Annotated in this window: 53 protein-coding genes and 1 riboswitch (2 of these 54 running past the window's edge); of the genes, 18 read left to right on the forward strand and 35 right to left on the reverse strand. The window is 67.1% G+C overall.

Annotation, left to right across the window (positions count from 1 at the left end; all coding sequences use genetic code 11):
• The 3 genes in view from J2X65_RS00250 to J2X65_RS00260 are tightly spaced (at most 14 nt apart) and all read right to left on the reverse strand, a layout consistent with a single transcriptional unit that may run on beyond the window.
• Positions 1 to 539, reverse strand: the 5' portion of a protein-coding gene (locus J2X65_RS00250) for an ABC transporter ATP-binding protein (protein ID WP_310196346.1). Its footprint begins 403 nt before the window's first position; only the first 539 of its 942 coding nucleotides appear in the window; it begins with the start codon at positions 537 to 539; the stop codon falls past the left edge of the window.
• The gene (locus J2X65_RS00255) at positions 536 to 1747 is read right to left on the reverse strand and encodes an ABC transporter permease (protein WP_310196349.1); all 1212 of its coding nucleotides are present in this window, start codon (positions 1745 to 1747) and stop codon (positions 536 to 538) included. The genes J2X65_RS00250 and J2X65_RS00255 overlap by 4 nt, the downstream gene beginning before the upstream one ends.
• Before the next feature lie 14 nt (positions 1748 to 1761).
• Complete coding sequence (locus J2X65_RS00260; RefSeq protein ID WP_404977645.1) at positions 1762 to 2670, reverse strand: ABC transporter substrate-binding protein; 909 nt, start codon at positions 2668 to 2670, stop codon at positions 1762 to 1764.
• Positions 2671 to 3084: 414 nt separating this feature from the next.
• Between J2X65_RS00260 and J2X65_RS00265 the strand changes: the two genes are divergently transcribed.
• Genes J2X65_RS00265 through J2X65_RS00275 form a run of 3 tightly spaced genes read left to right on the forward strand, consistent with a single transcriptional unit; the run spans position 3085 to position 6321 of the window.
• The gene (locus J2X65_RS00265; protein ID WP_310196354.1) at positions 3085 to 5211 is read left to right on the forward strand and encodes an FUSC family protein; all 2127 of its coding nucleotides are present in this window, start codon (positions 3085 to 3087) and stop codon (positions 5209 to 5211) included.
• Between the two features lies 1 nt (position 5212).
• The gene (locus tag J2X65_RS00270; RefSeq protein WP_310196356.1) at positions 5213 to 5455 is read left to right on the forward strand and encodes a DUF1656 domain-containing protein; all 243 of its coding nucleotides are present in this window, start codon (positions 5213 to 5215) and stop codon (positions 5453 to 5455) included.
• Positions 5455 to 6321 carry an efflux RND transporter periplasmic adaptor subunit gene (locus J2X65_RS00275; protein WP_310196359.1) on the forward strand — a complete coding sequence of 289 codons (867 nt, stop codon included), beginning with the start codon at positions 5455 to 5457 and terminating at the stop codon, positions 6319 to 6321. The genes J2X65_RS00270 and J2X65_RS00275 overlap by 1 nt, the downstream gene beginning before the upstream one ends.
• Before the next feature lie 11 nt (positions 6322 to 6332).
• Here the strand turns inward: J2X65_RS00275 and J2X65_RS00280 are convergent, their stop codons facing one another.
• Together J2X65_RS00280 and J2X65_RS00285 are read right to left on the reverse strand one after the other, a co-directional pair.
• Positions 6333 to 6980, reverse strand: coding sequence for a MarC family protein (locus J2X65_RS00280; protein ID WP_310196362.1), 648 nt, complete (start codon positions 6978 to 6980; stop codon positions 6333 to 6335).
• Positions 6981 to 7377: 397 nt separating this feature from the next.
• A complete protein-coding gene (locus J2X65_RS00285; RefSeq protein WP_310196365.1) occupies positions 7378 to 8676 on the reverse strand; it encodes an NAD(P)/FAD-dependent oxidoreductase in 1299 nt (432 codons plus the stop codon).
• 286 nt (positions 8677 to 8962) lie between these two features.
• Here J2X65_RS00285 and J2X65_RS00290 point away from each other — a divergent pair, with 286 nt between their 5' ends.
• A complete protein-coding gene (locus tag J2X65_RS00290; RefSeq protein ID WP_310196368.1) occupies positions 8963 to 11893 on the forward strand; it encodes an autotransporter domain-containing protein in 2931 nt (976 codons plus the stop codon).
• Positions 11894 to 12071: 178 nt separating this feature from the next.
• Here J2X65_RS00290 and J2X65_RS00295 read toward each other — a convergent pair whose 3' ends face one another.
• Positions 12072 to 12296, reverse strand: a complete 225-nt coding sequence (locus J2X65_RS00295; protein WP_404977646.1) for a general stress protein — start codon at positions 12294 to 12296, stop codon at positions 12072 to 12074.
• 309 nt (positions 12297 to 12605) lie between these two features.
• Here J2X65_RS00295 and J2X65_RS00300 point away from each other — a divergent pair, with 309 nt between their 5' ends.
• On the forward strand, positions 12606 to 13133 hold the full coding sequence (locus J2X65_RS00300; protein WP_310196370.1) for an MgtC/SapB family protein: 528 nt from the start codon (positions 12606 to 12608) through the stop codon (positions 13131 to 13133).
• A gap of 156 nt (positions 13134 to 13289) precedes the next feature.
• On the opposite strand, the gene J2X65_RS00305 is transcribed toward J2X65_RS00300, so the two are convergent.
• From J2X65_RS00305 to J2X65_RS00330, 6 genes are all read right to left on the reverse strand, one after another.
• Positions 13290 to 13904, reverse strand: a complete 615-nt coding sequence (locus J2X65_RS00305) for a general stress protein (RefSeq protein ID WP_310196374.1) — start codon at positions 13902 to 13904, stop codon at positions 13290 to 13292.
• Positions 13905 to 13936: 32 nt separating this feature from the next.
• Entirely contained in the window at positions 13937 to 14242 is a 306-nt protein-coding gene (locus tag J2X65_RS00310; RefSeq protein ID WP_310196377.1) for a PepSY domain-containing protein, read from the reverse strand.
• A gap of 540 nt (positions 14243 to 14782) precedes the next feature.
• A complete protein-coding gene (locus tag J2X65_RS00315; protein WP_310196379.1) occupies positions 14783 to 15340 on the reverse strand; it encodes a phosphoribosyltransferase family protein in 558 nt (185 codons plus the stop codon).
• A 141-nt stretch (positions 15341 to 15481) separates the two neighbouring features.
• The gene (locus tag J2X65_RS00320) at positions 15482 to 16531 is read right to left on the reverse strand and encodes a response regulator (protein ID WP_310196383.1); all 1050 of its coding nucleotides are present in this window, start codon (positions 16529 to 16531) and stop codon (positions 15482 to 15484) included.
• 3 nt (positions 16532 to 16534) lie between these two features.
• The gene (locus J2X65_RS00325) at positions 16535 to 16948 is read right to left on the reverse strand and encodes a response regulator (RefSeq protein ID WP_310197364.1); all 414 of its coding nucleotides are present in this window, start codon (positions 16946 to 16948) and stop codon (positions 16535 to 16537) included.
• Positions 16949 to 16977: 29 nt separating this feature from the next.
• Positions 16978 to 18690 (reverse strand): CHASE3 domain-containing protein, encoded by a 1713-nt coding sequence (locus J2X65_RS00330; RefSeq protein ID WP_310196385.1) that lies wholly within the window; start codon positions 18688 to 18690, stop codon positions 16978 to 16980.
• A gap of 105 nt (positions 18691 to 18795) precedes the next feature.
• Here J2X65_RS00330 and J2X65_RS00335 point away from each other — a divergent pair, with 105 nt between their 5' ends.
• The 3 genes from J2X65_RS00335 (at position 18796) to J2X65_RS00345 (ending at position 23688) form a co-directional block, all read left to right on the forward strand.
• Positions 18796 to 20439, forward strand: coding sequence for a thiamine pyrophosphate-binding protein (locus J2X65_RS00335; RefSeq protein ID WP_310196388.1), 1644 nt, complete (start codon positions 18796 to 18798; stop codon positions 20437 to 20439).
• Positions 20440 to 21097: 658 nt separating this feature from the next.
• Positions 21098 to 23398 (forward strand): FdhF/YdeP family oxidoreductase, encoded by a 2301-nt coding sequence (locus tag J2X65_RS00340; protein WP_310196392.1) that lies wholly within the window; start codon positions 21098 to 21100, stop codon positions 23396 to 23398.
• On the forward strand, positions 23395 to 23688 hold the full coding sequence (locus J2X65_RS00345; RefSeq protein WP_310196394.1) for a hypothetical protein: 294 nt from the start codon (positions 23395 to 23397) through the stop codon (positions 23686 to 23688). Before J2X65_RS00340 ends, J2X65_RS00345 begins: the two co-directional genes overlap by 4 nt.
• A gap of 62 nt (positions 23689 to 23750) precedes the next feature.
• Here J2X65_RS00345 and J2X65_RS00350 read toward each other — a convergent pair whose 3' ends face one another.
• The 10 genes from J2X65_RS00350 to J2X65_RS00395 form a co-directional block, all read right to left on the reverse strand.
• Complete coding sequence (locus tag J2X65_RS00350; RefSeq protein WP_310196397.1) at positions 23751 to 24533, reverse strand: ABC transporter ATP-binding protein; 783 nt, start codon at positions 24531 to 24533, stop codon at positions 23751 to 23753.
• Positions 24530 to 25567: an iron ABC transporter permease gene (locus tag J2X65_RS00355; RefSeq protein WP_310196398.1), complete on the reverse strand. Its 1038-nt coding sequence runs from the start codon at positions 25565 to 25567 to the stop codon at positions 24530 to 24532. Before J2X65_RS00355 ends, J2X65_RS00350 begins: the two co-directional genes overlap by 4 nt.
• The gene (locus J2X65_RS00360) at positions 25564 to 26619 is read right to left on the reverse strand and encodes an ABC transporter substrate-binding protein (RefSeq protein WP_310196401.1); all 1056 of its coding nucleotides are present in this window, start codon (positions 26617 to 26619) and stop codon (positions 25564 to 25566) included. Before J2X65_RS00360 ends, J2X65_RS00355 begins: the two co-directional genes overlap by 4 nt.
• 101 nt (positions 26620 to 26720) lie before the next feature.
• Positions 26721 to 26941: riboswitch (cobalamin riboswitch) on the reverse strand.
• A gap of 151 nt (positions 26942 to 27092) precedes the next feature.
• Positions 27093 to 28088, reverse strand: a complete 996-nt coding sequence (locus tag J2X65_RS00365) for a Gfo/Idh/MocA family oxidoreductase (protein WP_310196404.1) — start codon at positions 28086 to 28088, stop codon at positions 27093 to 27095.
• Complete coding sequence (locus J2X65_RS00370) at positions 28085 to 28966, reverse strand: sugar phosphate isomerase/epimerase family protein (protein WP_310196407.1); 882 nt, start codon at positions 28964 to 28966, stop codon at positions 28085 to 28087. The genes J2X65_RS00365 and J2X65_RS00370 overlap by 4 nt, the downstream gene beginning before the upstream one ends.
• A gap of 56 nt (positions 28967 to 29022) precedes the next feature.
• Entirely contained in the window at positions 29023 to 29856 is an 834-nt protein-coding gene (locus J2X65_RS00375) for a carbohydrate ABC transporter permease (protein ID WP_310196410.1), read from the reverse strand.
• Positions 29853 to 30776 carry a sugar ABC transporter permease gene (locus tag J2X65_RS00380; RefSeq protein ID WP_310196413.1) on the reverse strand — a complete coding sequence of 308 codons (924 nt, stop codon included), beginning with the start codon at positions 30774 to 30776 and terminating at the stop codon, positions 29853 to 29855. Before J2X65_RS00380 ends, J2X65_RS00375 begins: the two co-directional genes overlap by 4 nt.
• A gap of 98 nt (positions 30777 to 30874) precedes the next feature.
• The gene (locus tag J2X65_RS00385) at positions 30875 to 32086 is read right to left on the reverse strand and encodes a sugar ABC transporter substrate-binding protein (protein WP_310196415.1); all 1212 of its coding nucleotides are present in this window, start codon (positions 32084 to 32086) and stop codon (positions 30875 to 30877) included.
• A 20-nt stretch (positions 32087 to 32106) separates the two neighbouring features.
• Entirely contained in the window at positions 32107 to 33081 is a 975-nt protein-coding gene (locus J2X65_RS00390) for an alpha/beta hydrolase (RefSeq protein ID WP_310196418.1), read from the reverse strand.
• Positions 33078 to 33764 (reverse strand): GntR family transcriptional regulator, encoded by a 687-nt coding sequence (locus J2X65_RS00395; RefSeq protein ID WP_310196421.1) that lies wholly within the window; start codon positions 33762 to 33764, stop codon positions 33078 to 33080. The genes J2X65_RS00390 and J2X65_RS00395 overlap by 4 nt, the downstream gene beginning before the upstream one ends.
• 100 nt (positions 33765 to 33864) lie before the next feature.
• Between J2X65_RS00395 and J2X65_RS00400 the strand changes: the two genes are divergently transcribed.
• Positions 33865 to 34941 carry a sn-glycerol-3-phosphate ABC transporter ATP-binding protein UgpC gene (locus J2X65_RS00400; RefSeq protein WP_310196425.1) on the forward strand — a complete coding sequence of 359 codons (1077 nt, stop codon included), beginning with the start codon at positions 33865 to 33867 and terminating at the stop codon, positions 34939 to 34941.
• Positions 34942 to 35074: 133 nt separating this feature from the next.
• On the opposite strand, the gene rpmG is transcribed toward J2X65_RS00400, so the two are convergent.
• The 5 genes from rpmG to rnr form a co-directional block, all read right to left on the reverse strand.
• A complete protein-coding gene (gene rpmG / locus J2X65_RS00405; RefSeq protein WP_013166321.1) occupies positions 35075 to 35242 on the reverse strand; it encodes a 50S ribosomal protein L33 in 168 nt (55 codons plus the stop codon).
• A gap of 138 nt (positions 35243 to 35380) precedes the next feature.
• Positions 35381 to 36538 (reverse strand): MFS transporter, encoded by a 1158-nt coding sequence (locus J2X65_RS00410; protein WP_310196428.1) that lies wholly within the window; start codon positions 36536 to 36538, stop codon positions 35381 to 35383.
• A 105-nt stretch (positions 36539 to 36643) separates the two neighbouring features.
• A complete protein-coding gene (locus J2X65_RS00415) occupies positions 36644 to 37384 on the reverse strand; it encodes an NUDIX domain-containing protein (RefSeq protein WP_310196431.1) in 741 nt (246 codons plus the stop codon).
• Positions 37381 to 37878 carry a DUF983 domain-containing protein gene (locus tag J2X65_RS00420; RefSeq protein ID WP_310196434.1) on the reverse strand — a complete coding sequence of 166 codons (498 nt, stop codon included), beginning with the start codon at positions 37876 to 37878 and terminating at the stop codon, positions 37381 to 37383. Before J2X65_RS00420 ends, J2X65_RS00415 begins: the two co-directional genes overlap by 4 nt.
• Positions 37847 to 40183, reverse strand: coding sequence for a ribonuclease R (gene rnr, locus J2X65_RS00425; protein ID WP_310196436.1), 2337 nt, complete (start codon positions 40181 to 40183; stop codon positions 37847 to 37849). The genes J2X65_RS00420 and rnr overlap by 32 nt, the downstream gene beginning before the upstream one ends.
• A gap of 202 nt (positions 40184 to 40385) precedes the next feature.
• Between rnr and J2X65_RS00430 the strand changes: the two genes are divergently transcribed.
• Positions 40386 to 41861, forward strand: a complete 1476-nt coding sequence (locus J2X65_RS00430; protein ID WP_310196438.1) for an MDR family MFS transporter — start codon at positions 40386 to 40388, stop codon at positions 41859 to 41861.
• A gap of 19 nt (positions 41862 to 41880) precedes the next feature.
• Here the strand turns inward: J2X65_RS00430 and topA are convergent, their stop codons facing one another.
• Entirely contained in the window at positions 41881 to 44598 is a 2718-nt protein-coding gene (gene topA / locus J2X65_RS00435; protein WP_310196441.1) for a type I DNA topoisomerase, read from the reverse strand.
• 235 nt (positions 44599 to 44833) lie between these two features.
• Here topA and J2X65_RS00440 point away from each other — a divergent pair, with 235 nt between their 5' ends.
• On the forward strand, positions 44834 to 45034 hold the full coding sequence (locus J2X65_RS00440) for a hypothetical protein (protein ID WP_310196442.1): 201 nt from the start codon (positions 44834 to 44836) through the stop codon (positions 45032 to 45034).
• Here the strand turns inward: J2X65_RS00440 and dprA are convergent.
• The 6 genes from dprA to ruvX all read right to left on the reverse strand — a co-directional run bounded on the left by dprA (position 45027) and on the right by ruvX (position 50680).
• Complete coding sequence (gene dprA, locus J2X65_RS00445; protein ID WP_310196444.1) at positions 45027 to 46139, reverse strand: DNA-processing protein DprA; 1113 nt, start codon at positions 46137 to 46139, stop codon at positions 45027 to 45029. The two genes, J2X65_RS00440 and dprA, sit on opposite strands and share 8 nt — an antisense overlap.
• A 3-nt stretch (positions 46140 to 46142) precedes the next feature.
• The gene (gene plsY / locus J2X65_RS00450) at positions 46143 to 46748 is read right to left on the reverse strand and encodes a glycerol-3-phosphate 1-O-acyltransferase PlsY (RefSeq protein WP_310196447.1); all 606 of its coding nucleotides are present in this window, start codon (positions 46746 to 46748) and stop codon (positions 46143 to 46145) included.
• Positions 46749 to 46812: 64 nt separating this feature from the next.
• On the reverse strand, positions 46813 to 48111 hold the full coding sequence (locus tag J2X65_RS00455) for a dihydroorotase (protein ID WP_310196449.1): 1299 nt from the start codon (positions 48109 to 48111) through the stop codon (positions 46813 to 46815).
• Complete coding sequence (locus tag J2X65_RS00460; RefSeq protein ID WP_310196451.1) at positions 48104 to 49057, reverse strand: aspartate carbamoyltransferase catalytic subunit; 954 nt, start codon at positions 49055 to 49057, stop codon at positions 48104 to 48106. The genes J2X65_RS00455 and J2X65_RS00460 overlap by 8 nt, the downstream gene beginning before the upstream one ends.
• A gap of 199 nt (positions 49058 to 49256) precedes the next feature.
• On the reverse strand, positions 49257 to 50198 hold the full coding sequence (locus J2X65_RS00465; RefSeq protein ID WP_310196452.1) for an AEC family transporter: 942 nt from the start codon (positions 50196 to 50198) through the stop codon (positions 49257 to 49259).
• 2 nt (positions 50199 to 50200) lie between these two features.
• Positions 50201 to 50680: a Holliday junction resolvase RuvX gene (ruvX, locus tag J2X65_RS00470; protein ID WP_310196454.1), complete on the reverse strand. Its 480-nt coding sequence runs from the start codon at positions 50678 to 50680 to the stop codon at positions 50201 to 50203.
• A 175-nt stretch (positions 50681 to 50855) separates the two neighbouring features.
• Here ruvX and J2X65_RS00475 point away from each other — a divergent pair, with 175 nt between their 5' ends.
• A complete protein-coding gene (locus J2X65_RS00475; RefSeq protein ID WP_310196455.1) occupies positions 50856 to 51560 on the forward strand; it encodes a metal-dependent hydrolase in 705 nt (234 codons plus the stop codon).
• Positions 51561 to 51634: 74 nt separating this feature from the next.
• Here the strand turns inward: J2X65_RS00475 and J2X65_RS00480 are convergent, their stop codons facing one another.
• On the reverse strand, positions 51635 to 52519 hold the full coding sequence (locus J2X65_RS00480; RefSeq protein WP_310196458.1) for a hypothetical protein: 885 nt from the start codon (positions 52517 to 52519) through the stop codon (positions 51635 to 51637).
• Positions 52520 to 52722: 203 nt separating this feature from the next.
• Between J2X65_RS00480 and J2X65_RS00485 the strand changes: the two genes are divergently transcribed.
• The 6 genes from J2X65_RS00485 to J2X65_RS00510 form a co-directional block, all read left to right on the forward strand.
• Positions 52723 to 53040, forward strand: coding sequence for a hypothetical protein (locus J2X65_RS00485; RefSeq protein WP_310196460.1), 318 nt, complete (start codon positions 52723 to 52725; stop codon positions 53038 to 53040).
• Between the two features lie 24 nt (positions 53041 to 53064).
• The gene (locus J2X65_RS00490; protein ID WP_310196461.1) at positions 53065 to 53370 is read left to right on the forward strand and encodes a hypothetical protein; all 306 of its coding nucleotides are present in this window, start codon (positions 53065 to 53067) and stop codon (positions 53368 to 53370) included.
• A gap of 135 nt (positions 53371 to 53505) precedes the next feature.
• Positions 53506 to 53793 carry an Asp-tRNA(Asn)/Glu-tRNA(Gln) amidotransferase subunit GatC gene (gatC, locus tag J2X65_RS00495; protein ID WP_310196465.1) on the forward strand — a complete coding sequence of 96 codons (288 nt, stop codon included), beginning with the start codon at positions 53506 to 53508 and terminating at the stop codon, positions 53791 to 53793.
• 5 nt (positions 53794 to 53798) lie between these two features.
• Positions 53799 to 55280, forward strand: coding sequence for an Asp-tRNA(Asn)/Glu-tRNA(Gln) amidotransferase subunit GatA (gatA, locus tag J2X65_RS00500; protein ID WP_310196467.1), 1482 nt, complete (start codon positions 53799 to 53801; stop codon positions 55278 to 55280).
• Entirely contained in the window at positions 55280 to 55576 is a 297-nt protein-coding gene (locus J2X65_RS00505; protein ID WP_310196470.1) for a chorismate mutase, read from the forward strand. Before gatA ends, J2X65_RS00505 begins: the two co-directional genes overlap by 1 nt.
• 372 nt (positions 55577 to 55948) lie before the next feature.
• Positions 55949 to 56188, forward strand: partial view of a DMT family transporter gene (locus J2X65_RS00510; protein ID WP_310196474.1) — the 5' end (the start) only. It continues 690 nt past the right edge of the window; only the first 240 of its 930 coding nucleotides appear in the window; the start codon lies at positions 55949 to 55951; the stop codon falls past the right edge of the window.

The raw sequence follows: 56188 nt of genomic DNA on the forward strand, positions 1-56188 counted from the left end.
TCGAGGAGAGCCAGCTGCAGACCATCGCGCGTGACGGGATCGAGGGCGCCGAATGGCTCGTCCATCAGCAAGAGATCGGGATCGGCGGCGAGCGCTCGAGCGACGCCGACGCGCTGCTGCTGGCCACCGGAGAGTTCGTGTGGTCGGCGGTCGCGATAGGAGGCGGGATCGAGCCCGACGAGATCGAGCAGTTCGTCGATGCGACGCTCGATCCGGTCGCGCTTCCATCCCAGGAGATTCGGAACCGTGGCTATGTTGCGGGCGACGTTCCAGTGAGGGAACAGGCCAACCGATTGAATCACATAACCAATATGTCGGCGTAGCGCGACCGGAGCAAGACTTGCCGCGTCGGTGCCGTCGATCAGTACACGCCCCTCGTCCGGTTCGATGAGGCGATTGATGAGACGCAGTGTGGTGGTTTTTCCCCCACCGGACGCGCCGACCAACGCGCAGATCGAGCCGGTGGGCACGGTGAGTGAAAGTTGATCGACCGAGACCGCATTGCCATATCGTTTGGTGAGGCGATCAAGCACGATCATGCAGATGCTCCTGTCGTCACGGCCGCAGCAAGGCTTCGCAAGAGGAGATCGGCGGCGAGCGCCAGAGCGATGGCCGACAGCGCGCCGAGCAGGATGAGGTCGGTGGCCGTTTGCCCGAGGCCCTGGAAAATGAACGCACCGAGCCCGCCGGCGCCGATGAGTGCGGCAACCACGGCGAGGCCCGTGAGTTGCACCACGACGAGACGCAGCGATGTGACAAGTATTGGCAAGGCGAGGGGTATGGAGACACGCCAGAGTATCTGGCGCTCGTCAAAGCCCATGCCGCGCGCGGCATCCAGGACGCCGGGCGGCGTGGACGCCAGCCCGGTGAATACCCCGCGCGCCACCGGCAACAGGCCGTAAAGCGTGAGCGCGATGATGGCGGGGGCTGCGCCGATCCCGCCAATGCCCAGCGTGCGCAGCGTGGGAAACCAACCCGACAGGGCACTGAGAGGACCGATAAGCAGGCCGAAGATCGCGATGGACGGAACGGTCTGAATAAGATTCAGGATCGCGAACAGTGCCTTGCGCCACTTCGGGCGGCGAAACGTGATGTAGCCGAGCAGGCTGCCGATCGGCAGCGCCCCTGCCAGCGCGCCGCCGACGAGCACGAGATGCCGTACCACTTCCGAGCTGTAAGCTTCCCGGCGGTTGGCGAGCTCGCGGGCAAGCGACAGGTCCGAGAGGGCGCCGGAAGCGGCGAGCAAGGCGATGGCTCCCCCCACTATCGCCACGACGATCATCTGAACGAACATGTTTCGTGTGAGGCGGGTCGCCGCATCGGCAAGTGCAAAGCCGGAACCGGCGGCCACAATCCAGAAAGCCGCTCCTAACGAGGTGCGGGCAACGGGTCCGCTTGCCTGAGCGACGAGGCTGGCCGCGTGACCGGCCGCCGCGACCGTTGCGACCAGCGTGACCGCGGCGATCACGGCGGTGAGCCGGTCACGCCATGCACCGACGCGGAGCACCGCCGAAACGCCGAGCCCAATGATCAGCGCAACGAGGATGGCGGTGACCTCGGGCTCCACTGCCGACCACAGGACGACCGGCCTGCCGCTGAGAATGCGATTGGGCGCGACCGACACAAAGCCCAGACCCATCACCGCCGCCGCCATGCCGCCGACGATCAGCACCAGCAGCGGGTTGGAGCGGCCGGCGCCGCTTCTGAGCTGCGGTGCAGCGGCCTGCGGTGCCGATATGACCGACAAGCCGCTTTCCGATGTCACTTCAGCAGGCCCTTTTCGGTGAGCCAGGTCTTGGCGACCGACCGGGCATCCTGCCCTTCGATCTGCACTTTTGCATTCAGAGACTGCAAGGTCTCGAGCGACAACGCCCCAAAGGCCGGCGCCAGGATCGTTGCGATCTCGGGATGCGCCTCCAGCACGGCAGCGCGCACGACAGGCGCGGGCTCATACACCGCCTGAACACCCTTGGTATCCGTGAGCACCTTCAGGTCGAGCGCGGCTATGCCGCCATCCGTGCCATAGACCATGGCGGCGTTGACGCCGGATGTGCCTTCGGCCGCGGCCTTGATGGTGGCGGCAGTGTCGCCGCCGGAGAGCACCAGAAGCTGATCCTGGCCGAGCTTGAATCCGTAGGCGCTCTGAAAGGCGGGCAACGCTGCCGCGCTCTCGACGAATTCAGCCGAACCTGCAAGCTTCACCTTGCCCCCACCGGCTACCCATTTGCCGAAATCGTCCAGCGTCGCGAGATTGTTGGCTTTGGCGACGTCCCCCCGAACCGCAATGGCCCAGGTGTTGTTGGCCGGAGCGGGCTGCAGCCAGACGAGCTTGTTCGCAGCGTCGAGCGCCTTTGCCTTCGCATAGGCGGTATCGGCCTTCTTCCAAGCCGGATCGGAATCGACGTTGAAGAAAAAGCCAGCGTTTCCAGTATACTCCGGATAGATGTCGATCTCGCCTTCGAGAAGCGCGGTGCGCACGATCTTGGTCGGTCCGAGCGAGATGCGTTCCTTTACATCGATGCCCTTTTGCTCCAGCAGCAGGGCGATGACATTGCCAAGGATCGCGCCCTCGGTGTCGATCTTCGAGCCAACGGTCACGCTGTCGGCGGCGTTGGCCACTTCGACGGCGAACAATCCGATACCCGTGGCGAGCGCGGCCACTGCGAGAATGCGCCTGAAACTCATTGCAATGCTCCCTCACATGCGCGGACCGACAAGTCTGCGCCTTGCAGACATATCACTACTAATTTTATAGACAATTGCCTTTTCTGGCTTAGCGCGCCAATGGCATGCATGTGGAACCTCCTGATAGCCGGGATGTTCGCTACGGTCGCTCTCGGACCCTCTGCCGGATCCACAGCGGCCGAACCTCACATGTGCTGACCGGTATTGGCGCATTCGCGCGAACAGGGGCACAACTCCGAAGGGCCGGATTCGTTCGCAAAAGCCGATGCCGGCAGGCCCCGCCTGATCCCAGCCAGGCCATGCAGGGCAAAAATTCCGCGCGCTATCGCTCATGGAAACCGGCTATATGCTTACCGGCAGTGACGTGCGCGCATGCGGGGAAAGATGAGCGTTGCCGAGATGACAGCCGCCCGGTGGCGTCTCGCTTTCCCCCTTGATCTCGGCTGGCGCAACATCGTCTTTGCCATCCGGACCGCGGTGGCTGCCGTCGTCGCCCTCGCCATCGCCTATTGGCTGGAGCTGCAGGACCCGCAATGGGCGGTGCTGACGGTCTATCTCCTGGCGCAGCCGACGGCGGGAGCCGCATTGGCGAAGGGGGTTTACCGTGTCGTCGGTACGCTGCTGGGGGCGAGCGTCGGCCTCGTCATCCTCGCCCTCTATTCGCAGGCGCCTGTGCCGCTCGTCGGGTCGATCGCCCTTTGGCTGGCGCTGTGCTTTTTTATCGGCGCGCAGATGCGCAACTATACAGCCTATGGCTTCCTGCTCGCCGGCTATACCGCGCTGCTGGTCGGGCTGCAGGGGGCGGCCGATCCGACACAGGCATGGCATCTTGCTTTCGACCGGACGGCGGAAATCATCATCGGCATCGCCTGCATAACGGCGGTGAGCGTGCTTGTCTTCCCGCGTTACGCCGGGGTCATGCTGCGCGAGCAACTCGCGGGTTTGTTTGGCCAGCTCAGCCATTACGGCGCCATCGCGATGCGACCGGCGACGCCGTTCGCAACCTTTGCGGCGCTCCGCCGGACGATGGTCGAGGCGGTGGTCAAGTTCGATGCCTTGCGCTCCTATGCGGTCTTCGAAGCGCCGGACATGCGCGCCGATGATGCCACGTTGAAGCGCATGGTGCGCGAGTTCCTGCGGGTGCTCGCTATCGCACGCGGTCTCTATGTGCGTCTTGAGGACTTTCAGGCGGAGGATGCCGCGCCGATCGTCGCGCGGCTGCGGCCGGTCATGGCAGCGACCGCTGCCTTGCTCGATCGCATCGCCGCGGATGTCCACGCCTTCGAGGACCCACGGCGCATCCGCCTGGAGCTGCTCGCCGCCCGAAGCGCGCTGAGGGCGGCCACGCGCGATCTGGAGGCCATGGCCGGCCGGGTGCCGTTCGAACCGCTGGCGGAAGGGGTGCTTATCCTGCGCCGGGCAGGGGACCTGCTGCGCGGATTGTCGATGGTGATGGTGAGCGAGGCGGCCAGCCTGCGCTGGCACCTGCGCGCCGCCATTCGGCCGGAAGAGCAGGCGCCGGTGGTTCCCGCCGCCTCGAACAGGGAAGCGCTGCTGCTTGCGGTGCGCTCCGTGCTCGCGCTGGTGCTGATGTCGGTTCTGTGGGCCGCGACGGAGTGGACCGATGGCTTCAATGCCGTTTCGGGCCTTGCCATCATTCTGTTCTTCGCCGTCAATCAGGACCAGCCGGGCAAGCTTGGCTTCACGTTTCTGCTGTGGTCAGCAATCGGGATCGTGGCCGCCTATGCGGCGATGGTCTTCGTCCTGCCATGGATCGAGGGCTACGAGGCGCTGGCGCTCTTCCTCATCGTGGCGTTGCTGCCGGCCGGATTGATGGCGGGAACGCCGCAATATGCCTGGTCCGGCATCGCCTTCGGCGGCTTCTTCGTCTCGGAGATCGGCACGAGCAACGTGTTTCAGCCCGATGAGCTCTCCTTCGTCAATTCTGCCTTCAGCCTGTTGTTCGGCATGGGAATGTGTCTGGTTCTGCTCAACCTCTTTCCGATCAACTCGCTTGCCACCCGCGAGCGGGTGTGGACCCGCACGATGGCAAGCCTCCTTCCCGCAGCGGCGCGCGGCCAGCGCCACGAAAGGGTGGTGGTCGGGGAAATCGTTGCCATGCTCGCCGCCTTGCTGCCGCGCCTGTCGCTTGACCGGCGCGGTGAGGAGGACTTTCTGCGCGGAACGCTGGGCGCGGCCTCGACCGGCCTCGAGTTGGGCCGGCTCAACCGATTGCGGCGCGATGCCGACCTCTCCAGTGACGCATCCGCACTTATCGCCCGCTTTCTGGCCCAGTTCGCCGCCGAGTTGGAGAGCCTTCCCAAGGCCGGTGACGCCATCGCATCGAGGGTCGCCGAGGCGCAGTCCACCGTGCATGCCGCTCTTGCCGCGCTCGCGACCTTGCCGCTTGAACCCGGATCGGTGGCCGCCGCGCTAAATGTGCGTGCCGGTGCCTCGCTGCGTTTCGTCGCCGACCGCTTCGACATCGACCGGGCGTTCCTGGTCCGCTCCTTCGGCGAGGCCTGAGATGCCGACGAGCGGTCTCACCTTGTACGCGCCCGAACTCTTCGGATTTTACCTGCCGCCGGTGCTGCTGTGGGCGCTGATCGCCCTGGTGCCGTTTCTGATACTGCGATGGCTGCTGGCGCGGACAGGGTTCTACCGCTTCGTGTGGCATAGGCCGCTCTTCGACGTGGCCCTCTATGTGATCCTGTTCGGCGGCGTCATATTCGGTGTGCCGGCGGTGTTGGGAGGGGCAGGATGGCTTTGATGCGGACCGCGTTGCGCATCGGCGTCACGTTGATCGCGGTGGGCGCGGCCGTGTTCGTGGGCTGGCGGCTTTGGCAGTTCTATACGCTGGCGCCATGGACGCGCGATGCCCGCATCCTTGCCAATGTGGTTGAGATCGCGCCCGATGTTTCCGGCCTCATCAGCGGGGTGAATGTCGTCGACAATCAGCAGGTCCGGCGCGGCGACGTGCTGTTCGTCATCGATCAGGACCGGTTCAAGGTGGCGGTGCAGCAGGCGCAGGCCGAAGTGGCGATGAAGACGCAGGCCCTGCGTCTCGCCCGCGATACGGCCAATCGCAACACCAGCCTGGAGCGGGAGGACAGCGCGGCGATTTCATCGCAGGCCGCCGAGGATACCACCGTCTCGGCGGCCGAGGCCGCGGCCGAGTTGCAGGCGGCCCAGGCATCGCTGGCAACCGCGCAGATCAATCTCGAACGCAGCACCGTGCGCGCGCCCGTCGACGGCTACATCACCAATTTCAATGTGAATGTCGGCGATTATGCCACGGTCGGCCAGGGCGTGTTGGCGCTTGTCGATAGCGGATCGTTCTATGTCTACGCCTACTTCATGGAGACCAAGCTGCCGGCGGTCCAGGACGGCGCCCGGGCGCGCGTGGAGCTCATGGCCGGGGGAGTGATCATCGAGGGCGTGGTGGAGGGAATCAGCCGCGCGATCGCTAATAACGGCGAAGGCAGCGGTCTCCTGGCGCAGGTAAATCCGAATTTCGACTGGATTCGCCTCGCCCAGCGCATTCCGGTCCGCATCAAGCTTGGCGAACTGCCGGCCGGCGTCCGGCTCGCCGCGGGGATGTCGGCGACCGTCGTTGTCCTGCCGCAGAAACCGTAGTTCCGCCGAAGCTAGGCGGGGAGGGCGAGGAGCGATCGGTAGCCGGTCCACAAGATCTGGACCCCGATACACAGCAGGATGAAAGCCGACAGCCGCACCACGACATTGGTGCCGTTCTTTCCCAGCATCGCGATGACGCGCTCGCCAAAGCGGTAGCAAACATAGATCGTGAGCGCCGTCGCCACGATTCCGGCAATGACGGCGGCGAGGAACGGCGCGTTCGCAATGCCATATTCTCCTCCGGGACGCTGACTGCCCAAGGCTATGGCCACGGAGATCGTGCCCGGTCCCACGGTAAGCGGCATGGTCAGAGGGTAGAAGGAATCGACATCCGTATGGTGATCGAGGGAGGAGCGCTGTGTTTCAGACACGACACCTGTCTGGAGCAGCTTCCACGCAAAAGCCACGACGACCAGCCCGCCGGCCACGCGGACAATCGGAAGCGTAATGCCGAAGAACACCAAAATATGGGATCCGACGAACATCGACCCGGCGATCAGGAGCACGCTGTTGATGGCGACGCCGCGTGCCAGGGCATTGCGTTCGGCCTCAGTGCAGGAGGATGTGAGGCCCAGGAAGATCGGTGCGCCGCCGATCGGGTTGATGATCGGGAAGAGCGCCGCATAGACGAGCAGGAAGACGCTGGTGACGTTGTGCATAGACGGGGTCCGATGAAGTGTGAACCGTAGAGCCAAAGTCTTGACGGGGAAACAATCCTGATCGTCACAGTCGATGCGTTATCTCGACGATGGCGTCATCGGATCCGGATGGGCAAGGCGGTCTGTCGAGAGAGCCGGCTTTACGATCGCTTCCGGTTGAGATCGGAGAGCGCAAGGTTTTTCCTGGGTTCCGCTGGAGGAGCCGTGATCCGGAGGGCCGATCGCTGCCGCCTCGCTGCCGCATCACCGGTGGCCCCGTTAAGCCAGACGATCTTTCTGTAGCGGTCCCTGCTTATCGCCGTCCTTCTTATGACGGTCTCGATCACGCGGGGCGTCGGTCAGCGCCCACCGGCGACACCCCGGCGGGTGGCTGCCGCCGATGCTGCCTTGAAAGGGCCTACGCTTCGGACGGGCCCCGCGGGATGCCGGGATTTGACGGCTTTCCGGTGATCAGTCGCGCCGCCCGCTGGCGCGTCAGGTAGTTCCACAGCCAGTTCATCGCCACGGCGAAGCGGTTGCGGGCACCGACGAGAAAATAAACGTGCACGACCCCCCAGAAGGCCCAGCCGAGGAACCCGGTGAGCTCCAGCTTCCCGAGCTTCACCACGGCGGCGTTCCGGCCGATGGTGGCCAGGTCGCCGGCATGGCGATAGCGGAACCGCGCCGGTGCCGGGCGGCCGCCGACCCGGGCGGCGATCACCGCGGCCACATGGTCGCCCATCTGCTTGGCGGCAGGAGCGATGCCGGGCACCGGGCCGAGCTCCGGCGGCAGGGCCGCGGTATCGCCGACGACGAAAATCTCCGCCGCCCCGGCGACGGTGAGATCGGCATCGACGCGGCAGCGCCCGGCGCGGTCGGTCTCGGCCCCGAGCCACTGTCCCGCCGCCGAGGCGCGCACCCCCGCCGCCCAGATCTTGGTGGAGGAGATGATCCGCTCGCCGCCGGCCAGCTCGACATGATCGCCGCTGCACGCCACGACCGGCCGGCCGGTGAACACCTCGACACCCATGGCTTCCAGCCGCCGGTGGGTATAGGCGGAGAGCTTGGGCGGAAACACCGGCAGCAGCCGCTCGCCGGCTTCGATCAAGAGGATGCGCGCGGTGCGCGGGTCGATATGCTTGAAGTCGGGGGTGAGGGAATGGCGCGCCACCTCGGCGACGGCACCGGCGAGCTCGACCCCGGTCGGCCCGCCGCCAATGATCACGAAGGTGAGCAGCTTGCGGCGCGTCGCCTCGTCCTGCGTCGCCTCGGCGCGCTCGAACGCGACGAGGATCTCGCGGCGCAGCTGCGTCGCATCCTCGATATCCTTGAGCCCCGGCGCAAACGGCGCCCAGTCGTCATGGCCGAAATAGGAGTGGGTGGCGCCCGTCGCCAGCACCAGGAAATCATAGGGAATGGCTCCCTGATCGGTGAGCAGCGTGCGCGCCGCGCGGTCCACGCCCTCCACCTGGGCCATCAGCATGGTAACATTGTCCTGCCGCGACAGGATATGTCGCACCGGCCAGGCAATATCGGCCGGGGACAGTACGGCTGTCGCCACCTGATAGAGCAGAGGCTGGAAGCAGTGGTAGTTATGCCGGTCGACCAGCGTGATGTCGACGGGAGAAGCCGCGAGCCCTCGTGCCACCTGCAGCCCGCCGAAGCCGGCGCCGGCTATGACGACTTTCGGACGGGTCCGTTGCACCGGATCTACCATGTTCCCGATCCTGTCTTTTTCAATATGTGCCGCCCCTGCCGACCCCAGCTTTCAACCGGGTACCGACGGAAAGCTTTCACATTAGCCTGCCGTCTGTTCGCCAGAAAGGACGCGCCGCCGCCGACCCATCCGGCCCGGGAGCGCCGGCCACGAAGCGGCCGGAAGCTGGACAGCGGTGCAAGGGGGAGGGCGCTCTCCGGGAGATAAGACCAGAAAGCGCCATCGTCATCTTCACCGACAATCGATACGATTTTCAGGGCTCCGAGTCGGAGCGGCGGGGCGCATCATGAAAAGTCGGTCGGTATCACTCGGCATAGCGCGGGTGAGGGCGCGCAAACTTGTGGCGATCGGTCTCGGCGTCGGTGGCATTGCTCAGGCCGCGCAGGCCGAAGTTCTGCACCCTGCGACGCCAACCACCTATCAGACGCTGAATTTCGGAACCAGCGGCACGTTCCTCACCGGCATTCGCGGCGCCAATATCGTCGGCAACTACACCATTCCCGGCGCGGGAGAGACCGGCGGTCTCTATTACAACATGGCGACGCAGACCTGGTCGCCGATGCCGCAAGCCACCGCGAACGGCGCCAACTTTCCCGGCGCCATCGGTTCCTCGCCCTATGGACCGAGTTTCGGCAATCCGGGCGGTATCCTGCGAGTTGTCGGCAGCTACAAGACGGCGGCCTCGTCGCCCTACGATCGGAGCTACCTCTACGATGCCGCCCGCCCGGCGGAGCAGCAGATCACCCCCCTGGCCTATCCGGGCGCGGGCACGCTCTACACCATCGCGCACAGCACCTTCGGCAACAAGGTGATCGGCAACTACGACACGAGGCTGGCGACCGGCAACGCCTTCATCTACGACATCGACACCGGCACCTACACCACCAACAATATCCCCGGCGCCATCAGCACCACGGCCTACGGCATCTATGGCGACAAGATCGCCGGCGGCTACGGCCAGATAAAGGTCGGCGACGGCATCCACGCCGAGCATGGCTACATTTTCGACCAGGCCACCGGCACCTACACGACCTATGACCATCCGGGCGCGGTGGCGACGCATTTCGAGGGGATCACCGGTGCCGGCCGCTCGGGGGAATACAACCTCGTCGCCAACTGGGTGACCGCCGACGGCAAGGTGCATCCGGCGGTGATGCATATCGACGCACTGGGCATCGCGACCTGGCACGAGATCGACATTCCCGGCGCGGTGGTGTCGTCCAATTCCGCCTATGGCGACAAGGTCGTCGGCATCTATGTCGACAGCAACGGCGTCAACGGCTACCTCGCCACGATCCCCGGCATCTACAACCCGATCCGCAACACCGGCACGCTGACATCGAGCGCCGAGAACGCGGCGGCGCTGTCCGGCCGCAAGGGCGACGACATCGTCAACAGCGGCACGGTGCAGGTCACCGGCAATGGCGGCATCGGCCTGCGCGGCGAGACCTATGGCGTGCTGACCAATACCGGCACCGTCAACGCCAGCGGCATCGCCGGCGCGGCGGTGGAGATGCACGGGCTCTACGGCACCCTGGTCAATTACGGCACCCTGCACACCGCCTTCGTCGCCGACGCCCTGCGCACCGGGCCGGACAGCTACGGCACGGTGATCGTCAATATGGGCGTCATGGACGGCCGGCTGGCGGCGACGGCGGGCCCGGCAAAGCGATTCGAGAACAGCGGCTGGCTGGGCGTCAGCGGCACCGGGCCGCCGATCACCCACCTGCTCAGCGCCACCTTCGTGCAGACGGCGGCCGGCACCTATGCCGCGCGCATCACCGACACCGGCCCGGACGTGCTGGAGATCACCGGCACGGCGCGGCTGGCCGGCACGCTGCAGACGTCCTTCCAGACCACGAGCTTCACCCCGGCCACCACGCTGCTCGCGGCGACGCAGGGCATCACCGGCGCCTTCGACAGCTTCGTCACGGACGGCCTGCCGGCACTGTTCGATGCGAGCCTGAACTACGCGCCGAACACCGTGACGGTGAACGTCGCCTCCGATCTCGCCGGGCTGCCGAACGTCACGCCCAACCAGCGTGCCGTCGGCGCCGCGATCGACGGCGTCATCAACACCACCACCAACGGCAAGCTGACCAGCCTGCCGGACGCGCTGGCGCCGCTCTACGGCCTCTCCTCCGAACAATTGCCGGGTGCGCTCGGTGCGCTCTCCGGCGAAGCCTATGCCAGCGAGCAGTCGGTTCTGGCCGGCGACGCGCTCTACACCCGGGAGGCCGTGCTCGGCCGCCTGCGGCAGGGAGCCTATGGCGACCAGGCCGGGCCGACCGCCGCTCTGGGCTATGGCGGACCGGCCCTCGCCTATGCCGCCCCCGCGGCCGGCGTGCCCTTCCCGACCAAGGCGCCGGCCATCCCGGCGCCGGCCTTCAACGGCACGGTCTGGGCGCAGGCCTTTGGCGGCTGGTCCGACTATGATGGCGGTTCCACCGCGGCTAATGTCGACGAGACCATTGGCGGCATTCTCTCCGGCGCCGACGTCAAGATCGATACCTGGCGGCTTGGCGCCGCGGTAGGCTACACGCATTCCAGCGCGGATATCGACGCTCTCGCCAGTTCTTCCGACAGCGACAGCCTTGTCCTGGCACTCTATGCCGGCACCAGTTCCGGCCCGTGGAACCTGCGGCTCGGCGCCAGCTACGCCTTCAGCTGGATCGAAGCGGAGCGCACCATCGCCTACCCCGACTATGCCGAACAGGCGAGGGCCGACTATGATGGCGGCACCGCGCAAGTGTTCGGCGAAGTCGGCTACGGCTTCGCGCTCCAGCAACTGGCGCTCGAGCCGTTTGCCGGTCTCGCCTATGTTCATGTCGATGGCGATGCCTTCACCGAGACCGGGGCCTCCGCCGGTCTGGCGGGTTCGTCCAGTTCGATGGGCGTCGGCTATTCCTCGCTCGGGCTGCGAGTGGCGACAGCGATGGAGCTTTCCGGCGGAACCACGCTGAGGCCGCATGCGTCGGTCGCCTGGCAATATGCCTTTGGCGACCTCACGCCGGAGGCTCAGATGGCCTTTCTCAGCGTACCCAGCGCAAACTTCACGGTGACCGGCCTGCCGCTCGCCGAGAACGCCGCTTTGGTCGAGATCGGCGCCGATCTTCAGCTCAACCAACAGGCGCGGATCGGGCTGTCCTATGTCGGCCAGTTCGCCGACAACGTGACGACCAATGCGCTGCAGGCAAATCTGACCTGGCGCTTCTAGGGCACCGGACCCGCGGCGGGTAGGCGCCGCGGCTTCAGCGAGCGCTCAGGCGTGGGTGCCGATGACGTGGCTTGGCCATCTCCGTGCCAAGGCCGCCTCGCGCCAACGCTGCCTCGACGCAAAGCTGCCCCGATCGAAAGATCGGGGCAGCTGCCGATGACCGTATCTTTATCTGGAACTAGCGTTGGCCGCCTTTGTGGCCCGCATCGCGCGCCCGATCCTTGTCATTGGCGACATTGCCGGAATGCTCTCGCTGGCCGCCCTGCTGGCGCCCGTCGCCGGCAGACTGGGTATGCTGCTGGCCGCCCTGAGAGTGTTCGCCACCCTTGCGGCCGGCTTCGCTGGCGCGTTCACGGTCATTGGCAAAGTTGCCGGAACCGCCACGATGTTGCGTGTTCGCCATATCGAATTCTCCTGCGTGTCGCCCCCCAGCTGAACCAACGGATGAGGCCGCAGGCTGTTCCGCGGTAAAATCGGCAGACGGGTTCTTGAGCGATGCGTCTGTCATTCTCCGGATGCGCTCCCGACGCCGGCGGCGGGACCGAAGTCCATGGCGATGGTCTTCCCGGCCGCTCGATTGTGTTGCCGGGGATCAGAACCGGATGCCGCATCAGGCGTTTGCTCCAACAGGCATGGCTGCAACAGGCATGGCTGCAACGGCCTCGGTGCGGTGCCGGGAGGCCGGGCGATCGGAACAATGGGGAACATCACCATGGATCTTCTTTCGCCTTCCGATATCGAGGCTCTGTCGCGCCTGCTCGCCGCGGTCGGGTGCGGGATGCTGGTGGGGCTGAACCGCGACCTGCGGGGCAAGCCCACCGGCATGCGTACGCTGGGCCTTGTGAGCCTCGGGGCCGCGCTGATCTCGTTGACCGCGATGGGAGTGGACGGGATCGAGGGACACCCGGACGCCACCAGCCGCGTGGTGCAGGGTATCATCCAGGGCGTGCTGACCGGCATCGGTTTCCTCGGCGCCGGCGTGGTGCTGCGAAATCATCGCGAGCTGGAAATCCATGGTTTGACCACGGCCGCCGCGGTTTGGGTGACGGCGGCGTTGGGCGTCGCCTGCGCGCTGGCGTCTTGGCATCTGATCGTCATGTCGCTGGTCGTCACCCTCGTACTGCTGGCTCTGGTGCGGCCACTGGAACGGCGGATGGAGTCGAGGGCGGCGCATCGTCAGGGAGGCCAACCGGCGGTGTCCGACACCGGACCCGACGACAGGCGCGGGGATGGCGGCTGAATGCGGCCCGGCTCCTGCTGGGCCATCGATCGAACCGGACGCCTTGAAAGTCACAGCCTGTAAAAAAGGGACGGCCCGCACAAGGCCGCCCTGCTGGGCGCCTGCTGCGGACCGCAAGTTGTCTCTGCCCAGGCCGGAGCCGGCCTGGAATTCCGTCTAGAGCCGATGGCGCTCGCGCTCGCGGATCACTTCGTCGGTGGTGTAGGCCGGGGCATCGGGGTCGAAGCGTGACCAGCCCTCGTCGCGATAGACCCGCTCGCGGGCCGTGAGATCGACGGCGGCTTCGTCGTCCAGGATGGCCTGGGCCTCGGCGACCTGGTCGTCATCGACCTTCGCCGATACCACCGTGCCGCCACGGCGGACGCCTTCGGCGTAGAGATGCGCATCGCGCTCCGGCACGCCTTCCGAGGTCATCGCGCCGACCAGCCCGCCCACGGCGCCGCCTGCCGCGGCACCGGCAACCGCCCCGAGGCCGGTTGCGGCCAGCCAGCCCGCCGCCACCACCGGGCCGACGCCGGGAATCGCCATCACCCCGAGGCCGGCGAGCAATCCCCCGGCGCCGCCGAGCACCGCGCCGATGCCCGCACCGGACGCCGCGCCTTCGCCGGCGTTGCTCTCGTCGTCGCGTTCGACGACGCGCTGGCCGTACCAGTCGCCGGAGTTATTGGCGACGATGCTGATGCTCGCCCGGTCGATACCGAGAGCCTGCAGCTTGTTCACCGCCGTGAGGGCATCGTCATAATTGTCAAACAGACCAGAAACGGTAGCCATGTGCTGTCCTCCCTTGGTTGGGACGTGAGAACTCAGTTGGGAAAGACGTTGCCCTGATAGTCCAAGGCGACGTCATGGGAGGCGCCGGCTTTCATTGCTTTTCCGCGCCACACGCCGTCCTTGTCTTTCGCCAGCCCGGAAATGTTCGAGAAGCCCTTCGCCTCGATGCGAGACTTCGCCTGTGCTTCGGTGAAGCTGTTGGCGCCCTTGGCCGGTTCGGCCGGGCGAGGCGCTTCCGGAGTAGTCACCGCCGGGGTTGCGGGATCGGGATTTGCCGTTTGAGCGAGCGCTGGCGAAGACAAGGCAATAGCGATCGCGGCGATGATGACGCGGTTCATGTTAACCATCCATTTGCTCAGAGGGTGTGCAGATTGAACGCCATATGAGCAGGATGGTTCCGGCTGGTAACCCACAGGCGAGAGGGGCAACCTGGTCCGGCACCGGCTTGCCGGCATCATATGACCGTTGCCGGTGCGCTTGGCCGCAGTGAGCGTGGAACGGCAGCAGCGCGGGCATGGTTCATGATGCGCTCGCGCGAATTTCGTAAGCCGACTTGCTAGTCCGCAGATGGGTCGGCCTTCTCGAGAAGTGGCGGCGTCACCGGGGACGTTGCGATCCCCGCTCCAGCCGAATCCGATCATGAGCTAGGCGCAGGCAGCTTGACGGTGTCCGGCATGGTCGCGACGGCGCGGGGCGTTGGAGCCACGCAAGCGCGGCGGCCGGCGGAACAGACATTCCAGAACGTGTTCCTGCCCCCGGCATTTTGCGACCGACGTCGTCGACCAGCCGCGTCGTGGAAGGCCGGGCGCAGCCCGGAGGAGGCCACGATCAGGGGCGATCGTCGCCTTCGAGCAGGGAAACGTTTTCGCCTGGCGAGGCTATGCCAGAAAGGTTTCCGGGATCGGCGTCCATGTCGCTCCCACAGCCCGGAATTGCGGGATATGGCCGAGGCTGCGTATCAATGCGCTGTCCGGACCGAGCGCCTGCTGCCACTCCCGCGCCTCGGTGAGGATCACGCCGATACCGACCACCTCGCCGCCGGCGCTGCGTACCAGCTCGAGCGAGCCCTTCAGGCTGGATCCGGAAGCGACGACATCATCGACGACCACAACCCGCCGGCCGGCAAGCAGCGGTATCATGCGGCGATCGAGCAGGAGGCGCTGCTCGCCCTTGGAGGTGATCGACGATATCCGCTGGACCAGCGCGTCCTGCAGGTGAACCTTGGGCGACTTCTGCAGGATGACATACTGGTCGAGGCCGAGGGCGCGGCTGACCTCGATGGCAATCGGAATGCCGAGCGTGGCGGCTCCGACCACCACGTCGGGCCCAAGCGGCCTCAGCTTCTCCGCCAGACGCTCGCCCACGTACGCGCCAAATTTCACGCCGAGATCAATCACCATCATCAGGGAAATGGCGAAGTCCAGTTTGATCGGCACGATCGGCAGATCGACATGAAGACCATCGACATTGGCGGACCATGTCGGGCCTCTGGTGACGGGTGACGCGCTTGCTGGGGTCATTCTGCTGTTCCGTTTGCCGTCCCGCGGGGCGGCGGGCCGGGTGGGGGAGATGACATCCTAGTGTGCCGGCAGCGGAAACCGGACGGAGATGGAGGTGCCGCCCTTCCGTGGGAGCCATTGTAGCTCGCCGCCGAGGACCCCGACCATGGACCGCACGATACGCGTGCCAAGCCCGGTGCCTTTCGCGCCGCCGGTGCCATCCCAGCCGACGCCATCATCTTCGACCGCCAGTTCCGCCGCCTGGTTGTCTGCCTCGGTGCGGAGAGACACCCGCACTTCGCCATTTTGACCGTCCGGATAGGCGTATTTGAAGGCGTTGGTCACCAATTCCGTCACCAGCACACCGATGGCCACGGCGCGGTCGGTGGGGACGGTGAGAGGCTGGGCAGCGAGCTGCAGCTGCGAAAAGCTGCCGGCCTGGCGCATCGAGGACCTGAGATCATCCGCCAGCCCCAGCAGATATTCGTCCAAGGCGACGAAACGAACATCCGACGAAGTGTAGAGGCGGCGATGCACGCCGGCGATCGCCATGATGCGAGCCTGGGTTTCCGCCAGCGCCGCACGGCAGGCCTTGTCCTCGATTGAGTTCGACTGCAGGCGCACCAGGGAGACCACCATGGCCAGGCTGTTGGCGACGCGGTGGTTCACCTCCGACAGCAACGCCTCGGCACGGTCGCGCGCCTCGCGTACCTCCTGCTCGGCGCGCTCCTTGGCCCGCCGCAACCGAGCCGTCTCGATCGCCTGATCGATGGCGCTGGTGAGCAGCTCGATGAACTCGATCTCGATCGTCTTCGGCACGTAGTCGATGGCGCCGGCCTTGAGCGCCTGCACCGCGACCGTGGTTTCCGCCGAGGCGGTTACATAGACGACGGGAGGGGCATCGGCTTGCTGGCGCAGGGCGGCGAGCACGTCGAGGCCGGTGCCGGTCGGCAGAAAATGATCCAGCGCCACCACATGAACGTCGTTCTCATCGACGAGGCGCAGGCCGTCGGCCGCATCGCCGGCGAGCATGACCTCATAGCCCCGGCGCGTCAGGGCCTTTTGGACCAAGCGCGCCATGCCGGGATCGTCATCGATATAAAGGACACGGCGAATGCTGGAGGGCATGAATCAGGTGGTCTCGGGGACTTGCATCACAGAAAAGAACAACCCGAGCTGGCGGATCGCATTGGCGAATCCGTCATAGTTGACCGGCTTGGTGATGTACACATTGGCGCCGAGATCATAACAGCGCTGAATCTCGCGCGCGTCGTCGGTCGTCGTCAGCACGACTACCGGGGTAAGCCGGGTGTGCGGGTTGGCTTTCACCTTCTCGAGGATTTCGATGCCGGTCATGTCCGGCAGGTTGAGATCGAGCAGGATGAGTAGCGAGCGCCCGCTGCTGACGTTTCCGGAGCCGTCGGGACCGAAAAGGAAAGCCAGCGCTTCGGTGCCGTTCGTGAACGGTACAATCTGGTTGTTGACCCCCGCACGTCGGATGTTCTTCTCGATGAGGCGGGCATGGCCTTCATCGTCCTCGATCATGATGATGGTCACGGACTTCGCATTGTCACTCACGCTGCCATACTCCGGGTAGTGGCCCGCAGCTGCGCGGGCAGGACCAGGGTGAATACGCTGCCTTGTCCAAAAGTAGAGTTAAGTGTGATGTCGCCGCCAAGGTTCCGCGCAATGGCGCGAATGTGGGGAAGCCCGATGCCTTCGCCCGGCTGATCCTGCTGGCCGGAGCGGCGGAACAGCTCGAAGACGCGCTCGTGATCGCGGGCCTCGATGCCGCGGCCGTTGTCCTCGATCGTGATATGCACCAATCCCCCTGGCCGCGCGGTGGCCCGAACCTTAATCCGCAAAGGCACGTCGCGACGTCGGTACTTCACCGCATTGTCGAGCAGGTTGCCGACGATCTGCTCAAGCGCGAGCCGGTCGGAAACGAGGTTCGGCACCCGCACGTCGACCGATACCTCGCCCGCGGCATCCGCGACCTGATGCGCGACGGCCGCCACCGCGCTCTCCAGCAGCGCCGACAGATTGATCGGCTCCGGTTTCAGGACGCGCCGGCCCTCGCGCGACAGCTTGAGAATGGCGTTGATGAGGCCATCCATCTTGCGGGTAGAGGAGCGGATGAAACCCAATGCTTCCGGCAGATCCTCCTGCGCCGCCAGTCTGGCCGCCTCATATTCCGGCCCTGTCTCGCGCTCGCCGGCGTTGGCGACGAAGGTCTGCAGCGTGGTGACGCCTTGCTCCAACTCGGCGGTAAAGCCCATGATATTGACGAGCGGCGCGCGCAGGTCATGGGTCACGATGTAGGCGAAACGCTGGATTTCCTCATTGGCGCGGCCGAGTTCGGCGGTGCGCTCGCGTACCCGTTCCTCAAGACTGACGTTGAGCGCCTCGACCTCCTGCCGGGCCACCGCCAGCTGGCGCAGGTAGCTCAGAATGGTAAGCAGGCCGGCAAGGGTGATCGCTACCACGATGATGCCGCCAATGACCGACACCCACCACAGCGCATCCGCGCTCTCGGCCTGGGCGCGGCCGAGCCGGCCGAGCCGGTCTTCCGCCGCGGTGACGACCTCCTGAAGGATAAGCCGCGCCTGATCCATCAGGTCTTTACCGCGATCGGTGCCGACGATCTCGATCGCCGCCTGCCGCTGGCCCTGCTGGGCAAGATCGACGGTCTCGCGCAGTTCATCGAGGCGGGCATTGATGATGCCGGTCAATTGCTCGATGCGCGGGTGCAATTCGGGCATCGCCTCCGCCGCCTTGGCCAGCCGGTTCATATAGCCTGCGAGATTGGCGAGGGCGTCGTTATAGGGTTGCAGGTAGTCCGGATTGTCGGTGATCAGAAACCCGCGTTGCCCGGTCTCGGCGTCCTGCAGCCGCGACCGCAGGTCGACGCCCGCCGCTCGCAGGCGCCGCAACTCCGTGACCTCGGTCACATAGTCCTGCGTTCTCTGCACGAGCCATACATTTGTGACGACCACGCCGGCGAGCGCGATGAGGCCGAGCAGCAGGAGGGACAACGTTCGAAGGATAAAGGAACTGCGTGAGAGCGGCATGAATATTCCAGCAATGGCGGCGCGATCCGAGCCGAGACGATAGGCGAGCCGTGGAGATTCAGCCAGAGACGATCGATGCCGTCCGGTCTGTGCTCCGGCCGGGACCATGGCGCGATGGCCCCTGACGGGCGGCGCCTGAGCGAATCTGCCAGCCGCCTCGCGCGGGGAACCTCGCGATTCTCCGGCGGTTCTCTTGCTAGTGCCGCGTTTCGCCATTCGGCTCGTTGCGGCCATGCTCGTGAAGCCATGCTCGTGAAGCCATGCTCGTGAAGCCATGCCCGTGAACCCGTGTCCTCACCGGCCAATGCCTGGGAGCCCGTCATGACCCTCACCGTCATCCAGCATGTGCTGACCCGATTGCAGGAGATCGGTATTTCCGACGTTTTCGGCGTGCCCGGCGACTTCGCCTTTCCGGTCAACGACGCGATCTGCCGGCAGTCGGGCATGCGATGGATCGGCTGCGCCAACGAGCTGAATGCCGCCTATGCCGCCGATGGCTATGCCCGCATCAAGGGCGTGGCGGCGCTGAGCACGACCTATGGCGTCGGCGAACTCAGTGCCTTGGCGGGGGTTGCCGGGGCCTATGCCGAGCACCTGCCGATCTTCCATCTGGTGGGCACGCCGCGCATGGCAGTGCAGCGCGCCCGCGCCATCGTGCATCACACCCTGGGCACGGGTGAATATGACTTGTTCCGCCGGATGAGCGAGCCGGTGGTGTGCGCCCATGCGGTGATGACGCCGCAGAACGTCGCCTACGAGACCGAAAGGCTGATCGCTGAGGCCCTTTATCATCTGCGGCCGGTCTACATGGCCTTCCCCGCCGACCTCGCCAACCAGCCGGTGGTGAGCCGTGCCAGCCCGCTTCCGCTCCCGCAGAGCGCTCCCACGCAGCTGGCGGCGGCAACCCGCGCCGTCGTCGCCGCGCTGGATGGTGCCGAGACGGCCTGCCTGCTGCCGGGCCTTATTGTCGCGAGGCTCGGCGCTGGCGACCGGTTGCAGCGGCTGGTCGAAGCGTCGGGTCTGCCCTTCGCCACCATGTTCCACGACAAGACCGTGCTGGACGAGCAGCAGCCGGCCTATGCGGGCATGTATGACGGCGCGCTGATGAACAAGGACGTGCAATCCTTTGTCGAAGGCCGCGACCGCATCGTCACCGTCGGCACACTGATGACGGACTTCAATACCGGCTCCTTCACCGCGAATCTCGATCCGAAGCGCACCATCGCCATCGACCATCACAGTGTCAGCGTCGATGGCCACACCTATCCCAGCGTCGAGCTGGCGGATGTCCTGGATGCGCTGACCCTGGCGCTGGCCAGGCGCGACTGGCCCCGCATCGGCGCCGGCTCCCTGGGGCCGGTGACGGGCGGGGGCGACGCGCCGATCACCGCCGAGGCGCTCTATCCACGCTGGGCGGAGTTCATCCGGCCGGGGGACATCGTCGTTGCCGAGACCGGCACCGCCTCGATGGGCCTCGGCTTCGCCCGGATGCCCTCGGGCGCGAATTTCTACAACCAGACGCTCTGGGGCGCGATCGGCTGGGCGACGCCGGCGGCGGTCGGCACCGCGCTTGCCGATCCAACGCGCCGCACCGTGCTCATCACCGGCGAAGGCTCGCACCAGCTCACCGCGCAGGAACTGGGGCTCTTCGGGCAACTGGGGCTGAAGCCGGTCATCTTCGTGCTCAACAATGACGGCTACCTGATCGAGCGGCTGCTCTGCAAGGATCCGGAGATCAGCTACAACGACATCGCTCGCTGGCGCTACACGGAGCTGCCGCATGCTTTTGGCTGCGATGGCTGGACCGTGGCCCGTGTGACCACCTGCGCCGAATTCGATGCCGCGCTGATCGCCGCTGCCGAGGCGAATTCGGGGGCGTATATCGAGGTTGTCACCGGACGCTACGAGGCTTCTCCGCTCTCGCTCAAGCTGAGCGAGAAGATGAAGCAGGCGGCCGAGAGCTGAAGGTTGTGCCGATGAAGGGGCGCCCGTTACGGCGGGGGCCGCGGCCGATCTTCCGCGCTGCCGACTTGGCGGGTCCAAAAATCCGTTCCCCGCAAGTCCGTCTGGGTTCGGGCTCTCGGCCGATCGGTGCCCGCTGACGCGCGGGGCTAGCGCCTTATGCACGCGCCCAGCGCATAGCGGGTGTCGGTAGGCTGCCCGATGCAGAGGGAGCCCCATGCCCTGCCAGCGTCGGGCGGATCGGAGCTTCACAACAATGCATGGGTCGGATCGTAACCATGCATTCGGCGAGGGTCGTCCAGTTGGATCCCCGCGTGGTCAGCGCATCGCATTTCCCACCTTATAGGCTGTGCCGGCGGTTCTTATCCCGCTTCAGGGACCACCGCCTCCGGTTGATGCAACGCAAAAACTGCCTGGGGCGCTGGGTCATCTGCTGAAAAATCGCGGATTGTTTGATTGATAAAATCTATCAATCGTGTGGGGCGACTTGCCGCAGGGGGCGGCTTCTCAACGCACTTCAATTCCGAATCATTCCACTTTCAATCTGCTCCTCTCAAAAACTTGTCCGTTGAAAAATATTAGCTTCATGCCTAACTCTGTCTCCGACAGCCGAGCGAGCGCGTCGCGCGGGATTATCTGGCATTTTGTATAATGATTGAAGATGTCGATTAACGATACGTCACACACGCTCAAGAAGTCGCACGCGGCCGGGGGGTGGGGCGCTCTTCGCAGCTGCGGCAAACACCTGCTCGCCAGCGGTGCCGCGCTGACGGGTGCCAAGACCCTGCTCAAGGCGAACCAGCCGGACGGCTTCGATTGCCCCGGCTGCGCCTGGGGGGATCCCGAGCATGGCTCGTCATTCGAGTTCTGCGAAAATGGTGTGAAGGCGGTGGCCTGGGAGGCGACCGACCGACGGGCGACGCCGGCGTTCTTTGCCGCCCATACGGTGAGCGAGCTGCGCGGCTGGAGCGACTACGAGCTGGAGAACCAGGGGCGCCTGACCGAGCCGATGGTCTATGACCGCTCTACCGACCGCTATCGCCCGGTGTCGTGGGAGGACGCCTTTGCCGGCATCGCCGCCGAGCTGAAGGCGCTCGCCGATCCCAACGAGGCGGAATTCTACACGTCGGGCCGCGCCAGCAACGAGGCAGCGTTTCTCTACCAGCTGTTCGTGCGCATGTTCGGCACCAACAACTTTCCGGATTGCTCGAACATGTGCCACGAGGCCAGCGGCCTCGGCCTCACGCAATCGGTCGGCGTCGGGAAGGGCACGGTGCTGCTCGAGGATTTCGAGCATGCCGATGCCATCATCGTCATCGGCCAGAATCCCGGCACGAACCATCCCCGCATGCTCGGGGATCTGCGCCGTGCCGCCATGCGCGGTGCGAGGGTCGCGGTGCTCAATCCGGTGCGCGAGCGTGGGCTCGAGCGCTTCGCCGACCCTCAGGACAAGATCGAGATGCTGCGCGGCGGCGCGACCTCGATCGCCAGCCACTACTTCCGGCCGAAGCTCGGCGGCGACATGGCGGCGATCCGCGGCACGGCCAAGGTGGTGTTCGCCCGCGATGCCGAGCGGTGCGCCGGTGGCCATGCCAGCCTGCTCGATCTCGAATTCATCGCCCATCACACGGTGGGGCTCGACGACTGGCGCGCCGAGGTGGAGGCTACCTCCTGGGACGTCATCGAGGACCAGTCGGGCCTCACCCGCGCCGAGATCGAAAGCCTCGCCGACGTCTATCTCGGTGCCGAGCGGGTAATTGCCACCTGGGCGATGGGCGTCACCCAGCACCGCCACTCGGTGGCGACGGTGCGCGAGATTGCCAACCTGCTGCTGCTGCGCGGCCATGTCGGGCGAGCGGGCGCCGGCCTGTGTCCGGTGCGCGGCCATTCCAACGTGCAGGGCGACCGCACCGTCGGCATCAACGAGAACGCGCCGGAGTGGTTCATCGCCGCCCTGGAGCAGGAGTTCGATCTCACCCTGCCGCGCGAGCCGGGCCACAACGTGCTGCACGCCATCCATGCGCTGGTGGAGGGCCGCTCGAAGGCCTTTATCGGCCTCGGCGGCAATTTCGTGCGGGCAACGCCGGACACCGGTCTTGTCCATGCGGCGCTGACCCGGTGCCGGCTCACCGTGCAGATCGCCACCAAGCCCAACCATAGCCATCTGGCGCCGGGCAAAGTGGCCTATCTGCTGCCGTGCCTCGGCCGGACCGAGATCGACCGCAATTCCAGGCGTCGTCCGCAGATCGTCACGGTCGAGGATTCGATGAGCATGGTGCACGGCTCGGGCGGCATCAATCGCCCGGCCGCGCCCACCCTGCGTTCGGAAGTGCAGATCATCGCCGGCATCGCCGCGGCGACGGTCGGCTCGGACAAGGTACGCTGGCTGGCGATGGCTGACGATTACGACCTCGTCCGCGACCACATCTCGCGGGTGATTCCCGGCTTCGAGGACTTCAATGTCCGGGTGCGCAAGCCGCGCGGCTTCCATCTGCGCAACGCCGCTGCCGAGCGTGAGTGGAACACGGCTTCCGGCCGGGCGGAGTTCTCGGCGGCGCCGCTGCCGCGCCAGGTGGAGCACCAGCAGGCGCGCAGCCAGCCGGGCACCTTCGTGCTGCAGACCTTCCGCAGCCACGACCAGTACAACACTACGGTGTATGGGCTCGATGACCGCTATCGCGGTGTCTATGGCGAGCGGCGGGTGGTGTTTGCCCATCCTGACGACATTGCCGCGCTCGGTGCGCTGCCGAATGCGCGGGTGGATGTCATCGGCTCGGACGAGGATGGCCATACACGGGTGGCGGAGGATTTCCGCCTCGTCGCCTACGACCTGCCGCGGGGCTGTGTCGCGGGCTACTATCCCGAACTCAATGCGGTCGTGCCGTTCACCAAGGCCGGGGAGGGCAGCGACACCCCGCTGTCCAAATCGGTGATGGTGACGTTCCGTGCGAGGGCGGCATGAGCGCGGCGTTCGCCGATCCATTCATGAAAGAGGTGACGGCGCTGGTGGCGGAGCAGCCGGAACTCTCGCCGCTCGACGCCGGGGTTCTGATAGCGCTGGTGCATGGGGTGGCGAGCGATACCCGCAGCTTCGCCCGCCTGTTCGGCATCGCCCATGCGCTGGTGCTGCGCGCCGCCAGCGAACTGGAAGACCGCTTCGGCCTTGTCGCCACCGACCATCTTCGCGTGAAGACGCAGCGGCGGCGGCTGGTTCTGACCGAGGCCGGGCATTTGCTGCTCTCGCCCAGATAGCGAGTCCCATACGCGTTCCGATGCGTGTTCCCGCAGCGGAACCGATCGTGCCTCCCAAGCGTTCAAGGGCGCTCATCCGGCTCGACATCGACGACATATTCGATGTGGCGACGCCCTCCGGCGCCATTGCGGATGTGGACCTCGACGCCGAAGACCTGACGGATCATCCCGGGGGTGAGCACATTTTCGGGCGGGCCGGACGCCACCAGCTTGCCGGCGTGCAGCACACCGATCTGATCGCAGAACAGCGACGCCAGATTGAGATCGTGCAGGGCGACGATGCAGGTCAGTCCCAGGCGGCGGATCAGCCGCAGAATGGAGAGCTGATGCTGGATGTCGAGATGATTGGTCGGCTCGTCGAGGATCAGTTCGCGCGGATCCTGGGCGAGGGCACGGGCGATATGGACGCGCTGGCGCTCGCCGCCCGACAGCGTGTGCCAGGGCTGGTCGTGGCGCTCGGCGAGGCCGACCCGCTCCAGCGCGGCACTGACGGCATGCTCGTCCGCCTCCGTCCATGACGTGAAGGCGGCGCGGTGCGGGGTGCGCCCGAGGCGTACCACATCGCACACGGTGAGCTGGATATCGGTCGTTGCCTGCTGCTCGACAAAGGCCAGGCGCCGCGCCAGTTCGCGTCGCGGCAGCGTGGCGATGTCGCGCCCATCGAGCGTCACCACCCCGCTGGCCACGCCGCGCAGGCGGCAAAGCAGACGCAACAGGCTGGATTTGCCGGAACCATTGGGTCCGATCAGGCCGAGGATGCGGTTGGGTGCCGCCGACAGCGTGATGCCGTCGACGATCATCCGCCCGCCCGCACTCCAGCGGGCATCATGGGTGGCGAGCGTCATGCCGGCCGCCGCGCGCGATAGAGGATCACGGCGAAGGCCGGGGCGCCGAACAGGGCGGTGACGATGCCGATGGGCAGGATCTGCTGCGGCACCAGAATGCGCGACAGGATGTCGGCCAGGATCATGAAGATGCCGCCGATAACCAGGCAGGCCGGCAGCAGGCGCGCATGACCCGGCCCGACCAGGAAGCGCGCGGCATGGGGGATGACAAGCCCGACGAAGCCGATCGTGCCGACGATGGCGACCATGGTGGCCGTGAGCAGCGCGGTGGTCGCCAGCAGCACCAGCCGCACGCGGGTGACGGCGACGCCGAGCGCTTGCGCCGCGTCGGCGCCGAAGGCGAAGGCATCGAGCGCCTTGGCGTGCACCAGGCAGACGACGAAGCCGATCAGCGCGACGGGCGTCGCCACACATAGGTCCGGCCAGCGGACGCCGCCGAAATTGCCGAGCAGCCAGAACATCACCCCGCGCGCCTGCTCGGCGCTGGCGAGCGTGGTGACGATGGTGGCGGTGGCCGCGTTGAAGAGCTGGGAGCCGGCGACGCCCGCCAGGATCACCCTGTCGCTGGCGCCACCCGCGCCGGTCGCCAGTAGAGCCACGACCGCCAGCGCCGCCACTGCGCCGAGGAAGGCGCCACCGGACAGGCCGAGCGTAGCGCTGCCGAAGCCGAGGACCATCACGCAGACCGCCCCGGTCGAGGCCCCGGCCGACACGCCGAGAATATAGGGTTCGGCCAATGGGTTGCGCAGCAGCGCCTGGAGGATTGCCCCCGAAACCGCGAGGGCGCCGCCGCACAGCGCCGCCATGACGGCCCGGCTCAGGCGGTAGTCGAAGATCACCCCCTGCTGGATGGCGCTGACCGGCAGGCCGAGGTCGAACAGGCCGTTGCCGAGCGCCCGAAAGGCGACCGGCAGCGGGATCGCCATCTCTCCCACGCTCACCGCCAGAGCGACGGCAAAGATGAGCGCGGCGAGCGCGAGGGCGGCGACGCCGATCCGCGCCGCCCAGTTCGGTCCGATGACGGCGTGGCTCAATTGGTGAGGCCGAATGTGTGGACCGCCGTCGCTATCGATTCGATGCCGTCGATCGCATCGACGCCCGGCCGGGTTGCACCGACGTCGACCACCACGATCCTGCCGTTACGCACCGCCGACAGCTTGCTGGCGACCGGATCGGTGTTCAGGAAGTTCAGCTTGGCGTCGATGTCGTCGGCCGGAAAGCGGCGGCGGTCCATCTTCACGATGACAAGCACGTCGGGATCGCTGGCCGCGATGCTCTCCCAGCCGACCAAGGGCCATTCCTCCTCGGTGGTGATCACGTTGCGTGCCCCGAGCTTCGACAGGATGTAGGCCGGGACGCCGTTCTTGCCGGCCATGAAGGCGTCGCCCTTGATGTCCTTGCTGGAGAACCAGACGGCCATCGACACGTTCTTCGCCTCCAGCCCGGCGACGGAGCGCACGGCGGCGGCCTCGCGCCGCTGCAGGCCGGCAACCAGCGCCTCGGCCCGATCCGCCACGTCGAAGATCGCGCCATATTCGCGGATGTTCCGATATAGCAGCTCGATCGAATAGATCTGCGTGCGCACGCCGTCGCCGGCGCCTGTATTGTCCTTGCCGACGCAATCGGTCGGCGAGACATAGACCGGCACCTTCACCCCGTCGAAGCGGTCGCGCTTGCCGACGATACCGTTCGGGCCGATGTGCCACTCATACATGGCGACGACGAGGTCGGGTTCCTGCGCCACGACCGCCTCGAAGCTCGGATCGTTGTCGGCCAAGCGCTTCACCTTGGCGTTCGCCGCTTCATACGGCTTGGCCACCGGGCTGAACCAGACAGCGGTTCCCACGAGGCGGTCGCCGAGGCCGAGAGCGTAGAGGATTTCCGTCTGCGCCTGGCCGAGGCTGACGACGCGCTGCGGCGCGTGGTCGATCACGACCTTCGCCCCGCAATTCTCCAGCGTGAGCGGGTAGTGCGTCGGATCGGCCTTCGCCGCGTCGGCGATGCCGACGCCGATCACAGCACCAAGCGCCAGAGCGAGGCTGCCGCCGCACCGCCCGAGGGCGTTACCCAGGAATTTCTTGAACATGTGTCACCGCTTCCCAAAAAGGAAGACGGGAAGCGCGAGGGAACCGGCGCATTCAGCGGAACCCCGCTGCCGACCGGCAACCTTCGGAGCACCCCGCCCGAAAGATGGTTGGCGATCAGGGCAGGTCTCCTGGCTTGCGGGTCGACGCTGGCTCCGCCCGGCCTTCCCGACGCAGCACGAGGCTTGGCGTCAGTGGACGATGGGCAGAGGGCTCGCCGCTTACAGTTGCGGGGGCAGCTTCGGATTTGGCACGGATGCCTCACCGAATTCCCTCTTAGCTTCAGGCGCGAACACCTGAAGAACCTTGATCGGTGGCGACCATAGCCGGCTTCGCCGCAACGTCAAGAACGCCGTTGGCTCCTGACGGGATCGCCGGGGGCTGGTGGAACCCCTTGGCCGGCGCTGGTCTCGTCGACGGGACGTTCTGTCGAGGCACGAAGCGGCGCGTCAGGCCGCCTCGTGCTTCTCCATCCTCAAAGCGCGAGTTCGCGGCGCAGCACTTCCAGCCGCTCCATGGCCACCACGCCATCGGCAATGGTCGGCGCCGCGGTCTCGGCTCCGGCAAGCGCGGGCACGACATCGGCAAGCAGCGCGTGATAGCCCTTCGGGTCTTCATTCGCCGCCGCGGTGAAGTTGGGCTTCCAGGTGAGCGAATCCACGTCATCGGCGAGTGTCGCATTGGGATCGGCCACCTTGAAGGGCGGGTTGCGATGCCAGCGGATCTCGATCACGTCCTCGACCTCGATGCGCTGGTGATCGCCCATCAGCTCGATCCGTTCCACCGGTGTGCCGCGTGACTGTATCGTACCCATGGCGATGTTGCCGATGGCGCCGCATTCGAACTCGAAACCGACGTGGAACAGCACTCGACCGGGGGTCTTCTCCACCTTGCGGGCCGAGATCGTCTTCACCGGCGAGACCAGGAAGGAGACGAGGTCCATGTAGTGCACGCAATGATGCAGGAAAAAGCCGGTGTAATCGACATTGCCGACGAAATAGCCGGGAGCCGTCATGTAGTAGCCTGTGAGCCCGAGCACATCGCCGAAGCGCCCCGAACGCACGATATTGGCGGCCATCTTGTTGCCGATCGAATAGCGCTTCATGAAACCGACCAGCAGCGGTTTTCTGGCCTTTTCGGAAGCCGCGAGCAGTTCGCGCGCCCCCGCTGCGGAGCCGGATGGCGGCTTCTCCATGAATACGCCGAGCCCGCGCTCCAGCGCCTTCTTGCCGAAGGCGAGATGCTGGTCTGGACCGACGGCCATGCCCACCGCATCGATGCCGGGCATCGACAGGAGGGTGTCGACGTCGTCGGTGAGGTTCGACACGCCGAATTGCCGGCCGGCATCGGCGAGGCGGGGGCCATCGATGTCGCACAGCGCCACCAGCTTGACGTCGTGGCGCACGAGTTGCGGCAGCAGCATCTGGGTGGCGTGGATGCCGCAGCCGATCCAACCGATATTCAAGGTCATCGACGGTATTCCGTGAGAGTGATGTGGGACTTCATGAAAGCGACGCTGGCCGAGAGACGGTCGCTCTCGTCCTCGTGCGGGGCGCGCCACTGCGCGAAAGGCACGCCGAAGCGGTCGTCGCGGCGGCGGAAGGGTTCGAGCGAGATCGGGCCGGCATAGCCGATCTCGTGCAGCGCACGGCACACTGCCACCCAATCGGTGGCGCCGGTGCCGGGGAAGCCGCGATGGTTTTCATTGGCCTGGAAATGCACGACGCGGCCGGCGGCGAGGCGGATCGCCTCCGGGATGGAGCTCTCTTCCATGTGCATGTGGAAGGTATCGAGCATCAGTTGGATCGCCGGATGGTCGACCGCGTCGAGCAGCTCGATCGCCTGTTGGGTGGTGCACAGCACGTCGCTCTCGAAGCGGTTCAGCGGCTCGACGGCGAGTAGCACGCCGTGCTTCGCCGCATAGTCGCCGGCTTCGCGCAGGCCATCGACGCAGCGCTGCTTGCGGGCGAGACGTTCGTCCTCCGGCACGGGCTGCGGCGGCCGGCCGGCGAATACCAGCGGATTGCCGGTCAGCGGGCCGCCCACGATCTTGGCGCCCAGCGCCACGGCCTGATCGACGGTGTACTTCAGGTAGTCGATGCCGGCCCGGTGCGCGTCGGCCTCGGCGGAAGAAAGGTTGCGCTGGAGATTGACGCGCGCGGCGAGCACCACGTCGAGCCCGGCGTCGTCGAGCGCCTTGCGGGCGACGGTCGCGTCGATTTCGCCGATCTCGGGCACCAGCAGCTCGACGAAGTCGTAGCCGTGCTCGCGCATGCGGGCAAAGAGAGGAAAATGCTCGGCCGTGAACGGCCGCGCATATTGCATGGAAATCAACCCGACCGGGTTCATGGACACGTCCTCAGTGAAGGCCCGCACCGCCTGATTGCGGCGGCGGGCATGTGGGTTCAGCCCTTCACGGCGCCCTGGGTCATGCCGCCGATGAGGTGGCGCTGGACGAACAGGAAGAGCAAGGTGGCGGGGAGGGCGCCGACGACCGCACCGGCGGCGAGCAGGCCCCATTCGATCTGGTATTCGCCGATCAGCGTCTGGATGGCGACGGTGACCGGCCGCACGTTCCGCCCGCCCAGCGTCAGCGCGTAGAGATATTCGTTCCAGGCGGTGATGAAGATGTAGATGCCGGTCGAGATGATGCCCGGGACCATCAGCGGCAGCACGATGCGCCGCAGCGTGGTGAGCCGCGAGCAGCCATCGGTCATCGCCGCCTCGTCGAGGCTCTTCGGGATGGCACCGACATAGCTGGTCAGCATCCACACCGCGAAAGGAATGGCGACGGTCGAATTGGCAAGGATCAGGCCCACATGAGTGTCGAGCAGGCCGAAGCGGCGCATGAGGACGAACAGCGGCAGGATCAGCAGCACCACCGGGAACATGTTGATGAGCAGGAATTGCAGCATCAGCAGCCGCCGACCTGGGAAGCGGAAGCGCGAGAACGCGTACGCCGCGGTCACCGCCACCAAGAGGCCGAGCAGCATGGTGCCGACGGCGATGATGAGACTGTGCAGCATGTTCATCAGGAACGAGGTCTGTTCGATCAGCCGCCAGTAATTGTCGAGGCTCCAGCCTGCCGGCGACAGCGAGACGCCGCTGGATGTGATCAATGCCGACGGAGTCAGCGAGGTCAGGATCATCCAGGCGAAGGGCGCCATGGCGAACAGCACGATCAGCGCCACCGGCAGGTCGGTGGTGAGGATGCGGCGCAGCGTCGAGGGTTTGGTCATTTCTCCACCTCGCGCATGGTGCGGGCCAGATAGACGGCAACGAAGCTGCCGAGCAGGATGGTGAAGGTCACGGCGATGGCGGTGCCGTAGCCGAAATCGAGGTTCTGCCGGGCCTTGATGAAGGCGTAGAGCGGCAGGGTGTGGGTGGAATAGCCGGGGCCGCCACCGGTCATCACGAAGATGACGTCCATCGAATTCGCCACCCAGATCACCCTGAGCAGGCCGGCGGTGGCGAGCACCGGCATGATGCCGGGCAGGGTGATGTGCAGGAACTGCCGCCAGGGCGAGGCGCCGTCGAGCGATGCCGCCTCATACTGGCTCTTCGGGATGCCCTGAAGGCCGGCGAGGATCATCACCGCGAAGAAGGGGAAGCCCTGCCAGGTCAGCGTGGCGATCACTGCATAGAGAGCGAGGTGCGGATCTGCTAGCCACGGCACGGCGCCCTGCACCACCGAAAGGTAGATGAGGAGGTCGTTGAGCACACCGGTGTTGGGATCGTAGATCCAGCGCCACATCAGCGCGATCACGACGCTCGGCAGCGCCCAGGGGATGATGATCAGCGCGCGGGCGAGGCCGCGCCAAGGAAACTCGCGGTTGAGCAGGATGGCGGTGATAAGGCCGAGCCCCATCTGCAGCGGCACGGTGAGGCCGATCCAGATGACCGTGTTCCACAGGGCCGTCCAGAAGACCGGATCCTGCAACAGCTTGATGTAATTGCCGAAGCCGACGAAGCGGCTGGCGTTGGGCCGGAACAGGATGAGGTCGTAGAAGCTGGTGGCCACCGCCTGCAGCATGGGCAGGAAGACGATGACGGCGGTCACCACGACCGCCGGCGCCAGCAGCCAATAGGGAGTGAGATGCGCCCGGCGCCAGAAAGAGCCCGATCTTTCGGCGGCGCGCGTGGTGGTGACGATCGACATGCTGCATTCCGTGGCTGTCGCGCGTGGGGAGAGGTTCCGGCCGGAGGCCGGAACCCGATGGCGTCGCAGGCATCGGCGCAGGGCCGAGCCCGGCGGTGTCACTGCGCGACGAGTGCGTTCAGTTCTTCCATCATCTGCTGCGAGGTGATCTGGCCGGTCAGCGCCCGCTGCATGGCGGTCTGCCAGGCGGTGTTCACGAACTCCGAGGTGGCGGCGTTCTGCGGCAGCACATGCGCGAAGGGCAGGGAGTCGACGGTGGCGTCGACAAAGCGGCGCTCATGCAGCTTCCAGTCCTTGGCGCCGCTTTTGGTCACCGTCATCTGGCCGGTGGCGCTGTTGAAGGCGACGTTGTTCTCGCCCTCGGCCAGGAAGGAGATCCACTTCCACGCGGCGTCCTTGTGCGGAGAGGAGGAGAAAACCGCAAGGGATTCATCGCCATAGGAGGTCCAGCGGCCATTGCCGCATTTCGGCACCGGCACCGCCGACACCTTGTCGCCGAGCGCGGCCACCAGGTCCTTGGACGAGCCGATGTGGTGTATGGTCATTGCAGTCTTGCCGGCCTTGAAGGCGCCGATGATCTCCTGGAAACCGTCATTCGGCGCCGAGGGCGGGATCACCTTGTCCTTGCGGAACAGGTCGATCACCCACTGGTTGGCGGCGACGGCGTGCTGGTTGGTCAGCCCGCCGGGCTTCAGCGCGCCGCCCTGCGAGAATACGAAGGCGCCCCATTGGTCCCAGCCGCCCTTGCCGCCGCGCAGGCCGAAGCCATAGGTCTCCGGCGCCTTGGTGAGCTTGATCGCCGCGTCGCGGAATTCCTCGCAGGTCGTCGGCGGCTTGAGGCCGGCGGTGGCGAGCAGGTCGGTGCGGTAGTAGAGATAGAGCACGACATACTGGACCGGCAGATAATACTGCTTGCCGTCCGGCCCCTTGTTCAGCTCCAGAAGGTTGTCGAGCAGGTCGGCCTTGCCGGGCCAGGCGTCGATCCGTTCGCCCAGCGGCTCAAGCGCGCCCATCTCGACGAGGCGCGGCTGGGCGAACAGCTTCACCATCGCCGCGTCGGGTGCATTGCCGCCGATCAGCGCGGTATAGAGATTGTCGTAATAGCTGTTCCAGGGGACGTTCTCGGCGTCGATCTTGATCCCCGGATTGGCCTTTTCGAACTTCGCCACCAGTTCCGACATCGGGTTGGCCGGATTGTCGAAATGGTACCAGAAGCGAACGGTCTCAGCCCGGGCCGAGCCGATCGCCATCGATGCGGCGAAGGTCGCGGCGACGGCAAGGCCGGCCGCAAATTTCTTTAGAAGTCCCATGACGCGCTTCCTCCATTGGTTCAGGTTTTTGCTTTGCTTTTGATTGTTCGTGCGGCCTCGCCCGCGGCCTTCAGCGCTTCGCGCGCGGCAGCCAGCTCGTTCGTGTTCTGCAGGAATCCGTGGGTGACGCCGGGGACCACATCGAAAGGGTCGGCGCGCCCCAGCGCCTTCAGCCGGGCGACCAGCGACACCGTGTCGGAGAACAGCGGATCGACGCCCGCCGCCATCAGATAGAGCGGCGGCAGCGCGGCCAGAGCGGCGTCGGACGCGGCGAGCGGGCTGGCGAGGGGATCGCCCGCCAGATCGCGCCCGGCGACGTACCATGCCCAGTAACGGCCCATGCGCGCGGTGGTGAGGCCCGGCCCGTTCTCGAAGCGGCGATAGGACGGCCCGGTGAGATCGACGGTGTAATTGCCGTAGAACAGCAGGGCACCGTCCGGCAGCTGTCGTCCGGCGGCCTGCTCGTGCAGCATGGCGGCGAGGGCGAGATTGGCGCCGGCGGAATCGCCGGAGACCAAGACCGGGTCGTGCAGGCCGTCGACGGCGCCGGCGAGCACCGCCCGCATGGTGGCGACGGTATCGAGCAGGCCGGCGGGGTAGGGATGTTCCGGCGCCAGGCGATAATCCGGCAGCGCGACGCTCATCCGCGCCTCGTTCGCCAGCACGCGGGCGCAGCGCTCATGGGTCTCCGGCGAGCAGAACGCGAAGCCGCCGCCATGAACGAACAGAATGGTACCGCGCTCCGCTTCATGCGGCGTAAGGATACGCAGGCGCACATCCACCGCGCCGAGCGCCAGGTCGGCCGGAACGGTGATCTCCCGGTCGCCGGCCATCTCCGGCAGATTGACGTTCCAGCGCTGGTTGTTCTGTGCGGCGAGCGCGCGTCCCTCGGCCGCCGGCAGCAGGGTGGCGTCCGGCTGCGGGCCGGTTTCGGCGGCGACCTTGTCGAGCAAAGCCCGCATGTCGGCGGAGAGAAGGCCGGGATCGGCGGTCATTGCTGAGATCCCGGAAAGAGCTCGGGCCCGAAGTCGACGATGGTCGCGATATGGCGGCGCATGGCGGTGGTGGCGCTGGCGATATCGCCGCTGGCGATGGCGTCGATCAGGCTGCGGTGACGCTGGGCCGTCGCCTGCAAATCGCGCACGCCGCGGCTGCGGGAAATCTTGAAGCGATGGTTGTGCACCAGGCAGCGGTGCAGGATCGGATCCAGCGCCGGCAACCGGGCGTCCTGCAGGATGCGCCGGTGGAAATCGCGGTCGATCGAGGCGAGCAGGAGCTCGTCATCGGCGTCGGCGGCCTGAAGCATCTGCGCCATCATGGCGTTGAGATCGGCGATCAGCGACGGGCTCGGCGAGCGCATGACGCGCGGCAGGCCGGCCGATTCGATGTGGTCGCGCAGCCGGAACATCTCGACCGCCTCGTCCTCCGTGCAATCGGAAACCTGCGTGCCGCGATGGCCCTGGCGGCGCACCAGCCCCTCCTCCTGCAATTGCAGCAGCGCCTCACGCACCGTTCCCTGGCTGCACTGGAAATGGGCGGCAAGGTCGAGCTCGGTCAGGCCGGTGCCGGCTGGCAACGTGCCGAGCATGATGTCGCGCTTCAGCGCGTTGAACGCGGCGCTTGCCTTGGGGGGCCTGCCGCCGCCTCTGCTCGGGGACTTGGTGGAAAAATACACCATCGAACGTGCCGGTTCCGTGTTGCCTCATGGGCATATTATCATTATCGATAATGATAACGATAATTCAGTCAAGCCAAAACGGCAAGCCGAGGAGGAAAGGATGTCAGCCATAGCCCTGAAGGGTGTGCGCAAATCCTATGGCGACGTGCAGGTCATCCGCAGCATCGACATCGAGATCGGAAGCGGTGAGTTTCTGGTGCTGGTGGGGCCGTCGGGCTGCGGCAAGTCGACCTTGCTGCGCATGATTGCGGGCCTCGAGGAAATCACCGCCGGCGATCTCATCATTGCCGGCACCCGCGTGAACGCGCTGCCGCCGGCCCAGCGGGACATCGCCATGGTGTTCCAGGACTACGCGCTCTATCCGCATATGAGCGTCGAGGACAACATGTCCTTCGGCCTCAAAATGCGCGGGGCGAACGAGAACGAGGTGGGGCGGCGCGTCGGCCTGGCGGCCGATATCCTGAAGATCCGGGATTTTCTGAAGCGACGCCCCTCCCAATTGTCCGGCGGGCAGCGTCAGCGCGTCGCCATGGGCCGCGCCATCGTCCGGGAGCCGGCGGCCTTCCTGTTCGACGAGCCGCTGTCGAATCTCGATGCCGCCCTGCGGGTGGAGATGCGGCTCGAAATCGCCAAGCTGCACAACCGCATGAAGGCGACCACCGTCTATGTCACCCACGATCAGGTGGAGGCGATGACGCTCGCCGACCGCATCGTGGTGATGAATGCCGGCAATGTGGAGCAGATCGGCGCGCCGCTCGAGCTCTACCACAAGCCGGCAACGCTGTTCGTGGCCCGCTTCATCGGCAGCCCGACCATGAACACGTTGCCGGGCTCGGCGGCGGTGTCGGCGAACGGCGCGGCGCTGAAGCTCGCCCAGGGCACGATCGCGCTGCAGGAGGAGGCGTCGATTCGCGACGGGCAGCCGATCGTTCTCGGCGTGCGGCCGGAGGATCTCGCGCTATGCGGGGAGGGCGAAGCCTGGTTCGGGGGCGAGATCGCCGTCGCCGAGCGGCTGGGCAGCCAGACCTACGCCTATGTCGATATCGGCCACACCCGCATGCTGACGATCGAGTGCCCGCGCGAGGCCGAGATCCATGTCGGCGACAAGGTGCATGTGCGCGGCAACCCGGCCAAGCTGCACATCTTCGACGAGGCATCCGGCCAGCGGGTGAACTGAAGCGCCGGTGCGGCTCGCTTCCTCTCGTGTGCCGCACCTCACGTCCGACGCGAAGACCGAGGGGCAACTGACTGAATATAAAAGAAAAGGGCGCCGCAAGGCGCCCTTTGTCATTTCCGCCGGAACGGCAAGATCACTTGATCTTGCCTTCGCGGAACTCGACATGCTTCTTCGCGACCGGGTCGTACTTCTTCACGACCAGCTTGTCGGTCATCGTGCGGGAGTTCTTCTTCGTCACATAGAAGAAGCCGGTGTCGGCGCTCGACACGAGCTTGATCTTGATGGTCGTCGCCTTGGCCATGACCGGTCTCCTGGAAAGTGGCTCGCGCCCCCGCTTGCGGGGATCGCGTCGAATTCATCGGGTTCGCGCGGCAGCGATGCCGCTCGTTGGGCGTCCGTATCCGTGATCGCCGCCCAATTGTCAAGGAAGGCGTGAGATTCAGCGGTCGCGGACCAGCTGAACCGCCACCACCAGCACATAGACCAGCAGGAACGCCGCCAGCATGACCGCGAATCCATGCGGTCCCATCAGTCCCATGCCGGTACCGACGGAAATCGGGCCGACGATCAGGCCGATGGAGTACAGCATGACGAAGGCGGCATTGGCGGTTGCCAGAGCCGCGCCGTGGAATCGGGCGCCCAGCAGCGTGAGCCCGACGGTGTAGAGGCCGGCGACGATGCCGGTCATGACGAACACCGTCGCCATCATGGCGAGGCCGTCAATGGCGAGGAAGGGAATCAGCACCGCGCCGGCGAGGCCGACCAGGCCGCAGGCCAGCAGCAGCTTGCGCCGGTCCATGCGGTCGCTGATGAGACCGAGCGGGATCTGCAGGCCGACATTGCCGAGTTCGGCGATGGTGAGCAGCAGCGCCGCCTCGCCCTCGCCAAGTCCGCGCCGCAGCCCGTAGAGCGGCAGGAAGTTGACGAGGCCGGTCTCCACCGCGCCGAAGACGAAGGCGGCCAGCGTCGCCGCCGGCGCGATGCGCAGCAGGCTCAGCACGCCGCGCGAGCTTTCCTTCTCGATCACCGGCGCCTGCGAGGTGCCGATCATCACCGGGATCGAGGCAAGGGCGAAAAAGGCGGCGCCGATGACATAGGGCGCCCAGCCGCTGGTGCCGACCAGGGAGAGAATGGCCGGGCCGCCGGCGAAGCCCAGCGACAGGGTGGTCGCATAGATGCCGATGACGAGGCCGCGGCGGTCGGCGGGGGCGGCGGCGTTGATCCAGAATTCGCTGACCACGAACAGGACGCACAGCGAGGCGCCGAACAGGAAGCGCAGCGGAAACCACAGGATGAAGGCGTCGGTGACCTTGAAGGCGAGCAAGCTGGCCGCCCCGAGCGCCACCGCGCCCATCATCATCGGCCCGGCACCGTAGCGGCGCACCAGATCGGGCAGGAACGGCGCGCACAGGACGGTGGCGATGCCGCCGACGGCGGTGTTGAGCCCGATCCAGGTGCTGGAGATGCCGCGCGCGTCGAGCTCGAAGGCGAGCAGCGGGATCGACAGGGCAAGACCCAGGCCCACCACCGAAATGGCGGCGATCGCCGCCGCGAGGGAAGCGATGTTGAGGCGGGCAACGGGCAACTGGGCATGCATGGAACGCAACGGCTCTGCGAGAGGCGGGCCGTCGGCTTTAGAACATGTGCGGCGAAAACTGAATGACCTTTGTGATCACATTTGCCTTGTGTAACGGCGGACGGCTCACTCCAGCGTCTCGCGCATCATGCGGCCGTGGCGCGTCGCATAGAACGGCACCGGCAGCCACGGCTTGTTGCCGCCGGCCAGACGCGTCTCGATCTCCTCGAGGATGGCGTGGGTGATGGTCGGCACCTCCGCCCGCTTGGCATCCGCGAAACTCAGCCAGGCCAGCTCCACCAGCTCCGAATCCGGCCCGATCACATCGGGGATGCGGTGGGCGATGTTGCTCGCATCGGCCATGAAGAACCGGGTGTCGAAGCGCCGCGACAGTCGCGGCGGGGTGATGGCGCGGGCGACGAAGGTGAGGGCTTCCAGATTGGGGAAGGCGCCGGCCCGGGCGAAGGCCTCCCAGCCGGCAGGCATCGTCTCCGGCGACCCGGCCTCGTGGGAGCCGATGAGCAGACCGGTCTCCTCGCAGGTCTCGCGGATGGCGGCGAGCGCCAGCGCCCGTGCCCGGCTGAGGCTCGGGCGCACCACGCGCGCCTGCAGCCGGCGTTCGGACAGGGCGTCGAGCATGCCGTAGACCGGCACGTTGCGGTCCTGCGGATCGACGCGACCGCCCGGAAACACCAGCTTGCCCGGCATGAACTTCTGTGCCGGGTTGCGGCGGCCGAGCAGCACGCGCGGCTTGCGGCCGGCGCGATCGATCAGGATCAGCGTGGCGGCGTCGACCGGGCGGCGATAGGCATGGGCGGCGTCGGGCCGGTTGGCCGCGAAGCGGGCGGAAACGTCGAGGGCGGTCATGTGGAGCGAGCAAGTCCCTGGGGGCGGCGGCTGGGGGGCACGGGGTCGTGCTCCTCGCTGGTGGGATCGAAGCCGTGCATGCGCAGGGCCCATTGATAGCCGACCAGCGCTCCCTTCACCGGCGGCAGCAGCAGAAGGCTGAGGATCAGGGTGAGCGGCAGCCATACCGCCATATGCACCCATTGCGAGGGGTGCCAGGCGATCTCGACGGCCAGCACCGCGGGCACGATGATGTGGCCGACAATAGTGATGACCATGTAGGGAGGGGCATCGTCGGCACGATGGTGCCACAGTTCCTCGCCGCAGGCCGCGCAGCGCTCGTTCACCTTCAGATAGGAGCTGAACAGCGGACCTTCGCCGCATTTGGGACAGCGCAGGCGGAAGCCGTTCTTCATCGCCGGGCCGACGGGCCGTGCGGGCTGAAAGCTCATGCGATCCCTGCTCCTTGCTGCGCTTTCCCAGCTAACGGCGCTTGCCGACCTTGGGCGGCCCACGCCGCACGCTGCCCGCCTCGCGACGGATGCCGCGCGGCCCCTTGCGAGACGGACCGCCCCTGCCGGCCTTCACATAGTCGCCCTCGCTGAGAAGCTCAAATCGCAGCGCGCCCGCCACGGGGGCCGCCTCCACCAGCTTCACCTCCACCCGGTCGCCGAGCCGGTGCATTTCGCCGGTGCGCTCGCCGATCAGTGCGTGGCGGCTTTCGTCGTACCAGTAGTAATCCTGCCCAAGCGTCGCCGCCGGGATGAAGCCGTCGGCACCGGTGTCGTCGAGCGCGACGAAGAGGCCCGCCTTGGTGACGCCGGCGATGCGGCCCTTGAAGGTGGCGCCGATCTGCTCGGCCATGTGGTGGGCGATGAGCCGGTCGATGGTCTCGCGCTCGGCGGTCATGGCACGGCGCTCGCTGGCCGAGATGCGGGCGGCGATCTCGGCGAGCTGTTCCGGCGTGGTGTTCTCCGGCAACCCGTCCGACCCGAGGCCGAGGGCACGGATCAGCGCCCGGTGCACGATCAGGTCGGCATAGCGGCGGATCGGCGAGGTGAAATGCGCATAGCGGCGCAGATGCAGGCCGAAATGGCCATAGTTTTCGTTGGCGTATTCCGCCTGCGCCTGGCTGCGCAGGATCACCTGGTTGACCAGCGGCGCCAGTTCGGTGCCCTCGACCCGGGCGAGAATGTCGTTGAAATGCGCCGGGCGCACCGTCTCGGTCTTGGGCAGGGCGATGTCGAGCGTCTTCAGGAATTCGCGCAGCGCCGACACTTTTTCCAGCGATGGCTGGTCGTGCACCCGGTAGACGAGGGGGATGTGCTTGTCCTCCAGCGTCTCGGCGGCGGCGACATTGGCGAGGATCATGAACTCCTCGATCAGCCGGTGCGCGTCGAGCCGTTCGGGAATCACTATCCTGTCGACCGTGCCGTCCGGCTTCAGCAGAATCTTGCGCTCCGGCAGATCGAGCTCCAGCGGGTTGCGGGCGTCCCGGGCCTTCTTGACCAGCGCATAGGCGGCATAGAGCGGCTTCAGGATCGGCTCGACGATCATGTCGGTCACGTCGTCGGTCCGGCCTTCGATCGCGGCCTGCGCCTGCGCGTAGGCGAGCTTGGCGGCCGAGCGCATCATCACCCGGTGGAACGTATGGCTCTTCTTGCGGCCATTGGCGCCGATGACCAGACGCACCGCGATGGCGGGACGGTCTTCCAGCGGGCGCAACGAACACAGATCGTTGGAGATGCGTTCCGGCAGCATCGGCACGACGCGGTCGGGGAAATAGACCGAGTTGCCGCGCGCCAGCGCTTCCTTGTCGAGCCCGCTGCCGGGATGGACGTAGTGGGCGACATCGGCGATGGCGACGGTGACGATGTAGCCGCCTTCATTGGCCGGGTCCTGGTCCGGCGCGGCATGCACGGCGTCGTCATGGTCCTTGGCGTCGGGCGGATCGATGGTGACCAGCGGCAATTCGCGCCAGTCCTCGCGCCCCCGCAGCGTCGCCGGCCGCGCCTTCTCCGCCTCGGCCAGCGCCTCACGGCGGAAGACGTTGGGGATGCCGTGGGCGTGGATGGCGATGAGGCTGATCGCCTTCTCGGTGGCGAGCGAGCCGAGCCTGTCCTTCACCTTGGCCGTGGGAAGCCCATAGGCGTGGTGGCGGGTGATCTCCACCGCCACCAGATCGCCGTCCTCGGCTTCGCCCTCGGCGCCGGGCGGCACGGCAAGCTCGCGCCCCATATTGCGCTTGTCGACCGGAATGATGCGGCCGCCGGCATCCGGCCGGCTCTTGTCGGCACGGTAGATGCCGAGCACCTGTGACCGGGCCTTCTCGATCAGCTTCAGCACCCGGCCGGTGTGTCGGATGCGCCCGTCCGCCTCGGGAATCTCGTCGGTCTTCAGCAGGACCCGGTCGCCGATCGTGGGAGCCGGGCCGGCGAGGCGGCCGCGCCGCGCCAGCTTGACCAGAATGCGCGGGGCCTCGCCATGTTCCTCGCTATCCCAGTCGATGGGCTCGGCGATCAGTTCGCCGTCCTCGTCGCGCTCGACCACTTCCGCCATCACCACGGCGGGGAGGGCACCGGCCACATGCAGCTTGTTGCGCTTGCGGCCAACCAGCCCCTCGTCGGAAAGCTCGCGCAGCATGGCCTTCAGCGCGATGCGGTCGCTGCCATCCAGCCCGAAGGCGCGGGAAATCTCCCGCTTGCCGACTTCGCCGCCATGCGAGGCGATGAAGGCGGTGAGGTCTTCCTTGCTCGGCAGGCCCCGGGGGAGGCGGGGGGCGGCCGGCTTGCGGATCTTGGGCTTGATGGGCTTGCGCACGATTCTCGCGTTCCTTGAACGGTCGCGCTGACGCTAAACGTTACGCCCGGCTACGTCGACCTTTCCGCGCAATGCCTAATTTATCACTCGACCATGTTTTTCGGTTCGTGATCGCGGCGCGAGCCGGCGGACCCTTGCCAACCGATGGCGACGGAGCCAATTTGCGCCGCCATAACCCGGGGGGCCGGGAAGGAAACAACCAATGGATGCCCGCTCGACCGACCCGGAGCCGGGACAGCTCTCACACGCCGAAATCAGGACCATCCTGATCGGCGTCATGCTGGCGATGTTCCTCAGCGCACTGGAACAGACCATCGTCGCCTCGGCCTTGCCCACCATCGGCCTCGCCTTTGGCGACATGGAAAACGTGCCCTGGATCGTCACCTCCTATCTCCTGACCGGCACGGCGGTGACGCCGCTGGTCGGCAAGCTGGCGGATATTCACGGGCCGCGCCCGATCCTGCTTGGCAGCATCAGCCTCTTCATCGGCGGCTCGGTGCTGTGCGCGCTGGCGCCGAGCATGATCTGGCTGGTGCTCGGGCGTGCCGTGCAGGGATTGGGCGGCGGCGGCCTGATCGCGCTGGCCCAGACCATCATCGGCCTGATCGTGGCGCCGAAGGAGCGCGGACGCTACCAGGCGTTCTTCGCCGTGGTGTTCATCACCTCCAGCGTCGCCGGCCCGGTGCTCGGCGGGTTCTTCGCCGAGCACCTGCACTGGTCGCTGATCTTCTGGATCAACGTGCCGCTCGGCCTTGCCGCCGCCTATATGAGCGACAGCGTCCTGCACCGGCTGCCGGCGCATCATCACCCGCACCGGCTCGACATCGTCGGCGCGCTGCTGCTCTGCGCGGCGGCGATGGCGCTGATGCTGGCGCTGAGCTGGGGCGGCCAGGTCTATGCCTGGAGTTCCGCCATGGTGCTCGGCCTGCTCGCCGGCTCGCTGCTGCTGTGGTGCCTGCTCGGCCTCAGGCTCGCCACGGCGCGCGAGCCGCTGATCCCTTTGTCGATCCTGTTCAATCGCGTCGTCGGGCCGGGGGTGCTGGCGGCGGCGATGGCGATCGGCTCGATGATCGGGCTCTCGGTCGAACTGCCGTTCTATTTCGAAGGTGTGCTCGGCTTCACCGCCAGCCAGTCCGGCGGCGCGCTCATTCCCTTGCTGGCCGGCGTGGTGGTCGGCGCCACCGGCACCGGCCGGATGATGGGGCTGATGCACCACTATAAGCGCGTGCCGTTGATCGGCGTGTCGAGCGCGGTTGTCGCGCTGGCGCTGCTGGCGCTGTTCCCCCGCGACGTCAGCTTCGCCGGGCTCGCCGTGCTGATGGCGATCACCGGCGCCGGCCTCGGCACCGTGCTGCCGGTGGTGACGGTGAGCGTGCAGAACGCGGTGCCGCTGCCGCAGATCGGCACCGCGACCGGCGTGCAGAACTTCTTCCGCTCCCTGGGGGGCGTGGTGCTGGCCGCGGCGTTCGGCGCCATCGTGCTCGGCGCCTCCGGGATGACGGGGCACCAGCTGCTCGAAGGCTTCCGGCTGGGCACCGTCGATGCCGGGGCGCTGACGCAGTCGTTCCGCTTCGTCTTCGCCGCGGCGGCGTTGGCGCTCGCGATCGGCCTTGTCGGCCTGATCTTCATGGAGGAGCGGCCGTTGCGCAGCCACAGCGGGCCGGCGCCGATCGACTGATCGGCGCCTGTCGGCTTGCTCAGTCGGCCTTGGCCGCGGCCTTGCTCCGGGCCGGGGACTTGGCCTTGGTCGCCGCGCCCTTGCCTTTGGCTGGAGCTTTGGCCTTGGCGGGGGCCTTAGCCTTGGCGGGGGCCTTGCGCGCCGTGGTCTTGGCCTCCCCCGCGGCGGCCGGCTTCGCCGCCGCCTTGGCAGCGGTGCGCCGGGCCGGCTTGGCAGGCATCGAGCCGGCCTTGGCGGTGAGCAGCTCTACGGCCTGCACCATGGTGACGCTGTCGGGATCGAGGCTCTTGGGCAGCGTCGCATTGATCTTGCCGTGGTTGACGTAAGGCCCGAAGCGGCCCGGGCGCACCGTCACCGGCCCGCCAAGGGTCGGATGCTCGCCGAGCTCGCGTCCGCCGGCCGCCGCGCCGCCGCGGCGCGGACCCTTGTTCTGCTTGTCGGCGATGAGCGCGATCGCCCGATTCAGGCCGATGGCGAGAATGTCGTCGCCGGCATCGAGATTGGCGTAGGTGCGGCCATGCTGGACATAGGGGCCGAACTTGCCGATGCCGGCGAGAATCGCCACGCCGTCATCGGGATGGCGGCCGATCTCGCGCGGCAGCGCCAACAGGGCGAGCGCGGTCTCGAGGTCGACATCGGCCGGCGCGAGGCCCTTGGGCAGGCTGGAGCGCTTCGGCTTCTCGCCATCCTTGCCTTCGCCGAGCTGCAGATAAACGCCGAAGCGCCCGTCGCGCAGCGTGACCTCCAGCCCGGTGACCGGATCGGTGCCGAGCACGCGCGTGCCATTGGTTTCCGCCTCGCCGTTCTCGCCGTTCTGGGCGGCGAGCGGGCGGGTGTATTTGCACTCGGGATAGTTCGAGCAGCCGATGAAGGCCCCGAACTTGCCGACCTTCAGCGACAGGTGGCCCGTGCCGCAGGTCGGGCACAGACGCGGATCGCTGCCATCTTCCTTCGGCGGGAAGATGTGGGCGGTGAGCAGTTCGTCGAGCCGCTCGATTACCTCGGAGACGCGCAGATCCTTGGTCTCGCCCACGGCGGCCGAGAAATCGCGCCAGAAGTCGCGCAGGACCTGTTTCCAGTCGAGATCGCCAGCGGAAATCTGGTCGAGCTTTTCCTCGAGGTCGGCGGTGAAGTCGTATTCGACATAGCGGTCGAAGAAGCTTTCGAGGAAGGCGGTGACGAGCCGACCCTTGTCCTCCGGCACCAGCCGGCGCTTGTCGAGCTTCACATATTCGCGGTCGCGCAGCACCGCGAGCACCGAGGCATAGGTGGACGGCCGGCCAATGCCGAGCTCTTCCATGCGCTTGACCAGCGAGGCTTCCGAATAGCGCGGCGGCGGCTCGGTGAAGTGCTGGTCGGTGGCGATGCCCTTGTTGGCCAGCTTCTCGTTCGCCGACATGGCGGGCAGGCGACGGTTCTCGTCGTCCTCCTCCTCGTCGTCGCGGCCCTCGCGATAAAGGGTGAGGAAGCCATCGAACTTCACCACCGAGCCGGTGGCGCGCAGCTCGATGCTGCGGCCGGCGGCGGTCGCGTCGATGTCGACGGTGGTGCGCTCGAGTTCGGCGGATTCCATCTGGCTGGCGATGGTGCGCAGCCAGATCAGCTCATAGAGCTTGGCCTGGTCGCCCTCGAGATAGCGGGCGACGTCCTTCGGCCGGCGGGCAAGGTCGGTCGGGCGCACCGCCTCGTGCGCCTCCTGGGCATTCTTCGCCTTTGCGGTGTATTTGCGCGGCGCGGAGGGCACGTAGCGGTCGCCATAGTCCCGACCGATCACCGAGCGGGCGGCAGAGACCGCCTCCGGCGCCATATCGACGCCGTCGGTACGCATATAGGTGATGAGGCCGACGGTTTCGCCCCCAATATCGACGCCCTCATAGAGCCGCTGGGCGATGCGCATGGTGATGGCCGGGGCGAGGCCAAGCTTGCGGCTCGCCTCCTGCTGCAACGTCGAGGTCGTGAAGGGCGGATAAGGATGCCGGCGGGCGGGCTTGGCCTCGACCGAGCGCACCACGAAATCGGCCTTGTCCAGCGCGGCGCGGAAGGCGGCGGCCTCCTCGGCGGTACCGACATCCAGCCGGCCGATCTTCTTGCCATCGGCACCGACGAGACGGGCTTCGAACACGTCGTTGCGCGGGGTCGCCAGCTTGGCGGCGATCGACCAGTATTCCCGCCGGACGAAGGTCTCGATCTCCATCTCGCGGTCGCAGACGAGGCGCAGGGCGACCGATTGGACCCGACCCGCCGAGCGGGCGCCCGGCAGCTTGCGCCAGAGCACCGGCGACAGGGTGAAGCCTACGAGATAGTCGAGGGCGCGGCGGGCAAGGTAGGCGTCGACAAGCGCGGCATCGATCATGCGCGGGTTACGCATGGCGTCGAGCACCGCCTGCTTGGTGATGGCGTTGAACACGACGCGGGAGATCGGCTGATCCTTGAGCGCGCGCTTTTCCTTGAGGATTTCAAGCACATGCCACGAGATCGCCTCGCCTTCGCGATCCGGGTCGGTGGCGAGGATGAGCCCATCCGCCGCCTTCACCGCGCGGGCGATGTCGGCAAGGCGCTTCTGCGCCTTGGGGTCGATATCCCACAGCATACGGAAATCATGCTCAGGATCGACCGAGCCATCCTTGGCGGGCAAATCGCGGACATGACCATAGGAGGCGATCACCTCATATCCCGGTCCGAGATATTTGTTGATCGTCTTCGCCTTGGCAGGGGATTCGACGATGACGACCTGCATGCGCCCGTAACGTCCTTCGGTTCGGTGTCCAGCCCAGAAAACGGCCGGGAAAATGGGGGAGGCGGCCCAAGCTGTCAAATGGGCGGTGCGGAAGCCGCGTAGCTCCGCACAGGCGCCATAGCTAAAGGTTTTCGAATATGCACGCATAAATGGTATTATTTGGTGTATGTAATCAATGATAGAAATACCTCCAGTTTCGATGCTACGTTATCCCCTCACAGCGCATGAGAAGACCGTGACGGATAACGATTTCGACCAAACGCGAGGGCCGAACGAGACGGCCGCCTATATCGAGGCGCTTGCCGCGGAACTGGCGCGGATCGCCGCGGCGGAGCGGCTGCACATGCTGCACTATCTCCTCGAAATGGCCCGCGAGGAGGCGGCCTCCATTGCCAGTCGCTACACGTCGGCGGCTGGCGACCCCTCGCTCAGATAAGCGAGACCGTGTTGCCGGCGTGGCGCTTCAGGCGCCCGGCGAGTTCGAGTTCCAGGAGCACCACCTGTACCTCGCCGGCCGGCCGGCCGGAAAGCGCCACGAGATCGTCGATGCCGACCGGGGAGGGCCCGAGCAAGCCCAGGATGCGCAAGCGGGCGTCATCCGCGGGCTCGGCATAGCTCGCGCCCTCGCCGTCCTCCTGCGAGCCGGTCGGCGGCGCCACCCGCCCGATCAGCGGACGCAACACCTCGACGATGTCGGCGATCTCCGTCACCAGCGCCGCCCCCTGCTTGATCAGCGCATTGGCGCCGCCGGCCCGGGGATCGAGCGGCGATCCGGGCACGGCGAACACATCGCGTCCCTGCTCGCCGGCGAGGCGGGCGGTGATGAGCGAACCGGAACGCTCCGCCGCCTCGACCACCACGACGCCGAGCGACAGGCCGGAGACCAGCCGGTTGCGGCGGGGAAAATCGCGGGCGCGCGCCTCCCAGCCCATCGGCATTTCCGACAGCACCACCCCCCGTTCGGCGATGCGCGCCTGCAAGGCTTCGTTCTCGCGCGGATAGGGGCGATCATGGCCGCCGGCGACAACGGCGATGGTGCCGGTGGCGAGGCTCGCCTCATGCGCCGTGGTGTCGATGCCGCGGGCGAGGCCGGAGGCGATCACCCAGCCGGCTTCGCCGAGGCCGCGGGCCAGCCGGGCGGTCATCGTCCGCCCGGCGCCCGAGGCGTCGCGCGAGCCGACAATGGCGACCGTCGGCTCCGTCAGCAATTCCGTGCGGCCGCGCACGGCGATCAGCGGCGGGGCATCGTCGATGGCGCGCAGCGGCGGCGGATAGTCCGGCTCGCCAATGGCGATGAAACGGCCGTTCAGCCGGGCGAGGGCGGCGATCTCGTCCTCCGCCTCGGCCGGCGAGGGGATTCGCGGCGGGATCAGGCTGCCGCCGCGCCGCGCCAGCGTCGGCAGCGCCTCCAGCGCCGCGCGGGCGCCGCCGAAGCGGTTGACCAGATTGCGGAAGGCGCGCGGGCCGACATTCTCGGTGCGGATCAACCGCAGCCAATCGCGGCGCTGCTCATCGTCGAGACGCACGCCCGGGTGCGCCATGGATCAGCCTTTCGCCCCAATGCGGCCTTCCGTCCCGGCCAGCAGCCGGCGGATATTGGCGCGGTGCATGATCCACAGCATCACGGTCAGCACCGTCAGCAGCAAGGTCAGCGCCGAACTCGCCAGCACCAGCGCGGCGATCACCGTCGCGGCGGTGGCGCAGAGCGCGGCCAGCGAGGAATAGCGGAACAGCCGGGCGACACCGAGCCAGACGACCGCAAACACCACGGCCAGCGGCCAATAAAGGCCGAGCGTCACGCCGAGGAAGGTCGCGACCCCCTTGCCACCCCGGAAGCCGAGCCACACCGGAAAGAGATGGCCGAGAAAAGCTCCCAGCGCCGCGACGAGCGAGCCCTCGAAGCCGAACAGCCGCGCGGCGATCAGCACGGCCACCGTGCCCTTCAGGGCGTCGCCGAGCAGCGTGGCGGCGGCCAGGCCCTTGCGGCCGGTGCGCAGGACATTGGTGGCGCCGATGTTCCCCGAACCGATGGAGCGGATGTCCTGCGTGCCGGCGAGACGGGTGAGAATCAGGCCGAACGGGATCGAGCCCAGCAGATAGCCGAGCGCCAGGGCGAGAAGGCCCGCGAGGGGAGGCAGCGACCACGTCATGCGTCGACCTTAATGGCCGCCGTCCGCCGTGGCGATGGCCGCCACCGCGGACGGCGGTGGCAATTCACACGTATTCGTAGACGGTGCGGCCGCTGACCAGCGTGCGCACCACCCGGCCTTCGAAGCGCGATTCGTCGAAGGGGGTGTTGCGGCAGCGCGACTTGAGCGAGGCGGCATCAAGGATCCACGCCTCGTCGGGGGCGATCACGGCAATGTCCGCCGGGCTGCCGGGTCGCAGGGTGCCGGCGCCGAGGCCCAACAATTCGGCGGGGCGGGTCGACATCGAACGAATGAGCGCCATCAGTCCAACCGTTCCGCCGTTTACCAGCCGAAGTCCGGCGGCGAGCATGGTCTCCAGCCCGATGGCACCGAAGCCCGCCTCGGAGAACGGCAGGCGCTTCACCTCGACATCCTGCGGGTTGTGGTCGGAGACCACGACATCGATCAGTCCCTCGTCGAGCGCGGCGGCGAGCGCCAGCCGGTCCTCTTCCGCGCGGAGCGGCGGCGCCAGCTTGAAGAAGGTGCGGTAGCTGACCACGTCGCGCTCGTTGAGCGTCAGGTGGTTGATCGAGGCCGAGGCGGTGACGTTCAACCCCGCGTCCCTGGCGCGCCGCAGCACCTCGAGCGATTCGACGCAGGTGAGCGAGGCGGCGTGGTAGCGCCCGCCGGTCATGGCGGCGAGGCGGACATCACGCTCCAGCACGATGGCCTCGGCCGCCTTCGGGCTGCCGGCAAGGCCGAGCCGGGCGGCGAGTTCGCCCTCGTTCATCACGCCTTCGCCGGTAAGATCGGCATCCTCGGTGTGATGCACGATCAGCGCGTCGAACATGCGCGAATAGGTCAGTGCCCGGCGCAGCACCTGCGCCGAGCGCACCGAGCGCGCGCCATCGGTGAAGGCGACGGCGCCGGCGGCCTGCAGCAGGCCGATCTCGGTCATTTCGCGGCCTTCCAGGCGCTTGGTGAGCGCCGCCATCGGATGGATGCGCACGATGGCGGTGTCGCGGGCGCGCCGCTGCACGAAATCGACGATCGCCGGTTCGTCGATCATCGGATCGGTGTCGGGCTGGCAGATGATGGTGGTGACGCCGCCGGCCGCCGCCGCCTGACTTGCCGAGGCAAGGGTCTCGCGGTGCTCGGCGCCGGGCTCGCCGATAAAGGCGCGCATGTCGACGAGGCCGGGGATGACGAGGCGATCGCGGCAATCCACCCGCTCGGTGCCATCCGGCAGGCCGGTTTGGGCGAGGCCGGGCGCAACGTCCTTGATGATGCCGTCGGCGATGAGGATGTCGCCTTCGATGTCGAGGTCGCGCGAGGGGTCGAGAATGCGGGCTCCGGCCAGAAGGACCGGACGGATATCAGGCATTTGGCAGGTTCCGCGACAATGCATCGAGGACGGCCATGCGGACCGCCACGCCCATTTCCACCTGTTCGCGGATCAGCGACTGCGCACCGTCGGCCACCGCCGAGTCGATCTCTACGCCGCGGTTCATCGGGCCGGGATGCATTACCAGCGCATCGGGTCTGGCGTAGCGCAGCTTCGCTTCGTCGAGGCCCCAGAAATGGAAATATTCCTTCACCGACGGCACGAAGGAACCGTTCATCCGCTCGCGTTGCAGGCGCAGCATCATCACGATGTCGACGTCGGCCAGGCCGCTTCGCATGTCGGTGTGGACCTCGACACCGAAGCGGTCGATGTCGCGCGGCAGCAGCGTGAGCGGTGCCACCACCCGTACCGTCGCGCCAAGTGCCTGCAGGAGGAGGATATTCGAGCGGGCGACCCGGGAGTGGGTGATGTCGCCGCAAATGGCGACCGTCAGCCCTTCGATGCGGCCCTTGTTGCGGCGGATGGTCAGGGCGTCGAGCAGTGCCTGGGTCGGGTGTTCATGGGCGCCGTCGCCGGCGTTCACCACCGCGCAATCGACCTTGCGCGCGAGCAGTTCCACCGCGCCGGAGGCACTGTGGCGCACGATCAGCACATCCGGGCGCATGGCGTTCAGCGTCGCGGCGGTGTCGATCAGCGTCTCACCCTTCTTGAGCGAGGAATTGGCCACCGCCATGTTCATCACATCCGCGCCGAGCCGCTTGCCGGCGAGCTCGAAGGAGGATTGCGTGCGGGTGGAAGCCTCGAAGAACAGGTTGATCTGCGTGCGGCCGCGCAGGGTCGCGCGCTTCTTCTCGACCTGCCGGTTGAGGGTGACGAACTCCTCGGCGAGGTCGAGCAGGCCGACGATCTCACCGGGATCGAGGCCTTCGATCCCGAGAAGGTGCCGGCGGGCAAGCGTGAAGGAGGCAGTCGGGTTCGATGTCATATCGAAGTCGGCTGGATAGACGCTGATGTGGTCGGCTGCAAGCGCTTATCGGCGCCTCTCCCGGAAATCCCGCCCGAACCCGCCGCCGGTTCCTAGCCCTGCCAGCCGGCCCGGTGCGCCGTGCCCGTCCTCTTGGCGTTACGCGGAGGTTGCGGTAGCAGGGATTTTATAATATTCTGATTTAAGATATATAGATAATTCATTGCAATAACATATAGTTTGCCGCAGAGACCGCCAGCGGCATGGTGATGGTCGCGAAGATCATCTGCACGGTCAGCATCTCGGCGAGCAGCGGCGCGTCGCCGCCCATCTGCCGCGCCAGCACATAGCCGTTCGGTGCCGAGGGCACGGAGGCGGCGATGGCGACCACCAGCAGATCGACCTGACGCAATCCCAGCGCAAGGCCGAGGGCGATGGCGGCGGTCGGCAGCAGGACCAGCTTGAGAAAACAGGAGAGGAAGGTTGCCGCTCGCGGGCGGTGCAGGCTGTCGAGGCGCAGGCCGGCGCCCACCACCAGCAGGCCGAGCGCCAGCGAGGAGCGGCCGAGTATATCGACGAAAGTCATCAGAACGGCGGGGATTACCACGCTGATTTCATTGAGCAATGCGCCGATGACGCAGGACCAGACATACGGGTTGCGGGCGATCTGGGCGAGCATTTTCGGCGGTTTGGCATCGGCGCGGGCGCCATGGCGGGCGAGGACGATGACCGAGAGGATGTTGAGCACCGGAATCATCACCGCCAGGCCGACGGCGGCGACCGCCAGTCCCTTCGGGCCGGCGAGCGCACTGGATACCGCCAGCCCTATATAGGAATTCCAGCGGACAGACCCCTGGAAAAGCGAAGTATAGGAAGGACTTGTCAGCGAGAGCGCCCGGCTGAGCGGCCGCCGCAGCACCATGAGCGCCCCGCTGAGACCGAGGATCGCCAGCAGGAGCGCGACGCTGACCTCCAGCACCGCCACGCCGCCGAGGTCCGCGCGGGCGATGGAGACGATGATCAGCGCGGGGAAAAGCACGAAATAAGTGAGCTTTTCCAAAGCGATCCAATGACTGGCCTCGGTGAGCAGCACCCGCTTCAACAACGCCCCGAGGGCGATGATCAGGAACACCGGCACGAGCGCGCCGAGAACGCCGGCCATGATCAGGCGCTCGCAAGGAACCGCAGGCGGTCAAGCGCGCCCTGGAGGATGAAGGCGGCGGCGTGCTGGTCCACCACCGCCGCCCGTTTGGCCCGGCTGACGTCGGCACTGAGCAGGTCCCGCTCCACGGCGGCAGTGCTAAGTCTCTCGTCCCAAAGGATAATCGGAAGCTCGGTGAGCTTGGCGAAGTTGCGGGCGAAGGCGCGGGTGGACTGGGCGCGCGGGCCTTCGCTGCCGTCCATATTCACCGGCAGGCCGAGCACGAAGCCGACTGCGCCGCGGTCGCCGGCGAGCTTCAGCACGCGGGCGGCATCCGGGGTAAACTGTTTGCGCGCAATGGTTTCCACCGCCGCGGCCAGGCGTCGGTCGGGATCGCAGCTGGCGATGCCGATGGTCTTGGTGCCGAGGTCGAGGCCGAGCAACCCGCCGCGCGGGGGCAGCTGGGCGTGGGCTTCCTCGATGCGGAGAATGGGGGCGCTCATGAGTGTTGCGCTAGCACGCCCGGACAGGGGGCGCCAGAGCGCCCGGCCGGTGCAGTGAGGCGTACGATGCGGCCGGTTTCCACCGCCGATGGCCGGTGAGGCCGAAAAGCCGGCTTGAGCGCGCCGCGCGGCACCCTATGTTCCCGGGCACCATCGGCAGCCAGAGAGATGCTCCATGAAGATCACGTGGTTCGGACATTCCGCCTTTCGCCTCGACTTCGCCGGCAAGGCGGTGCTGATCGACCCCTTCCTGTCCGGCAATCCGAGCTTCGGCTCCAGCCGCGACGTGGCGGTGCTGGGCACCAACTACGTGCTGCTGACCCATGGCCATGGCGATCATGTCGGCGACACCGTCGCCATTGCCGAGGCGACCGGGGCGACGGTGGTCGCGAATGCCGACCTCGCCTCCTGGCTCGGGCTGCAGGGGGTGAAGAAGCTGGAGATGATGAACACCGGCGGCACCATCGGCCTCGACGGCTTCTCGGTGAGCATGGTGCGGGCTGACCACTCCTCCGGCGCGCTGGCCGACAACGCCTCGGTCTATCTCGGCAATGCCAACGGGCTGATCGTGCACGCCCCCGGCGAGCCCACCGTCTGGCACATGGGCGACACCGACATCTTTTCCGACATGGCGCTGATCGCCGAGATCCACAAGCCGGAGATCGTCATCATGCCGATCGGCAACCGCTTCACCATGGGGCCGGAGACGGCGGCGCTGGCGGTGAAGCGCTTCCTGCCGGGGCTGACGATCATCCCCTGCCATTACGGCTCCTTCCCGCCGCTGGAGCCGACGGCCGATCGCTTCGTCGACTTCGTCGGCGACGAGGCAAGCGTGCATGTGCTGACGAGCGGCGAACCGAAGCCGTTCGCCAAGGGCTGAGACGCGGCGGCACGGCCGGCGAGGGAGGGGCGTCGCGCCGCGCCGCCCGCTACCCCCGTGCCCCCCCGCCGGGGCTAGGGCGGGATGGCGTGGCCGAGCGCGGCACAGGCGCGGCGTACCGCCTGCGCCTGCATGAGGAAGGCGACGGCGATGAAATCTTGCAGCGCCGCCGCCAGCGCTGGCTCGGCGAGCGCGCCGCCGCGCGAATCGGGCCGGCGCAGCAGCCCCGCCTCCTCGCCGGCGCGCAACAGGCCGAGGACATGCGAGCGGGAGACGCCGAACCGGCGGGCGAGATGGGTGATCGGCACCGGCGGCTGGTCGTGGCCGGCTTCCATCAGCGACAGCGCGATGACCATGCCGGCGTCGCGATCGGCAAAGGGCGCCAGTTCCGGCACGTCGTCGAGCAGCCGCCAGCCCTCGCGGAAGGGCTGGATCAGCGCATCGATGTAGATCGCCAGGAAATCCGGCTCGTCGATATGGGCGAGGCCGGCGGCCCCTTCCGGCACCAGGCGCGCCATCGCCGCCAGAATATGGCGCCAGCGCGCGCGGTGCAGGTCGAGCAGGCGGGCGGTGGGCGCCAGCCGCTTCAGCCGGCGGTCGCCGCCGGGAGCGGGCAGGGATTCGACGAGGCCGAGCAGCCGGAAGGCGCCCAGCATGGCGACGGCGCGGCCGGGGCTGCAGACGCGGAGGGCGGCCACCTCGGCCTTCAGCCGGCCGGCACTGAGCCCGCCGCCTCCGGCACCGGGTGGCTCGTAGTGCAGGGCGAGCACCAGCATGGAGAGGATGAAGCGCCCGCGATCGTTCAGCAGCCGATTCATCACGGCATTGCCGCGATAGGTGGCGACGATGCCGGCGGCCGCCTCCCGCGCCGCCGGCGCGAACAGCGGGTGAGCGCGCAAGGCTTCGAGCTCTGGCCGGCGTTCCGCCGCCGGGGCGCGCCACGAGGTCGGATCGAGCATGGAGGCGTATTCCGATTTTCCCACGCCTTATGGCATCGTTCCCGCCACCGCTTCAACCGGCCAGCCCGCCGCGGCCCGCGGGGCGCTGCCATCCCCGCAGCGGCCGCGCGGCCGGACGCGGTCAAAAATCGGCATTGCGCAAGGTAACCGCCGGGCGTTGAGTGCGTTCTGGGCGGAGAATCCTCCCGAAACGGGGACATGTCATGCGCTACAAGGGCTTCCGGTTTATCGTATCGCCGCCTGCGGCTGGAGCGTTCGCGGCCGGCGCGATGCTGGCCGCCGGCGCGCTGATCGCCAGCGCGTCCCCCGTCTCGGCGGCGGTGGTGTACTGCACCGGACCGGGCTACCCGCGCGGTTGCGTGGTGCGGCCCGCGCCGGCTCCCGCCGCGCGGGCCGCCATTTATTGCACCCGTCCGGGCTATCCGGTGGGATGCGTCGGCAGCCCGGCTGCCCGCGCCGTCGCCCGGCCGGGGCCGGGCGTCAATATGGGCGGGCCGGTCAATCGTCCCGGCCTGCGCTGAATCCATCTGCAACAGGAGAATTCCATGTCGATTTCCCTCACCACGCTCCGCCGGGGCGCGGCGGCCTCGCTGTGCCTCGGCGCCCTGGTTCTCGTCGCGGCGCCGGCACTGGCCGACAAGGCCGCCGCCGATGCCTGCGCCGCCGGGCTCAATGCCGACGGCAAGGCGATCTATGCCGCCTCGTTCGCGTCGATCAGCTCGGGCGGCGACGTTCGCGGCGTCGTGACCGACAAGACCCGCTCGCTGGCCATGGGCGGCAAGATCGATCGCGGCGCGGCCCGCACCAATGCCGAAGCCGCCGGCAAGTGCCTGGCGCTCGCCGGTAGTTGAGCCCCCGCGGCACGGGCGGCCGGCCGCGATGAATTCCCCGCCCCGCGGCGGCGGCGGCGCCAAGCTGCGTTGCGGGACGCGCCGCCGGCCTGCTATACGGCGCGGCAGCATTGTCACGTCGTGTCGGGAATTCGGATGTCGGTCGATCAGGCGACGGTCCGGCGGGTCGCGCATCTCGCGCGCATCGCCGTCACCGAGGAAGAAGTGGTCCATCTCCAGGGCGAGCTGAACGCCATCCTGGCCTTCGTGGACGAGCTGGCCGAGGTCGACGTCGCCGGCGTCGAGCCGATGACCAGCGTCATCCCCATGACGTTGCCGCTGCGCCAGGACACGGTGACGGACGGCTTCTATCCCGAACGGGTGCTCGCCAACGCTCCGGTGGCCGAGGACGGCTTCTTTGCCGTGCCCAAGGTGGTGGAGTGAGCGCGATGACCGAACTTACCCGCCTGACCATCACCGCCGCCCGCGAGGGGCTGGCGCAGGGCCATTTCACCGCCACCGAGCTCACCCAGGCCTATCTCGACGCCATCGCGCCCGCCGGCGACCTCAACGCCTATGTGCTGGCGACGCCGGAAAAGGCGCTGGAGATGGCCAAGGCCAGCGACGCGCGCATCGCCAGGGGCGAGGCGGGGCCGCTGGAAGGTATCCCGCTCGGGGTGAAGGACAATTACGCGGTGGATGGCGTGCGCACCACCGCCGGCTCCAACATGCTGAAGAACTTCGTGCCGCAATACGAATCCACCGTCACCTCCAAGCTGTGGGGCGACGGCGCGGTGCTGCTCGGCAAACTGAACCAGGACGAGTTCGCCATGGGCTCCTCCACCGAATCGAGCGCCTTCGGCCCGACGGTGAACCCGTGGAGGCGCGACGGGTCCGATCAGCCGCTGGTGCCCGGCGGCTCCTCCGGCGGCGTGGCGGCGGCGGTGGCGGCGCATATCTGCGCCGGCGCGGCCGGCACCGATACCGGCGGCTCGATCCGCCAGCCGGCGGCCTTCACCGGCACGGTCGGCATCAAGCCGACCTATGGCCGCTGCTCGCGCTGGGGCATCATCGCCTATGCCTCCTCGCTCGACCAGGCCGGGCCGATCGCCCGCTCGGTGAACGACGCGGCATTGCTGCTGCGCTCCATGGCCGGGCACGACCCGAAGGATTCCACCAGCGTCGACCGGCCGGTGCCGGACTATCAGCAGGCGGTGGGCGGCTCGGTGAAGGGCATGCGCATCGGCATCCCCCGCGAATACCGCGTCGACGGCATGTCCGGCGAGATCGCCAGCCTGTGGGACGAGGGTGCGCAATGGCTGCGCGACGCCGGCGCCGAGGTGGTGGACATCAGCCTGCCGCACAGCAAATACGCGCTGCCCGCCTATTACATCGTGGCGCTGGCCGAGGCCTCCTCCAACCTCGCGCGCTATGACGGCGTGCGCTATGGCGAGCGGGTGCCCGGCCGCGACATCGTCGAGATGTACGAGAAGACCCGCGCGAGCGGCTTCGGCGCCGAGGTGCGCCGGCGCATCATGATCGGCACCTATGTGCTCTCCGCCGGCTATTACGACGCCTATTACGTGCGGGCGCAGAAGGTCCGCACGCTGATCAAGCGCGACTTCGAGAACGCCTTCCATGCCGGCATCGACGCGGTGCTGGCGCCGGCGACGCCGTCGCCCGCCTTCGGCATCGGCGAGAAGTCCGGCGCCGACCCGGTGGAGATGTACCTGCAGGACGTGTTCACGGTGACGCTCAACATGGCCGGGCTGCCCGGCATCGCGGTGCCGGCGGGGCTCTCCGGCGACGGGCTGCCGCTCGGGCTGCAGCTGATCGGCCGGCCCTTCGGCGAAGAGGCGCTGTTCTCGCTCGCGCAGGTGATCGAGGACGCCGCCGGCCGCTTCGAATGCCCCGAGAAGTGGTGGCTGTGATGGCGCGCCTGCTGCCCGAGAACGAGCGCGCCCTGGCGCCCTTCCGGGCGGAGATCGACGCCCTCGACGCGCAGATGGTGGAGCTGCTCGCCAAGCGCTTCGAGGTGGTGAAGCACGTCATCGCGGTGAAGAAGGCCGAGGGGCTGGCGGCGCTGCTGCCCGAGCGGGTCGAGGACGTGGTGGAGAAGGTGACCGCCACCGCCGAGACCAAGGGCGTGCCGCCGGAACTCGCCGAGAAGCTGTGGCGGGTGCTGATCCAATGGGTGGTCGACTACGAGAACGAGCGGCTCGGCTGAGCGGCGGCGTCGCCGGTGGTTATCCGCTTTCCTCTCCCCGTTGGGGAGAGGCGGCCCGCGAAGCGGGTCGGTGAGGGGAGACAACGTTGGGAGGCCCCGAAGGCCCCTCACCAGCCCTCTCCGTCAAACTCAGCTGTTGCCAAGTTTGACGTTCCAAAGATCGAACTCGGCAATAGCCGAGTTCGAGGCGGGGAGAGGGAGTTCCGTCGCTGTTTCCGCAATTGCCGGCTGGAGACTCAGAAGGCTCTCGTGTGAGAGCCGTCTGCCGCGAAGGTCGAATGGCGGATGCGGCGTCGCCGTGCTTTGAGCGGGCGCCCGTCCGACCGGCCGGAGCCTGAACGGCGGCGCCGGGCCGCCGAGGACGTCATCCCTGTGTTTCTCCCCGAAATCATGGCGGTGGGCGCCGCCAGCTGCATCGCGCTGAGCGCCATGTTCGTCAGCGAGCTGAATGGGCGCGTCGGCCTGTTCCGCCTCACCCGCTGGCAGATGAGCGCCGCCTTCCTGATGAACGCCGCCGTCGCCACCGCGCTCGGCGGCTGGAGCAGCATCGGCGCGGCGCAGCTGGGGCTGCTGGCGGCCTCCGGGCTGTTCGGCATCGTCATCGCCAGCACC

It is taken from the genome of Ancylobacter sp. 3268, from assembly GCF_031456575.1.
Taxonomy (GTDB): Bacteria; Pseudomonadota; Alphaproteobacteria; order Rhizobiales; family Xanthobacteraceae; genus Ancylobacter.

Coding starts and splice junctions, on each gene's coding strand:
- J2X65_RS00375 (WP_310196410.1), bottom strand. CDS start 29,856: ATGACCAAACCCTCGACGCTGCGCCGCATCCTCACCACCGACCTGCCG.
- J2X65_RS00380 (WP_310196413.1), bottom strand. CDS start 30,776: ATGTCGATCGTCACCACCACGCGCGCCGCCGAAAGATCGGGCTCTTTC.
- J2X65_RS00345 (WP_310196394.1), top strand. CDS start 23,395: ATGAGCGCGGCGTTCGCCGATCCATTCATGAAAGAGGTGACGGCGCTG.
- J2X65_RS00465 (WP_310196452.1), bottom strand. CDS start 50,198: ATGGCCGGCGTTCTCGGCGCGCTCGTGCCGGTGTTCCTGATCATCGCC.
- plsY (WP_310196447.1), bottom strand. CDS start 46,748: ATGACGTGGTCGCTGCCTCCCCTCGCGGGCCTTCTCGCCCTGGCGCTC.
- J2X65_RS00370 (WP_310196407.1), bottom strand. CDS start 28,966: ATGAACCCGGTCGGGTTGATTTCCATGCAATATGCGCGGCCGTTCACG.
- J2X65_RS00295 (WP_404977646.1), bottom strand. CDS start 12,296: ATGGCGAACACGCAACATCGTGGCGGTTCCGGCAACTTTGCCAATGAC.
- J2X65_RS00270 (WP_310196356.1), top strand. CDS start 5,213: ATGCCGACGAGCGGTCTCACCTTGTACGCGCCCGAACTCTTCGGATTT.
- topA (WP_310196441.1), bottom strand. CDS start 44,598: ATGCAGGTCGTCATCGTCGAATCCCCTGCCAAGGCGAAGACGATCAAC.
- J2X65_RS00335 (WP_310196388.1), top strand. CDS start 18,796: ATGACCCTCACCGTCATCCAGCATGTGCTGACCCGATTGCAGGAGATC.
- rpmG (WP_013166321.1), bottom strand. CDS start 35,242: ATGGCCAAGGCGACGACCATCAAGATCAAGCTCGTGTCGAGCGCCGAC.
- J2X65_RS00480 (WP_310196458.1), bottom strand. CDS start 52,519: ATGCTCGATCCGACCTCGTGGCGCGCCCCGGCGGCGGAACGCCGGCCA.
- J2X65_RS00460 (WP_310196451.1), bottom strand. CDS start 49,057: ATGACATCGAACCCGACTGCCTCCTTCACGCTTGCCCGCCGGCACCTT.
- J2X65_RS00340 (WP_310196392.1), top strand. CDS start 21,098: ATGTCGATTAACGATACGTCACACACGCTCAAGAAGTCGCACGCGGCC.
- J2X65_RS00350 (WP_310196397.1), bottom strand. CDS start 24,533: ATGACGCTCGCCACCCATGATGCCCGCTGGAGTGCGGGCGGGCGGATG.
- J2X65_RS00320 (WP_310196383.1), bottom strand. CDS start 16,531: ATGCCCTCCAGCATTCGCCGTGTCCTTTATATCGATGACGATCCCGGC.
- J2X65_RS00325 (WP_310197364.1), bottom strand. CDS start 16,948: ATGATCGAGGACGATGAAGGCCATGCCCGCCTCATCGAGAAGAACATC.
- gatC (WP_310196465.1), top strand. CDS start 53,506: ATGTCGGTCGATCAGGCGACGGTCCGGCGGGTCGCGCATCTCGCGCGC.
- J2X65_RS00410 (WP_310196428.1), bottom strand. CDS start 36,538: ATGCATGCCCAGTTGCCCGTTGCCCGCCTCAACATCGCTTCCCTCGCG.
- J2X65_RS00310 (WP_310196377.1), bottom strand. CDS start 14,242: ATGAACCGCGTCATCATCGCCGCGATCGCTATTGCCTTGTCTTCGCCA.
- gatA (WP_310196467.1), top strand. CDS start 53,799: ATGACCGAACTTACCCGCCTGACCATCACCGCCGCCCGCGAGGGGCTG.
- J2X65_RS00400 (WP_310196425.1), top strand. CDS start 33,865: ATGTCAGCCATAGCCCTGAAGGGTGTGCGCAAATCCTATGGCGACGTG.
- J2X65_RS00275 (WP_310196359.1), top strand. CDS start 5,455: ATGCGGACCGCGTTGCGCATCGGCGTCACGTTGATCGCGGTGGGCGCG.
- J2X65_RS00290 (WP_310196368.1), top strand. CDS start 8,963: ATGAAAAGTCGGTCGGTATCACTCGGCATAGCGCGGGTGAGGGCGCGC.
- J2X65_RS00305 (WP_310196374.1), bottom strand. CDS start 13,904: ATGGCTACCGTTTCTGGTCTGTTTGACAATTATGACGATGCCCTCACG.
- dprA (WP_310196444.1), bottom strand. CDS start 46,139: ATGGCGCACCCGGGCGTGCGTCTCGACGATGAGCAGCGCCGCGATTGG.
- J2X65_RS00285 (WP_310196365.1), bottom strand. CDS start 8,676: ATGGTAGATCCGGTGCAACGGACCCGTCCGAAAGTCGTCATAGCCGGC.
- ruvX (WP_310196454.1), bottom strand. CDS start 50,680: ATGAGCGCCCCCATTCTCCGCATCGAGGAAGCCCACGCCCAGCTGCCC.
- J2X65_RS00430 (WP_310196438.1), top strand. CDS start 40,386: ATGGATGCCCGCTCGACCGACCCGGAGCCGGGACAGCTCTCACACGCC.
- J2X65_RS00365 (WP_310196404.1), bottom strand. CDS start 28,088: ATGACCTTGAATATCGGTTGGATCGGCTGCGGCATCCACGCCACCCAG.
- J2X65_RS00360 (WP_310196401.1), bottom strand. CDS start 26,619: ATGTTCAAGAAATTCCTGGGTAACGCCCTCGGGCGGTGCGGCGGCAGC.
- J2X65_RS00395 (WP_310196421.1), bottom strand. CDS start 33,764: ATGGTGTATTTTTCCACCAAGTCCCCGAGCAGAGGCGGCGGCAGGCCC.
- J2X65_RS00280 (WP_310196362.1), bottom strand. CDS start 6,980: ATGCACAACGTCACCAGCGTCTTCCTGCTCGTCTATGCGGCGCTCTTC.
- J2X65_RS00300 (WP_310196370.1), top strand. CDS start 12,606: ATGGATCTTCTTTCGCCTTCCGATATCGAGGCTCTGTCGCGCCTGCTC.
- J2X65_RS00390 (WP_310196418.1), bottom strand. CDS start 33,081: ATGACCGCCGATCCCGGCCTTCTCTCCGCCGACATGCGGGCTTTGCTC.
- J2X65_RS00385 (WP_310196415.1), bottom strand. CDS start 32,086: ATGGGACTTCTAAAGAAATTTGCGGCCGGCCTTGCCGTCGCCGCGACC.
- J2X65_RS00265 (WP_310196354.1), top strand. CDS start 3,085: ATGACAGCCGCCCGGTGGCGTCTCGCTTTCCCCCTTGATCTCGGCTGG.
- J2X65_RS00485 (WP_310196460.1), top strand. CDS start 52,723: ATGCGCTACAAGGGCTTCCGGTTTATCGTATCGCCGCCTGCGGCTGGA.
- J2X65_RS00505 (WP_310196470.1), top strand. CDS start 55,280: ATGGCGCGCCTGCTGCCCGAGAACGAGCGCGCCCTGGCGCCCTTCCGG.
- J2X65_RS00330 (WP_310196385.1), bottom strand. CDS start 18,690: ATGGCGAAACGCGGCACTAGCAAGAGAACCGCCGGAGAATCGCGAGGT.
- J2X65_RS00455 (WP_310196449.1), bottom strand. CDS start 48,111: ATGCCTGATATCCGTCCGGTCCTTCTGGCCGGAGCCCGCATTCTCGAC.
- J2X65_RS00475 (WP_310196455.1), top strand. CDS start 50,856: ATGAAGATCACGTGGTTCGGACATTCCGCCTTTCGCCTCGACTTCGCC.
- J2X65_RS00415 (WP_310196431.1), bottom strand. CDS start 37,384: ATGACCGCCCTCGACGTTTCCGCCCGCTTCGCGGCCAACCGGCCCGAC.
- J2X65_RS00490 (WP_310196461.1), top strand. CDS start 53,065: ATGTCGATTTCCCTCACCACGCTCCGCCGGGGCGCGGCGGCCTCGCTG.